The sequence below is a fragment of the Lactobacillus sp. genome (genome assembly GCF_051893255.1).
In the GTDB taxonomy this organism is placed as follows: Bacteria; Bacillota; Bacilli; order Lactobacillales; family Lactobacillaceae; genus Lactobacillus.
Genome location: NZ_JBJFHB010000032.1, coordinates 1 through 40457, shown reverse-complemented (window position 1 = coordinate 40457; position 40457 = coordinate 1). Strand labels below are relative to the sequence as shown.

Genomic DNA, 40457 nt, shown 5'->3' with positions numbered 1-40457 from the left:
GGATCACCCCCTCATACGAGGGGAATACACTGCTATCGGCATCGCGTTGTGGCCATGAAAGGGATCACCCCCTCATACGAGGGGAATACTGAATGAGGAGAGCGGCAATTAAGGCGACAGTAGGATCACCCCCTCATACGAGGGGAATACGGCAACTGGAATCCATGTGGATGTTCAGGAAAAGGATCACCCCCTCATACGAGGGGAATACGTAACACAAAAGCACGCTTGATAGCGTGCTTCGGGATCACCCCCTCATACGAGGGGAATACTTGGCGGCCGACTTGAGCGATTCGCCAGTCGTAGGATCACCCCCTCATACGAGGGGAATACTCAAACGACCGACACCTGTAAAGCTATTAATCAGGATCACCCCCTCATACGAGGGGAATACTCTTTTAAAGTAGTCATTTTATTATCTCCTTTAGGATCACCCCCTCATACGAGGGGAATACACGGAATTTTTAATTAGTATTAGCTGGGCGATGGGATCACCCCCTCATACGAGGGGAATACCATGTAGTGGGTGAAGGCCTTGCATGGGCCGAAGGATCACCCCCTCATACGAGGGGAATACCAACGTGGCCCAATCTGCTATCAAGGCAGGCTAGGATCACCCCCTCATACGAGGGGAATACGTAGGTGGTACACCCGCCAAACTTGCTACAAAAGGATCACCCCCTCATACGAGGGGAATACTTCTTCAAGGCTAGCTTAAAGGCTACCATGTAGGGATCACCCCCTCATACGAGGGGAATACTCAGATTCTGTGACTATGTCCACACGACCAGACGGATCACCCCCTCATACGAGGGGAATACCTTTGCCAGGTTAAGCTTGGTCAGGCTACTCAGGGATCACCCCCTCATACGAGGGGAATACACTAAAAGATCCCTTATTTGACGCCATTCTCATAGTTTCAAAACATGATTTTCAATGAGTTTCTTCGTCAAATCCATCTCCGCCTTTGCATCAGATACCGCGTTGTGTGGCCGGTCATTTTTGATCCCGTAGTACAATAGTACACTTTTGAGCTTATAACTGTCTAGCTCAACCACCTTATTTTTTACCACTGTCATTAGGTCTCGAGTACGATTGGAAATTATATCAATGCCATGTAAACGACAAGCCTGATTTAAAAAGCTCAAATCAAACTTGAAGTTATAGCCTACAAGCACAGCATCCCCGACAAATTCCTTAAGTTCCTTTATCGCTTCTACTTCGTCTACCCCATCTTTCATCACGATATCATGGGTTAAACCGGTTAAATCTACAATATCTTTGCTAATCTGGACATCCTGCTTAATCACCCGATAAAACTCTGCCCTATCATTGCGTACGGCACCAACTGACAAAATTCTATCCTTTTCAGAATCCAGACCTGTAGTTTCAATATCGACAGCAGCGAAGTTCACAGCATCAGCGTTAACAACATGCCTTGCATGACCATACTTCTTTTCAGCTACTCTTGCCTCATGATACTTTGCAGCATTACTAAAGCCATGCTGAACTAGATCAGGGTCGTTTAAAAATTTGACAAACTCAAGTCCATCTAGATCAACAATCTTCTTGGATGGTCTAGTCGTTTTAAAAGTGAAGCCTTGCTCATTGTTGGTGTTATATACAATGGTTGCTTCACCATTACCGATGTTCTTTTGAACCCGTTCCCAAAGATTATCTCTAACTCTAGCACTGACATTGCCAACATAGACTCCTGTCTGAATCTCTTGGCACCATCTGGTCAAATCACCTCTAAGTGCATAGGGAGTCTTAGACAAAGTAATTACAATCATTCTGCATCATCTTGTCTTTCGTGATATTGAACGCCAAACTTCTGCAAGCCTAGCTTGTCATCCCAGAGGTTCAAAACATCGACATCATCCTGATTTGCATCCTCGTCTTGTAAAAGCAACCTTTTCAAGTCAGTGGTCATACGCTTAATTAGCTTGCTTTCCCGAAATTTATCCCTCATAGCATGGCGGGTGTGCGTATCAATGTCCTCATTACCGTAAAGAGCCGTCATCTCGAAGGCCACAGGAATTGAAAATTCAGCCTTATACAAATCGGCAAAGTCATAAACAAAAGCTAAGTCGTGCCCCGTGTGCACAAAGCCGAGTCCTGGAGAAGCTCCCATCGCCGCAATCACACTGTAGCTTAGCCCATATAGTGCCTGGTGGGCTGAGGTCAAAGCCTTGTTGATTGGCGTTCCGGCTTCATAATTGTCAGGATTATATTCACGTTTATCCCATGGAACCCCAGTTTTCTTTGATTGTTCCCGGTATACTGCGCGAACTCTTGAGCCTTCTTTGCCGCGCAATTCCTGCATGCTTAAATCTGACACATCTTCATTTGGAAAACGCATCTGGTACATTTGCCGGGCCACCTTTACTCTGGTCCGGGTATTGGAAACCAGCTTAGCCTGGGCTTCAAGAAGGCGCGATGATCTATTCAGGGCGCGGCCATGGGCATACTCGCGCACGCCTTGTTCGCCAACCCAAACTACCGCCATGCCTGAGTCCCCCATTAGCTCAATAGCTCTATGAGTCACATCAACGCCTGGTCCTAAGAGCAAAACGCTAATCACGGCCGCTGGGACATAGATTATCCCCTCAGTGTCCCTGACTTCGATTGCCCCGTCTTTACGATCTAAGCGACACTTTTCTAAATACAAAAAGGTAATTCGATCTTCGGTCCGACCTAGCTCTGTTAGGTCGGGCTTTTTGTAGCTTGCTTCGACTTTCATGATCTACATTGGGATCACTGTCATCAATCCCATCCCAAAAGCCTTCTCTCTGCCCAGTCCTTCTGTCAGAACATTTCTAAATCTTGACAGATCTGTAATTTGTAGGACACCTTCATAGACTGTCCGGTTCAAAGAAACCCGCGACTGCTTTCTTAAACTTGGACGGTCATGGCCAACCACATCAGCACTTAATAGCTTAAAGCCACCGTTTTCCGCTTTATTTTCCAACCATCCCAATTGCTTATCTACAGCAAAGTAAGGGATAATCTTGCCAGGGTGCTTACTTGACTTGCCACCTCTAAAAGCTGGATTAGCCGTCAATCTAAAGCGTAAGACCTGATTTTTAGCGAGCCGATTCAAAAACGGTTCGTAGTCCTTGCTCATGGCAGTACCAGGACGACCATACTTTTCAAGTTTTTCTAAGTCTGGTTTGTCTGGACTAAACAAAAGCAGATAAGTTCTGCCTTGCAATTGGTCAATTCGCCACAAGTGACGCTTTCGCTCACCTTGAGCGATTTCGTCTGGAAAAGATTGCTCAATCCAGCCATGATAAGCACCGAGATGAGACAAGTCTCTAATCTTCTGACGATTCTTGGTATCAATCTCAACTCTTGATAAGTACATCTCAGCCCTCCTATTTACACAGCTCCAAATGCATCATGTTCCATCGAAGCATGGTATGATGGATTTTCTAATTCAACTCTGGTCTTGGCAAGTACTCTAAAGCCAAAGTGACGGTAACGCGGATTAAAGCTTTCTACTCGATCCTTTTCAGTCCAGGTAACATTTGGATTGTCGATCAAGTTAGCATCTGCCACAATCTCAGTCTTGTAGTTTTCTTTTCTAAGCTTCTTTTGATACCAGCTACTTGCTTGCCAAGGCAATTGCTTAAGTGCTTCTACGGGATTAGCATCTTCAAAAACGTTCGTTTTCAAAATGCCAGCTGGTGGGCAAGACCGGCGGCCAAGGTATAGTTGAAATTTAGGGTGCTTCAAGGCATCAGCAATTCGATCAATCTCCTCATCATCCCCGCCAATTGCTACAACATAAACCGCATCCTGATAGTAATCCCGATAGGTTAACTTACGTGTATCGGTCTTCCACTCCACAGTGTGAAAGTCTGTTAGTACCTTGCCTCTTTGATCGGTTCTTACAGCAAAAGCCAAATCGTTCAGCTTGGTGATCTCCGGGTTATCCCGGCGCATCCCCAAGGCTGCGCCAATCATCCCGATTACCGCACTTTTTGACGGTACGGGCCAGCTAGTCCGGCGCTCGAAGTTTGCTTCATTGCCATATGACTGCAAAGGAGCGGTTAATTTAATTGTTAAGGTCTTCATCTTCTACCGCCTTCTTCAAGACGTCACGCAACTTGTCGAGCAAGTCATTCAAGTTGTCCTCTTTTTCGCCAATCTTGGTATCAAACTTGCCTGCTACCAACGTTGCAAGTGGGGCATCAACAAAAGCTTGAGTATCAACAAATTCTGCTTCTAACTTGTTTACAGAGTTTTCTAGATAGCCCTTGCCATCTCTTGCAGTTGCAGGTTGCTCAAAAGCTGATACCAGGTTGACTGGGGTATCATCGCGAACAGTAACCATTAAATAGCTTGGTACAGTTTTGTTAGCAAAAGAGTTTTGCTTACCGGTTGGCATGGAGAGGGCGAAGTCTTTTACAAAGGTAACCGCACCTTCAACAGCATCTTTACCATCCAGGTTGTGCGCAAGTTCACCCATGTTAACGTTAGCATAACGATAAAGAGTAGCTGAATCGTATTGAGTGGTTTGAATCAAAGCAGCCCCGCTTTGTTCCTTACCTTGCAAATCATCCAAAGCAGTAAAGTAATCATATTCAGGAATGATTTCATGGGTTGAAATGGCGTGAGCTACTTGGGCTGAGGCATCAACGTTTAGTTCTGGGTTGTCAGCCACCATTCGACCAAAGAGAGCCAAGTCCAAAGAATTTCCTTGTAACAGATTCTTCTTTGCTTCCTTCTTGTCAAGTTCTTCGCCTGCCAAAACGTACTTAGCAAGGCCTTCGATTTGACCCTTGCTTACCATTAATAAGGCACCAGTTACGTTATCCTTCTTAACCTTAATGCCAGCTGCACCTAAGGCAGCTGCTGCCATCTTGTCGGCTTCTTCTTGACTGAGGCTGCTGTCAAGTTCCATCAACTTTTCGGCAAGGAGTTGTGGTACCTTCAAAGTCCGAGTACCGATTTCAGCACCATCTTCAGCAAAGGCCTTCCGAGTAGCTCTCTTCCAGGATTGGGACGAAACTCTTGCTCTCATTACGCCGCCGTAAAAAGCAGTCTTTGGTGCACCAGTATCATCGCGGTTGATGTTAGAGGATGGTACAGTTTGCAAAACGTTGATGTCAAGGTATAGGTTCTTACTCATGATTTTTTCTCCTTATTAATTCTTGTCTTCGTTTTTCTGATCTTGCTTGTTTAAACGGTAGTATTGTTCACCCCAGAGCAAGCGTACTTGGTTTGCTTCTTGGTAGCCGAATTGGAAGCGGTAAAGATCGCTAGCTAAGCGAGCATAATCAATCTTGATGCCAGTCTTCTTCCCTTTGACAATCTGCATCAGGTGAGTCAACTGGTCAATTACTGCTTGAACATTGGTTGATCCAAGCAGTGCCTCTACCCGGCGGTTTAGAGCAGTTTCTGAGTCACTATTTTTCAAGCGATTCAAAGCCTCAAAGAATTCTACCCCGCCGTCTTCGTTTGCATCTTTGCTCTTCTTGGCATAAACGCAAACTTCATTTGCTTGCTGGTGGATAGCATACATTCTAACTGCAGCAAAAATCGCCTTCTCTGCGTGAGTCTGCTTGCCGTTTTTACTTAGCCACTCTTCTTTCATATTGGCTAAAAAGATTGGCCAAACCTTTTGGGCCCGGCTGCCGTCAAGGCTAGCGGTTGAGCGCAAAGCAGCCAGAGCAGCCTTATCCATATCGCCATTATTGTACAATTGCTCAATAATTTGGCTGGTTACCCGTTCAATATCATGTGCCATGTAATCACTTCTCCTTCCTATTATTTATGAATGACTTTCCAGACGCCAGCTTTAAATTTGCTTGCGGCCTTAAAGATGTTGTCGCGATCTTTGTCAGCATCATCATTACCCGACTTTTTAACCCCCGTGATATCTCTTGGGGTCATTTGTTCTAGGAATTGGTCAAGAGTTTGAAGGGAAAGTTTTTGAAGCTCATCCTTCCATTCCCTGACTTTTTCTTCACGTTCATCTTGGTTAGATAACCCTGACAACCAATTAGTAAAAGGTTCATTCAGGTTGTCATAAAAGTCCTGACTCTTACGGCCAGCAAAATCCCCTGCACCACGACTACCAAAGCGAATGATGCCAATTTCCATCAAAAAGCCATAGTACTTGCGACCAACAGTCTGATTTAGTTCAACCATTTCTTCAATTCTGGCTGGCCACTTCTTTGCTAGATCTGGATTCTCGTCAAAGAGAACATCTGCCTCAATTTGCAGGTTATCATCAAATTCAGCTGCCGGCATCAACGAGGTTGCCCCACCATTACTGATAATACCAGTGGTATGAAGATTAATTCTGGCAGTGCTTTGAATGTAACCACCCTCTTTCAGAATATTAATCCATTCGATAATTAGTGGTTGTTTACCCTCATTCTTCTCCAGTGGAACGTACTGACCGAAGTTACGCCACATAGCCCAGCCCAAGCTGCTAAGCTGCCGTGTTGCTGGAATCCAGTTGCCATCCTTATCCTTGCGCCAAGTTGACATTGGCTCAATGTCGAAAGCATTAGTACTATTAAATGCAGGTAAGCCAGCGCTAAAGACAGTTGGTACATCATCTTTCCATTCAATGTGGAGCAATCGAGACCAAACTGTATACACTTCCGCGTAATTATCAGGCTTGATTTGCTTTAAACGCTTCTTTACGTAACTGTCCAAATCTTCTTCCCAAACCGGCTTTTGAATTGTATATTTATCCTCGTCATCATTGAGCAGAATCATGTTCAACAGTAAAGTTTCAAAAAGATTCTTTCCTTTGATGTAAATTGGATTTAAGGTATAAAGCCAGCCACGTCCATTGGACATTTTTTCTTTAGCAACAACCTTAGTTTTATCTGTCACGCCGGTGAAGTTTTGGTAAGAAATAACCCATCTGACAAGTTCATCAATGCTCATCTTGTTTTTCTGTGGTGCACTCTTTGGTGCGAAAAGCGCTACAGAATTACCACTTTGGGAAATAAGACGGTTCATCTGCATCAAATCAACTGTACCTTTTCCCTTATCCACACGTTTCGCAGCCACTACATGAGCATCATATTGTTCCTTGGTCACCTGATAAAACGGATGTGATCCAAAAAAGTCAAACAAATCAGCATTTCTATCAAGATAGTTAAAAACTGCATCTGTGAATCCACCTTTTGATGATAAAGCTTCCCAGGTATTAAGCAGTTCTTCACTGTCAAATTCAGCTTCATCAATGTTTGATCCAACAACCTGCATTCGTTCATCTAACTTTAGCCATTCGTATGCCTGACCATCTTCATTAACTCTTGAATAGATAGTTGTCAAAATCGCTTCTAGTAATCTTAATACTGCTAAATCTTGACCATGCATTTCACCAGCAATCTGCCGGTAATCTTTGGCATTTTTCAGCAACTCTTCAATAGATACAAGCCGTTCCGAATTTGTCTTGCTTTCCAAGACTTTAATCCAAGGCTCGGTAACTAAATTAAAGCTATCCACTATTTTTCACCTTCCTCTTTTTCATGTGTCAGCCCAATCGCGGGCAAATACTTCAACCGGTAGCCGGCAAAAGTCGTCTCATTATTTTCATCAAGAACTAGTGCTATAGAACCCTTAAGCCAAGGACTATTTTGCCATTCAGGAAATCTCTTGATCGTAATCGTTTCAAGAGTCTTAATTGCCTTATCAACATCAAGTGTAAGCACCCCTGGCAAGCGAATAATTTCCTGAGCTAAATCCCTGTCTCCTATCTCATCCACAGCTACGGTTTCTTTTCCCTCATCCAACAAATAATATTTACTATCAACCTCCTTTAATAAAATCACCTCTACGCTTTCACGAATGTCCCGAACTGCGGCAATCGCCTGATTTTCATCAAGATTTCCTGCATCCCAGTCAAGCCAGCCATGCAATGTTAACTTTCTAAGCTTACGTTTGTTTTGCAAATCAGTTTCTTTTTTGGGATACTTTGGATCACTCACCTGGAAGCTTTCCGCCTTACTATTTTCTTTGGCAAAATGTTTATCGGAGTCTTCCTTGGCATCCTGAAGATTTTCAACTTGGTCATCTGTTGGTGGATCGTAAACTTTTTGCACCAAAATCGAAATATCATCGGGTAGCTTCACGACTCTTGGCAAAAAAGCTTCTGTCTTTTGCAAGTAATACTTCTCATAGATGGCTTCGTTAGCATCACCATAACCATCGCCTTCAGGTTTAAGAACGTACAACACACTTTCTTCCAGGCCTTCTGGTCTATCGATTTCATGCCGGTGCAGGCGACCTGCCCTTTGTAAAAGCAAGTCCATTGGAGCGATATCAGTGAACAACACATCAAAGTCGATATCCAATGATTGTTCAAGCACCTGAGTGCCGATAACAATGTATTTCTTTGGTCGCTGACCATTCTTGCCAATTAAATCCTGTAGCTTCTCCTCTTTATTCATCCGATCCGTTGCTAGAAATGCTGAATGAAGTACTAGACAACCGACACCTTTAGGAACTAATTTAGCAAATTCTTGAGCTCTTTTAACCGTATTTACAATGATGCCGGCAACGCCGCCGTTTGCAATTTTAGCCTCAACCTTCGCCATAACGACATTTGGATCTTCGTCTAAATATTCAATCTGCAGCTCATGACTTGGCAGTTTCTGACCAAAGTTGGAAATTTGTTTAAGTTCTTGACCATCCAGGATGCTTAATAGCGGATAAGCATAGTTGTCTTCCCAGCCATCAGCAGCAATTAAGTTCTGCTCAAAAGATGAATGATATTTCCCCTTAAAGTAGGTGCCAATAATCTCGTTTCTCTTCTCTTTTGGCAGAGTTGCTGAAAGAATGATTACCGGTACATGATAAGCTCCTAGCCATTCAAGTGCTTTGTATAGGTAACTATTCATATAGGCATCGTAAGCATGGACTTCGTCCAGGATGATCACCTTATTGCTAAAGCCCAGGTGACGCAAGAACAAGTGCTTCTGCTTTAGCCCCATCAAGAGCAAATTATCAATTGTTCCGACTTCAAAGTCAGCTAAGATCGATTTTTTGCCAGAAAACCAAGAGTTTACTGAGATAGCACCTTCTTGGATGCCCGATGAATCTTCATCATCTAGGTCCACATCTTCTGCTCTTGGCAAATCAGTAAAGTCAGAATTAAGATAGGCTTTCCCATGTAGCAATTCCATTGAGAAGTTTAGTTCATTCCCTTGAGCCATCTTTCTGGCCCAATCTTCAACACGCCTGAACATGGCATTGGATGTTGCTTGCGTTGGCAAACCAACATATACGCCGCTTCTTCCCGTTGCGGAAGCAAGTTGTTCCGCTGCCGCCAGGGCAATTTCTGTCTTGCCGATTCCCATCGGTGCTTCAACGATCATCAATCCTGGGTCATTTGCCTCAAGAAGTTTGTCAGCCATTACTTCCTGAATTTGCCGCGGCGCAAAGCCAAAGTGGTCCTGATAGTAGCGCTTGGCATCGTTAACTTCATCCGGTTCCCATTGATCATTTAGTTTCCAAGTCTTAATTGCACTTTGCCAGCGCTTATCCATATCCAGGCTGTCAAAGCCTTCATCTAAACCAATTAGGGTAAACATTGGGTAGTCGACATTGTCATTTAGATATTCGCTAGATGCCAGCCAGTCAGACATGATCAACAAGCCTTCAAGGATTACAGCCTCAGCCTGAGTGACTGGTGGAACATCTTTGATGTCTTTATAGCCTGCCAATTCTCGACCGTATCGAATTAGTTCTCCTTGAGCCTTTTTCCAAGGTGCTTTAGCTTGCTCATCATTGTCAGATTGATAATAATTTGAAGTATAGTCAACTAGCTGATCAATTGGAGACTTCGATTGTGGCTTACCGTGGTGACCACCAATAATGGCCGCAACAGTTTCATTTAGACCAGCATCCTGTAAAATTGCTTCCCCAGCCCGAGCATGAGGGGACTTAGCAGGGCTAGATAAAGTTGCATCGGCAAGGCCTTTGAAGGAATGGTGCATCAGTCGATCAACTAAAATCTCATCAAGCTGGTCATCGTGGTTATATGATCTCTTTACTTGAAATGCCGGAGTCGCCTTGCCTATGTCGTGGATGTAACACAAAAATTTGATCAGTTTACCCATCTCGTGTTCAGCCTGTTCTTGGGCTTTTACAGGAGATAAGCCAGCTTTAACCATCTCCGAAGCAATTCTTTGAGTTAAAAAATTTCGATCTCCATCACTCAACCAATGTGTATAAAGCCAGTATCCTACATTTTTCGTGTCTACTAAGTGAGCAACAAGGGGAAGCCAGCGAGGATCTCCATCTCGATTTGATTTTTTGCCCCAAAGTGCAAGGGCATCGTCTGACAATTCCATTTTTATCTCCTAGATCTTTATAACACACTCATTGTGTAAAATCATTCAATTGACACTTACAGTATATCACCCACCATCGATAATGCAACCCTTTTCTTTTAGATAACAAATAAAAAAGGCTTTGCATTCTTGCAAAGCCTTCCCTCACTAGTGTGAGGAACTAGAAAATTCCTGAGTACATCTCATAACCCACTCAGGGTCACCCTCATTTCAATGAGGAACCAACTTTAGTATAGCATGCATGTTTTTGTGTATACACAATATGTCTACTTTTTCACACAAAAAACTAAATCGCGATTCCACACTTCCACTCCCTCCTTATTTACGTTATAATAATAGGAGTGCCGGAGAGTTGGCAGAGTGGTAATGCAGCGGACTCGAAATCCGCCGAACCAGGTTTTCCCTGGCGCGCAGGTTCAAATCCTGTACTCTCCTTAAAAATATCCCTTAAAACGCTGATATTTCAGCGTTTTTATTTTTTCCGGGAACCTAAACGGGAACCAAACAAAAAGCCCCAGTCAAAAATCGACTGAGGCTATTTCTTTACCTTAAATTTCCTTCTACACCAAATCCAAATGCTCAAAAGCATGCAGCAGCCCGTCAGCATCAACATCGTCGGTCACGTAGTCAGCGGCCTGCTTCACCGGCTCCGACGCATTGCCCATGGCCACGCTATACCCGCAGCATTCAAACATGGACAAGTCGATCTGAGCATCCCCAAAGGCGATGGCATCCTTAGCATCCATCCCTAGATAGTCCAGGAGCGTCTCCACGGCATACTTTTTGGTAATCCCCTTAGGGCCCAGGTCCCCAAACAAGGCTTCTTCACCCTTGCCGCCCCAAGTATTGGCGATGAGATCCGGGAACTCTTCTTTAGAGTCCAGGTGGTCCTTGTAGCTGTGCAAGACGAAGGAGACCTTGTTCACGTCATCCCGGTAGAGGTCCTCGCCATGCTTCAAGATGTAGCCCTTACCAAAATTCTCTTTATATTCACTAATGTCGCCGATCTCCTTACCCTTGCCGGCAATGTACTTGGCCATGGCCACTGGGCCGTCTTCTAGGTAGTAGTCGTTAATGTACATCCCGCTGTTGGCTTCCAGGTAAAAGCCGATGTGGCGGGCATTGCACCAGTTGACGATGTGTTTGACTTCAGCTTTGGACAGGCTCTGGTGGAGGATCACCTTGCCCTCGCTTTCGACATAGCCGCCATTAGCACCGATCATCCCGTCCAGCTGCATGGTCCGGAAGTCCCGCTGGGCGATTTCGGCCTTGGAGCAGCCGGTGCAGATGTAGACCAGGTTTCCCTTTGCTCTGGCCAGGTTGACCGCTTTTTCCGCTGATTCCGGCAAGATTGCCTCGTAGTTGATCAGGGTGCCGTCGACGTCTAATAGAATTAGTTTACTCATTTTTTTGCTCTCTTTCTTACTTATCTACTTAAAATTGTAACCGATTTCTACCCTTGAAAGCAATTTTCTGCAAAAAGAAAAAGCTGCCTCAGGCAGCTTCAACTCGTATTTCAACTAAAGAGCAGCTAGTTTTTCTCTAACCTCGCCCACCTGCTTCATCACAGAGTCAGGCGTTGGTCCTCCTAAAGACGTCCGCTTCAGCAAACAATTTTTCAAATCAATCGCCTCAAAGACGTCCTCGTCAAATAAGTCGCTTTTTGCTTGGTAAAAATCTAGCGGCAAGTCTTCCAAAACCGTGTCGTGGTCGATGCAGTAGGCAACCAGCTGCCCTGACAGGTGGTAGGCATCTCTAAACGGCATCCCCTTCTTAGTCAGGTAGTCTGCCAAGTCAGTCGCATTGATGAAACCCTTTTGCGCTGCCTTGTGCATGGCCTCTTTATTAGCCTGCATGGTCTGGATCATCGGGATAAAGGTGGCCAAAACCATCTTCACCGTGTCGATCGCGTCAAACAAGGCTTCCTTGTCTTCTTGCATGTCCTTGTTATAAGCCAGCGGCAAGCCTTTCAAGGTGGTCAGGATCCCCATGAGGTCCCCGTAGACCCGGCCGGTCTTGCCCCGGGCCAGTTCGGCCATGTCCGGGTTCTTCTTTTGCGGCATGATGGATGAGCCGGTCGTATAGGCATCATCTAAGCGGATAAAGTGGAATTCCCAGCTAGACCACAGGATCAATTCTTCACTAAGCCGGGACAGGTGCATCATGGCCAAGGACAGGTCGCTGATCATTTCCACCACGTGGTCCCGGTCACTGACCCCGTCCAAAGAATTGGCAACCGGCGCCGTGAAGCCCAAGAGCTCAGCTTCATAGACCCGGTCGGTGGGGTAGGTGGTTCCGGCTAAGGCACATGACCCGATTGGGGAATAGTTCATCCGCTCGCCCATTTCCTTTAGCCGGTCGATGTCCCGCAAGAACATGTAGCTATATGCCATTAATTGGTGGCCAAAAGTAATCGGCTGGGCCCGCTGCAAGTGGGTGTAGCCGGGCATGAGGGCATCCTGGTTCTTTTCAGCTTGGTCACAGAGAGCTTCAACCAATTTTTTTAGCAGGGCTACCAAGGCTGCGTTTTCCCGGCGCATGTAGAGCTTCACATCTAGCGCTACTTGGTCGTTCCGGGACCGGGCTGTGTGGAGCTTTTTCCCATCAGCACCAATCCGGTCAGTCAAGACCTCTTCGATAAACATATGGATGTCTTCAGCTGCTGGGTCGATAGCCAGCTTGCCGCTGTCTAAGTCTTCCTTAATGCCCTCTAAACCTTGGATAATGTTTTGACTGGCCGCCTGACTGATAATGCCCGTCTTAGCCAGCATCTTGGCATGGGCGATGGAGCCTTGAATGTCTTCTGGGTACATTCTCTGGTCAAAGCGGATGGAAGAGTCAAAGTCGTCTGCAATCTTATCAGTTTGGCCCATGGTCCGGCCAGCCCACATTTTTTCCATATTACCACCTAATGTCCCTTAATCGAATTTCTAGTTATTTTCCTTCTTCAGCTTTTGTTCCAGCTGGGCCTGCACCTTGATTGGCAGACCAAACAAGTTGATGAAGCCAGCTGCTTCTGCTTGGTCGTAGTCTGATTCGTCAAAAGTTGCCAGGTCGCTAGCGTACAAGCTGTATGGTGAAGTGACGCCAGCCTTGATGATGTTGCCCTTGTAGAGCTTCAGCTTAACGGTCCCCGTTACCTTTTCTTGGGTTGAGTCCATGAAGGCATCCAGCGCCTTCTTCAATGGTGTAAACCATTGCCCGTCGTAAACCAGTTCACCGTAAGTGATGGCCAGTTCTTCCTTCTTATGCTGTACTTGCTTGTCCAAAGTGATGGTTTCTAGATATTCGTGAGCAAAGTACAGGATCGTGCCACCTGGGGTTTCGTATACGCCTCTTGACTTCATGCCAACCAAACGGTTTTCGACTAAGTCAAGAATGCCAATGCCGTTTTCCCCGCCCAGCTTGTTCATTTTTTCCAAAATTTCCATTGGAGACAGCTTTTCGCCGTCAACGGCAACTGGGACGCCTTGTTCAAAGTCCAAGGTCACGTAAGTTGGCTTGTCGGGAGCGTCAATTGGGGAAACGCCCATTTCCAAAAAGCCTGGCTTTTCGTAAGTTGGCTCAAGGCTTGGGTCTTCCAAGTCTAAGCCTTCGTGGCTCAAGTGCCACAGGTTCTTGTCTTTAGAGTAGTTGGTTTCCTTGCTGATCCGAAGCGGCACATGGTGAGCTGCTGCGTAATCAATTTCGTCTTCTCTTGAGACGATGTCCCATTCCCGCCATGGGGCAATGATTGGCATGTCAGGAGCAAAATGCTTGATCCCCAGCTCAAACCGGACTTGGTCGTTGCCCTTGCCAGTTGCCCCGTGGGCAATGGCGTCAGCTCCTTCTTCCAGAGCTACTTGAGCCAAGGCCTTAGCGATCAAGGGACGAGCGTTGGCCGTACCCAGCAGGTAGCCTTCGTACTTGGCATCAGCCTTGAGGCATGGCAGCAGGTAATCGTTCACGTATTCTTCTTCCAGGTTAGCCACAACCAATTTGGAAGCACCGGAATTCTTGGCCTTTTCTTCCAAGCCGTCCAGTTCATCGCCTTGGCCCACGTTAGCGGAAACCGCGATGATTTCTGGGTCATTATAGTTTTCCTTCAGCCAAGGAATGATGACGGACGTGTCCAAGCCGCCGCTGTATGCCAATACGATTTTCTTGATCTTGCTCTTGTCAATTTTCATTATTCAATTCTCCTTATATATTCTAATTACTCTTTAATCTGAACCCGTGCTTTGCCTCATTTTTGCCACCTTTTCTATAAAAAAATCGTCCTTTTGCTCATGCAAAAGGACGACAAATATCGCGGTACCACCTTAATTCCTGACTTAGTCAGGCACTCGAGATCTTTAACGCAGACCTGCGGTGACCGCTACTCGGCCACTTTCCCGGATGCGTTCCCTGCGCTGGCTCTGTTTCCTCTCAACTACGAAACTCGCTTGAAGAGTCAGGGGAGCAGGTACTACTTCCTTCGTTTCTTGATATTTGTTATTCTAACACGACTTTCATTTAATGCAAGTAATTTTCGAAAATATTTTGGAAAAAGCGTTTTTATGCATCTTTATTGAAACTTAATAATCAGATGCTTTGACTTAGCTGTTCGTAGATAGTACCATTATCAGTTAGATTATAATAAATGAGGTTAATCAGTAATACTAACAATGAATACAGATAAGCTTAAAATCTTTCTCAACCTGGCTGACAGCCTCAGTTTTTCTCGGACTGCCCAGAACTTAGGCATCACCCAATCAGCCGTTTCCCAATCAATTTCTTCTTTAGAGGACTATGTTGGCACCAAGCTTTTTTACAGAAGCCGCAAGGAAGTTTCCTTGACCCCAGCTGGCAAGCTCTTAGCAGAGGGCTTAAAGCCGGTCATTACCCAGTATGACAAGGCAGTGACCCATGCTCGAGAAGTTGCCGATGCCAACGGCAACATGCTGACCATCGGTTTTAGCGGGTCAGGCTATGACAATTACGCCATTAAAAAGCTAGTCACCGCTTTTCAAAAGGACTACCCGGAAGTCAAGATCTTCCTGGAAAACTACGACCACCGGACCCTGATCAACCGCTTGAAGCAGGGCTTTTTAGACGTGGTCTTGACCCGGCCTGAATCCTTTGGGTCCGCCAATGGCCTGACTTATGAAAAAATGCTGGAAGGCAAGTTTTATGCTGTTTTAGGCGAAGGATATTCCTACCGCGGCGGAATCCCTGTAACAAGGAATGATTTGGCCAAGGAACGGATGATTTTTCTGGATAAAAACTGGTGCCTGCCCAAGCAAGCCAGCCTGCAGCAGTACCTTATTGAAAAAGTCAGCCACCTGGACTATGCCATCGCCAACAACATGACCGACTACACGCAAATGATCGAGGCTGGCCTAGGCATCGGCATCTGCGCTGAATTCGTCGTTGACCCTAGCAACCAAAAGCTCCGCCTGCTCCCCATCGACAAGGACGTGACCGGCGAAATCGGCCTGGTCCGCTTAAGCGACAGCCGGATGCCGGCCGCAGAAGCCTTTATGACCTGGGTCAAGGAGCGCGGCCTGCCCAAGACCCACTCAGTAGACAACTAGAAAGGAGCTTGCCATGAATACAGAACACATCGCCATTTTTATTAATTTGGCCCACACCCTGTCTTTTTCCAAAACGGCCATGAACATGGGCATCTCCCAATCGGCCGTTTCTCAGGACATCTCCTCAATCGAAAAAGAACTGGGTACGGAGCTGTTTTACCGGACTAGAAAAAAGGTGGCCCTGACCAAGGCAGGCAAGGCCTTTTATGAAGACATTCTGCCCGTCTACCAGGACTATATCGACACCTTCAGGCGGCTGGAAGCCTTGAATGAGCAAAACCATGTCGAGATCAATCTGGGGATTTCCGGTACCCCCTACGAGATTTTTGCCTTAAACAAGGTGATCAAGAAATACCGCCAAGACCACCCCAAGATTCAGTTCGTGGTGACTCACGCCACTCCTCAAGAACTGGTCAGCCAGCTGAGCAGCGGGATTTTAGATATTGCCTTTTTAACCAAGGATGCCCTGCCTGATCAAACCTTCAACTTCAAGCCCCTGGCCCAGGGCAAATACTGCGCAGTTTTCGCCGACGGCGTCAAGGTCACTGCCGGCAAGAGCCTCAAGCACGTCGACTTGGCCAAAGAGAGAACCCTCTTTCTTGACGAAAATATCTGCTCGCCCCAGCAGGCCGCCTTGCAAAAGGCGCTGGACCACGACCAGCCCCAGCTAAAAGCCGTCAGCGCCAACTCCATGGCAGCTGAGCTCTTCAACTTAAACGCTGGTCTGGGCATCGGGATTTTCCCAAATATCTCTTTTCCAAAGGAGGCAACGGTTGTCTGCATCCCCCTCTCCGGCAAAAATGAGGTAACCTACGGCGCCGCCATCGCGAAAAAGCCTTATTCAGACTGCGTCCTCTCCTTTTTCAACTGGCTGGATGCAAAAAAGATGCCTGAAACGATTTCCTATTAACACTATCTAGAGTAATATCAATCAAAATTAAATATCAGACAAAAGAAAAACGGAAGTGAATTAGTTTCACTTCCGTTTTTTCTGATTCTTGGCTATTTTACTTAAGTTAGATTTAAGTTAGATTCTCTTTGGCCGTCAAGGCCTCATCCCAAGATAGCCAATCCTGGTCGCCTTCCAGCCACTTTTTCAGCTTGCCGGCCCCCACGGGGACGATGGTCAGCCAAGCCGCCGGCGTTAGGCCATTGGCCTTGATTTGACCAGCTGGAATTTTCGCCAAAAAGCGCATATCTTCTGGGTCAAACCGGGCTTCTGATTTTTCGCCAAAAAACTTGACCTGGATCCCGCAAAAGGCGATCAGGTGGGCGATTGCCGCCAGCTCCAAATGGTGCTGCTCGCTAAGCTCCGTCAAGGTTAAGCAGTCAGCAATTCCTGTCCCCTTGAGGGGCCAAAAGTAGCGCTTATGCCAGTCAGGACAAGGGGAAAACAAATCCTCGCCTCGCTCCTTTAGTTCCTCGCCTATCAAGGCAATATCTTCGTCGTACTGGCGCACTTGGTCTGCCTGGTAGGCCTTCAGCTTGATCAAGGTCTTGGCATTGACCCGGACCTCTTCGCCCCGCTCTTTAGCAACGTCGGCCGCGGTATCGGTCAAGAGGCTGCCAAAAATGATGGCCCACCGCCCCTGCCTTTTTTCCAGCAAAAGCTCTTTTAATTCACTGCTCTCATAGTCAGCTAATTCAGACATAAGGCACCTACTTTAGGAGATCCTTCAGCGGCTTAAATTGCCGGTCATCTGCCGAACAATCCCGGACCAGCCACATAAATTCCCCTTCAAACTTACAGTAAAGGTAGCAATAGTCCAGATAGTCATCTTGAAAGTCGGTGGCCCGGTCAAAGACTTCGATATCTGGATAATTTTCCTTGATCAGGTCATCATGGCCGTCTCTAGCATAGGCGTAAGACTGTTCTGGGCTGTCCCCTAAAGTCTTCAGGTCACCCAAATTAACCAGATTTAGCACCGTTTCGTAGTCTTGGTAGTGGTCAAGGAGAGTCTTGCCCGCCTTTTCCAGCTCCCCATCGCGGTCGAGCAGGAGGCTGGTAATGGTGTTGTCTTTTTCCTGAACGGCAATCATGCTTTGCTTGTCTGTCATGGAACGGATCTTCTCTTTCTCTCAATACTTAATAAATTACTTGAAGAAGCGGTCGAAAAAGCCCCGCTTCTTTTCTTCGTGCGGCTTTGCCAATTCTTCTTCCTTGGCTTTGGCCTTGGCCAGCTCGTCTTGCAGCTGGTGGATCTGGTCAGCCTGCTCTTGGTTCTTGGCCGCTGCTTCTTCGTTTTTAGCAGCTTGCTCTTCTTTTTCCGCCAGGAGCTGGGCATTTTGCTCGGTAACCTTCATCATCCGGTCCATCATTTCCGCATTCTTCTTCAGGTAAGGCGCGATATTGGCCCCCATGGTCTGGCCCTGAACTTCGGCAGCCGCCTTGGCCTTTTCCATTTCAAAGCGCTCCGCCGCAATCCCGGTCGCCTGTTCATAGCGGTCAACCAGCAAATGGTTGCCCTGCCACAGGTCCATGTTGGCAATATTGACGACTAAGCCCTGGCTGTCAAAAGTCTTGCAGATCTCGGCACTGGCCGGCAGGTAGCCAAAGTAGCGCTTGATGTCATTGCCCTTGTTCGGGAAAACCCGGGCCGGAATGACGCATTCCTGGCTTTCTCTGGCAAAAGAAATCTCGCGCAAGGTTGCCTCATCGTGCAAGAGGATGGACCAGTTCCGCCGGCCTAGGTCTTCGACGATAGAGTAGTTCTTCATGGAGAAGTAGTGGCGGGTTTCGGTGTTGACCAGGCCATATTCTTCCACTAGCTGCCAGAAGGCGTGCTTGACTGGGTAGAGGAAGTCCCGCTTCAGCTTCAGGTAGTCGTCTTCACTCATTTGGTCCAGCCAGCGGTCGATCTGCCGGGTCAGGTAAAGATACAGAGTATTGTTCAGCCAGTGACCGTGGTTGTCGATATTGCCGTCCAGATATTCAAAGAAGTGGATGTCGGCGTCGGTCTTTTTTCTGAACTGATTGCCTTGGCTGATCACGTAGCCCCGCCGGCCTACTTCAGCCAAGAGCTCAATGTCCTTGCCCTTAGAGTTCATGGAAAAAATCGCCACTGGCTCAACGCCAAGTTTGTCCCCGTGCCGGTTGGACCGCTTTTTCAAAAAAGTCTGCGCAGCGGCGGAAGAAAAGAGCGATACTTCTGGGTCATCGATGCAGATTGGGGTAATCACCTGCGCCTCATCCATGTAGTGGTCGGTGAAGTTCCAGATATTCTTGTTGATAACCTTGGCGTTTGAAGAGTAGGCATTGACCCGGTCCTGCTTGGTCAGGTTCTTGCCGGCCAAGAGCTTCTTGCGCACGGCTGCCGTCATGCCAAACAGCTTTTCTTCAGAGCTGGCCTGGACGATGGCCTTGGTATTGCCGATGGTCAGGTTAGACGCAATCTTAAGCAGGGTCGACTTGCCTGTTTCCCCCTGGCCAACCAGGCCAACCACGATCGGAACGTCTTCGACGATGCCGTTTCGCTCATCAATGGCCTTGCGGATCTTCCAGATGCTGCCGCTTTCTAGGACGTACATCAAGAAGGAAAAAGCAGCTTGAGATTCATTGTCCTGCTTGCGGTCCCGGTAAAAGCGAATAATGTCAAAAATAGCTGACACGTCCTGCCGACTCGGCTTTTGAACGGGAGCGGGCTCTTCTTCATAAGAATCAACGGCTGGCTTTTCAATGATGGTGCCGGTCGCTTCGTCTTGAAGATAAAGTGGCCGCGGGTAGTAGGCCGCTTCGTTTGGCAAGACGATGGCTTCGCCTTCCCCGCCGCCCTGACTAAAGGCGATCTTGGCCAGCTGGTCGCCCATCTCCCCTTCTAGGAGGTCAGAAGCAGGCAGCTTTTTGCTGTCAGCGGCCTCTTTAAAGCGCAAAAGCTTGGCCGTCTTCTTGAACTCGCTCCCCTCCTGGCTGTGCTTGACCTGGGCCAAGCGAGTGGCTTCTTTAAAAGTCTTGAGCGATTCTTTTTCTAAGGCTTCCGCTAAACCAGAGACTTCAAGAACATACTTTGGCCGGTCCGCTTCATCCAGCTCTTCGTACTTTTGGCAGATTGCTGCATCTAAAAGCGTTTTGGAATCGGTCAATAAGTCTTTTACCAGCAGCTCGTCCACTGCCCAGGCCTCATTTTCGGCACTTTTGGCCCCATAATTCAGCCAAAAAGTCTCCTGGTCCCCCCAGTAAAGACGGTATTCACTCTTGCTGGTCAAGAGCAGATAGGTATTGCCTTGGCCGAGGGCCTGCATGACTTTCAGCTTGCCCTCTTTGATGGCTTGGTACAAATCTGGATGGTCTTGGGGCAAGAGGGCGAGAGCCTGGGCCAGGTCTTCAGCTATCGGCAGCTGCGGAATTGCCCCCTCTTTGGTCAAGGCCAGGGTGACTTGCTCAAACTGAGGCAAGTATTCTCTTTCCACCAAATTCCAGTCAATGTCGCTGGTAATTAAGGTCGCCTGATCATACTTTTCAGTTGCTTGCTTTAAGTCTTCCAGCAGGCTGTGCTGGAGGAGGATCTTTTTCTGATTATCAATAATTTTTGCCATATTGTTTCCTACTCATTTTTTGTTTTTTGGCCAAAAAGGCGAAGCGTTTTTCATTATTAATCCTAAAAAAGATTATAGCACTTGTATCGGGATTTGAGACCGTTTCCGGCCCTTTTCTCCCTACTAAAAAGTATTTTTCCATTATTTAAGCAAAGGATCTAGAATTAGTTTACTGTGACATACTCCCCCGATTAAAATCGGGGGTTTCTTTGTGTTTTGGGCGTTTCCCTCCACACAGTTTCTGGGAACAACTGACTTACAACGGCAATGGCGAACCATCTTTTACAGATTCTATTCCTAAGAATAGCTGTGCCATGCAGTGGCCAGTCTTTTTTACCAAGGACGTGTCCCGCCCTTTGACTTGGCTTTAGACAGCTTCTAGCTGTTTTAAGCCTTTGTTGAGAATGTTGATTGACGCATTGATGTCCCGATCATGGTGGGCATGGCAAAACGGACAATCCCATTCTCTGATTTCCAAGCCCTTCTTGCCTGTGTCTTTACCGCAGTTTGAGCAAATCCGGCTAGTGTAGGCAGGAGCTACCTTCAAAAAGGTTTTGCCTGTCTGCTTGCACTTGTACTCAAGCATTTGCGCAAATTTACCCCAGCTTTGCCGGAGAATCGCTCTTGCCAAATGGTGATTCTTAGTCATGTTCTTAACTTTCAAATCTTCCACCACAATCACGTCATACTCTTTGACAAGCCTAGTCGTGATTTTGTGCAGGTAGTCGTTGCGCTGATTAACAATCTTGCTCATGTAGCAGTTCTTAATCCGGTTTGCCCGTTGCCAATTCTGGTAGTCGTACAAGCCTTTAGCGCCAAGGACTTTTCTGTGTGCGTCCTGCTTAGACTTGACGCTTGCCAAATGGCGTCTTCTTGACGATTTGCTCTGCTATGATTCTGCTTGGCTTTCGCAGAAGCTACTAGCGAACTTATCGATCTTTTCGCCATTTGACAAGATAGCTAGGTGGGTCAGGCCAACGTCAATGCCTATAGCCTTGCCTGTTTTCGGCAGTAGAACGTTGTCTTTTTCCACGTTCAGAGAAGCCCAATATCGGCCCGCCGGGTCAACGCTTACGGTGTAGTGCTTGATTTTGCCGGGCAAAGGCCCAAGCTTTGAGCATTTAATCTTGCCAAGCTTAGGCAAACGGATTGCATGCCTGCCAAGAAGCTTGACATTGCTTTTGCCCGTGTAGGATTGCCGGGCCTTGCGTTTGTGTTTCTTCGGCTTTTCGCGGATCTTGCTAAAAAGGGCATCATAAGCATCAATCAGCTTGTCAGTTACCACCTGCAAAGAAGAGCTGTCGCTTTTTTTGAGGAATGGATAGTCCTTCTTGAGCAAAGGCAGACAGTAATTAAGGCCATAGCTTGATGGCATCAGGGACTTAGGATTGTTCTTACGGCGCTGCTTGAGCATGTCTAGCAGGGTATTCCACAGAAAACGGTCGTTGCCAAACATTTGCGCAAGCTGTACCTGTTGGTTAAAATTAGGATACAGTCTGACCTTAATTCCAACCACAGGCTTATTCGATTTTCTTCTATTGCTTTTCAGCTTGGATTTAGGCATGACTGTATCCTTTCTAGAAAGCTATTGGAATGAACGATCCCATTGCGTTTCAATGTACTTCTTGACAACAGCTCCGGTAGTTACGCCGATACTGCCTGCATAGTAGCTAGGCGACCAGATATGTCCACCCCAAAACTTCTCACGCATTAAGTCAGGGAAAGTGGCGAAAAGCCACTTGGCGGTGATGCCTTTTAGTTTCTTAACCATTACCGTTACGCTAACGGTGGGAGGAGCGGAGATTAGAATATGGACATGGTTAGGCATTATTTCTAATGCCTTAACCGTATATCCGTTTTCCTTACAGATGCTAAGAATCTTGTTTTTCAGACTATTGACTACAACAGTGCCCTGCAAAGCCTGATTCTGGTACTTGGTACACCAGACAATGTGGTAGTTCAAGTTGTACACATAGCCTCTACCATGGACGATTTCCGGTTCATCGTCCTTGAAAGTATATTTAACCATTAGTTGTTCGCCTCAATACAATTTAGCTTTTTATTTATTGTTTATCTATAGTATACCATGTACACAACAAAAGGGGAACAAAAAACCACGTTTTATAAGTGTGAGAATCAATGAAATGAGGAATGTTCGATGACGATCATGCAATACTGGATTGTCGGCTGGATCGCAGTCGGGGTCTTCGCCATTTTCGCCGTGACCTGGCTGATTGGCCTGATCACCGACCAGCCAAGTCTCCGCTTCTTCTGCGACTTCTTGATGGTAATTGCCCTCTTTGGCATGCTGGTCGGCTTTGGCGGCCGCTACAAGCAGATCCGCCTAGCCAATGCCCGCAAAGAAGCGGCAGCCTTAAAGCGGAAAAAGCTGAACAACGCCGAAACAGCTTTTCAAGACCAGGCTCTTGAAGCCTACGACTTAATCAGCAGCTCAAGCAGCGATATTTCCGGCTCTTGGTCAAAGGCGGTCAGCGATGCTAAAAAGGCGGCCAAAAAGGCAAAGACCAGCAAGAGTAAAAGCAAGGCTAAAAAGACTAAGAGTACGACTAAAACCGTTTCACCTAGTGAAGCTGTTAGTTCAGCTTTTAAAAAGCACAAAGACGACATCACCAAGGCCCAAAAGCTGCTGACTGGTCAAAAGACCTACTTAACTCAGATCTACAGATACGGTTCTAAGGCCAACTACCAAAAGTACCAGACTGCTGAGAAAAAGGAAGTTGCCTACTATAACGCGGTCGTCACCATCAACAAGCTGACCTTGCCCAAGTATCAGGAAAAGGTTAAGACGGCCAAGACTGAATATCTTTCAGCTTGGAAAGCCATTGATAAATAGTTAGCAATTTTTTAACTGCTTGGCAATTTTGAAAAAATCCAGAACTTTTTAAAGTTTTTTTGCCAGCAAATTCCAAACAATAAGGTTAAAGCAATAAGATTTTTCCCGAAAATCACCGCTTTCATACGGTTTCTGCTATCAAAACCGCCGTTTTTAACTGGAAAAAACTAATTATTATTTGTTTTTTGCCGTGAGTATTCCAAAAAAGACTAAAGTTAATATTCTTTGACTAATACGAAAAAGGCGTTATAATAATCTTATTGTGAAATTAAATTTGCAAATCAATTCACTGATTAAAGAGAGCGTGTAAGATGAAACAAGACGTACTTTACCAAATCTTGACAACTGCAGAAGAATGTCAAACTGTTAGTGATATTGCTAAGAAGCTATTTCTTAGCCAGCCATACGTCAGCCAAGTGCTGAGCAAGGCTGAAAAGAAGTATAATGTCGTTCTTTTGGAAAGAAGAACTCTGCCAATCGAACTGACCGAAGCCGGCAAGACCCTGTGCGAAGGCTTGGCTAAGCTGCACAGCGATCAAATGAAGATCGAACAAGACTTGCGCCGCTACACGGAAGAAGAACAATCTTACATCAAGATTGGTTTCTCCCCTATCTGGTCACCCGGCGAAAGTGGTCGGGTTATCCCAGTTTTGCAAAAGCAATTCGAAACCACTCGTTTTGAACTGATCAAGACCTTCTCCACCAACTCTGCTAAGCGTTTGATCGACAACCGGATGATCGACATCTATATCGGTCCGCTTTTGAGAGGCGAAGACTTGAAGAACTACCTGCTCTTCCAGCCTAAGGTTTACCTGATCATCCCTGAAACCAGCAAGCTCTACCAACCTGGCAAGAAGGAAATCGAGTTTAGCCAACAGCTCTTGACTGACCTGAGCGAAGAAAAGATGGTTTCTTTAAGTGAAGACTCCGGCTTCCAAAAGACGGTTGACCACTTCTTGGAAGACCAAAACCTGTCCGTCAACAAGGCGATCAAGGTTAACGACTACGACGTGGCTGTCCAAATGGCAGTCGGCGGCTTGGGCTGGACGGCAACTTTGGAATACATGCTGTCTAACTTAAAGACTGACAACAAGTTCAACCTGGTAGAATTGCCACACACCATGATCCAATCCGACAACGGTTTGACCATTCACACTGAAACTAGTGAACGGGCTAAGGAAGTTGCTCACGTGATGAACGACTTGATGAAGGAAAGCGTTGAAAAGAACCGTTCCTTCAACGCCTAATGGCAAAGAAAAAAGCGCTGAAAATCAGCGCTTTTTTTGTGCTCTTTTTTCTTTTTCCAGTTCCAGGTAAAAGCAGGCTAGCAAGGCCAGTGCCGCGAGAAGAGAAATAATCAAACCTGTCCGCAGTCCCGGCGTTTGGTAGTACAGAACCAGGCGATGCTTGCCCTTTTTCACCTTGATACCGGCAAAGGCTTCATTGGTCTTAATGACCTTGACGGCCTTGCCATCAAGCGTTGCGTGCCAGCCGCTGGAATACGGAATGGTTGAAGTCATGATGCTGGACTTTTTGGCATTGAGCATCCCCGATAAACGGTTTTGACTCAGTTTCAGTTGCTTGATCCCCTGCCGTTGAATCTGCCGCACCTCTTTGACATAAGCGTGATTCAGCGTGATGGCCACTACCTTCCACTTTAGGCGGTAAGTGCCCAGCTTGCTTGGCTTCAAAGTAAGTGAAGATGGCAGAGTTTGGTAGCTGCCCAGGTTCAAAGTCCCGCCGTCAACCAGTCTAAAGAAGGAGGTCATCTCCTGGCTCGGCTGAGCCAAAGTCTCGGTCGTCTTTTTCGTTGTGACGGCTAGTTTATAGCTAGGATCAGGACTGCCGGCCAGCAGGTGGTAGCGCCAGTACTTGTATTTGGTTTGGGTCTCATTAAAAGCCTTACCCGTCAGGTCAGCCTGCTGTTTGGCTTTTTTCAGCTCAAGATCCAGCTGCTGAGACAGGGCCAAGGGCTGGTAAGACACCTGACTAAGCTCTACATGCAGTTCACACTTGCCCAGTTTGGCCAGGGCCTTTTTGCTTAGCTTGATAGTGTATGTCTCCTGGCTATCGGTATAGTTGATTTTGTTCTTATTCACCTTTTGTCCCTGGTTGTTGACCAAGGTTGCTTTAACCGTCTTGACGCCGGACAAGTTTGCCTTTTGGTAATTGCCCTTGGCGCTGGTCACGACGCCGCTGGCCAAAGCCCGCTCTTTTTGGCTGTCTGACAGCTTTTGGTAGCGGCTGGGGCTAATCACCTTATTCGTCAGCCAAACCAGCGGGAAGGCCTCTGTGGTCTTGTAGAGCCGGGCCTGGTAGCTGATGGCCGTGTCTGGGTCGGTGACTGCCTTGGAAACCCCAATCAGGTCATAGGTACCGGGAGTTTTTTGCGCATTCACGCTCCCCTTTTGGCTAAATATGTAGCGGACGCCAAAGAAATTGTTCAAGATGGTCCGGTCATCCAGCTGGTGGAGCGGGATGTTATTGTCATATTGGACATTGCCCAGGTCCGTACTAAACTGTCCTAGGTATTTATTTTGGATGGAGTAGTAAGACGACACATTAGCTAGGCCACTGGTCAGGTCATTCCACAGCTTCTTTTGGCTGACAAACTGGTTGCTTGAGACGGTGTTGACCCGGTAAAAGCTCCCCGTCGGCAAAATTTTGTTTAAACCGCCATACCGCTTTTCCGCAATCTGCTCATACTCACCTTGGGCCAGCATGCTGGAAGCAAAGGAGCCGTTATATGGTAAAGCGGCATAAACGGCGTTAGAGGCCAAATTAAGGACGACCACGCCGCTGATCGCCTTTTCCGGGGCAAGCCCCTGGGTATAGGCTAAACAGGCGGCTAAGCTTAAGAATAAAAAGACCACCGGCAAAAAGAGATTGTAGTCGTTTTCTAGGAAGGACAAGACCACCAGGTAGATGAGGTAGATCCCGCATACTAGCAAAATGGTCCGCCATTCCTTTGTCGTGACTGCCTTTTCACTGACCGCCTTGAGAAAAATCGTGACCGTCAAGGCCAGCGGCAAATACAAAAGCAGGGTCCAGCGGTTTGATGGGGACATCCCCCCGTTAAAGAGGGCCCCAATCGCTGGAATCAGGGTAAAAATGAAGCCCAGGACCAGGCTGGCCGCAATCACCCGGTACTTGCGCCAATTGGCAAAAAGGTAAGCCAGTGCCGGCAAGATGATGCTGGCTAAACCCAGGGCCGACCAAAACATTAATTGCCAGTTGTCCCCATTGATCAATTGCTTAGGCAAAAGCAGGTAATAGTAAAGGGGGTAAAAGACCAAGCCATTGGCAAATTCTGAGCCGGTTCTGGTCGAATTCATGACCGCGATCAGTTCGGGGATAAGTAGGCCGGCCGACAAGGCAATCGCCCCCACCGCCGCAAAGAGCAGCTTTTTAAAAGTGGCCCAAAAGTCGATCTTTTGGTAGTAAACCAGCCCATAGCGCAGAGCCAGGTAGAGCATGGCCCCTAGGCCTAAGACAAAGGCCAGATAGTAGTTAGAAACCAGCATCCAGACAAAGACGGCCAACAGGCCCCAGGGCTTTTGCCCGGTTAAGACTTTTTCCAGCTGGACGACGATGATCGGGAAAATCATAAAGGTCGTCGCAAACATGGGCTGGGCAATGGCCGCATAGAGCAAGTAGGCATTGACCATGTAAACGCCGCTCCCGACCAGGATGATCCAGTTTTTAAAATTAAAGTGTCTGGCAAAATAGACAAAGGCTAGACCCACGCAGTAAAGGCGCAAGACCAGGATCAGCTGGTAGGCAAAAACCAGGTGGCTGGTTGGAAAGAGCAAGGCAATATAGGCAAAAACGTCCCCGATCGTGTAGTAAGAGAAGATCGAGAACAAGTCGCTCCCGACCCCAGCCGTCCAGGACCACTCAGCCGGCCCCTGGCTAAGGTGCCGCAAGAAGCTGAGCAGGTACTCCCGGTACTTGACCATCAAAGGCAGGTGCTGGTTGGCCGCGTCCGTGTTCCAGATCAGGCTGTGCCCCGTTATTAGGTATGGACCAAAAAAGCAGGCCGCAATCAATAGGTAAAAAAGCGTGTACTTCCAGTAGATGTCGCGCTTTTTCTTGGTAAAGTCGAAGTTCATGAAAACCTCCAAATTTTGAGCTTATCTTCTATTTTACCGCTTGAAGCATTTTCTGTAAAAAAAGAACGCGGAAACATCTCCGCGTCCTAATCGTTCTATTTTTAAAATTTTATAGTTTCAACTTTGAGATTTTGATCTTAAGCCAATTCTTGGTACAAAGCCTGCATCTCTTGGTCGTCTGGGACCAAGTCCAAGTAATGCTTCAAAAGTTCGACCGTTAAGTCCTTTTGCCCGCTGGCCTGGCCAAAGTCGATCATCTGTCTCAAGAAGGCTGGGTTGTCCTTGAGACTTGGATAAGCCAGCAGATACTCGCTCTGAGCCTGTTTAAAGTCCTCCAGGCCCTGGTAGCTTCTAGCCATGTTTAAGTGGCCCAGAGGCTCGATTTCGCCTTCTGACAGGTCCTTAAAGAGGGCTAGGCTGTCTTCATACCGGCCTTCTTTTAAGTAAAGGTCACTGAGCAAAAGCCGCAGGCTGGCGTTATCGGCGTTCACCTTGAGCCCCCGGGTCAGGAGGTCTTCAGCATCGTCGTCTTTGCCCAGCTTCATGGCGGCTTGGGACCCCATTTCGTAAAGCTCTTCGTCTAGTTCGTTATAGCCAAGGCCCGTTTGGGCTGCGTACAAGACTTCTTCTTGGTCGTCTTTAGCCTGGTAGGCTCTAGCTAAAAATGGATAGGCGTTGACGTAGTCAGGGCTTTGCTCAATGACCTGGTCCAAGAACTTGATGGCGGAATCAGCCTGGCCCGCTTCTAGCATGATCACGCCGGCTTGGTACTTGGCATCAATGTCCAAGAGGTCTTCTTGGTGGCTCTTGATAAAGTCAGCTGCTTCTTCATAGCGGCCTAGTTTAGCCATGGTTTGAAAGATTCGCTGGTTCAAGTTGACTTCGCCAAACATGGTCTGTCTGCTTGCCAGGTCCTGGTAAAGCGGCAAGGCTTGTTCATTCAGCTCGCTCATGTAGTCTAGTTCTGCCAGGCCAAAGGTAATTGCATCTTCATCTGGGGCCAATTCTTTGGCCTCATTCATCTTGGCTCTGGCCGTTTCGATCAAGCCTTCGCTTTGGTAGTAGTCGGCCTGGACCAAAAGACTTTCCAAGTAGGAATCAGAAGACTTTTTCACATTATAGAGCAGGCTTAAGCCATCGTCTTCTTCCCCATCGTTTAAGAGGATTTCTGCCAGATAAACCTTAAACAGGTCTTCTTGGGGGAAGCTGCCGATTAAGCTGCGGTAGACTTCCTTGGCCAGGTCGGTAAAGCCTAAATCAGTCAAGTTTTCCGCTAAAGATGCCAGAATCTCAGGGTCATCGTGGTTTAAGGCTTGCTTAAGCAGGCCCTGGCTTTCGCTAAAACGGTGTGCCTGGATGGCATCCAGCAATTGTTCAGAATATGTCATGTATACCTCACTAGCTCAAAAAATTATGTCTTAAATACAGTCTGCATTCTATCTTTTCACATTCGCAGAATTTTTGCAAACAAAAAACGCTAGGAAATGCCTAGCGTTCTTTGTTTTAAAGCGCGTCAATTACTTAACAGCGTCCTTAAGAGCCTTACCTGGCTTAAATGCAGGAACCTTGCTTGCTGGAATTTCGATTTCAGCACCGGTTTGAGGGTTGCGACCCTTACGAGCGGCACGGTCACGAACTTCGAAAGTACCGAAGCCGATCAATTGTACCTTTTCGCCCTTAGCTAAGTCTTCTTGGATTGCTTCGAAAACTGCGTCAACAGCTTCAGCAACGTCCTTCTTAGTCAACTTAGTCTTAGCAGCTACTTCTGAAACTAATTCTGCCTTATTTGCCATGTGGAATTCACCTCCTATAAATTAGACCCAGGTCTAATTACTTCATTTCCATTACGGAAATGAGGGACACTGAGCGCTAGTGCATTCAATTAATTCCCTGTTCTCTAAAATATCACAAGAACGCGATCCCGACAAGCTTTTTCAAGCTTCCAGGGCTATTTTTCTTATCTTTTTCAAAAATGAAAAAAGTTCCGCTCACTACTTGCGCTTGCGTGGCAAAATCTTGATTGGCGTACCCGTGAAATCAAAGTTTTCCCGCAGCTGGTTGATCAAAAAGCGCTGGTAGGAGAAGTGCATCAGTTCTGGATCGTTGCAGAAAACAACAAAGGTTGGCGGATTTGTCTTAACCTGGGTCATGTAGTAAACTCGCAGACGCTTGCCCTTGATCATTGGGGCTGGCACTAAGCGGCTGGCTTCCAGCAAGAGGTCGTTTAAGACGCTAGACTGGATCCGCTGGTTCTTGTTCTTGTAGACCTGCTTGACCATTTCTGGCAACTGGTCGATGTTCTTGCCAGTCTTGGCGGAAACAAAGACGATTGGTGCGTAGTCCAAGTATGAAAATTCGTCTCGGATCACGGCTTCAAAGTCCTTGCCACTTGAAGAATCCTTCTTTGGCAGGTCCCACTTGTTAACAGCAATAATCACGCCTAGGCCCGCTTCATGAGCGTAGCCGGCAACGTGCTTGTCTTGCTCTCTGATGCCGGTTGAAGCATCTAAGACCAGGATTGCCACGTCAGACCGCTCCATGGCAGACATGGCCCGCATCACGGAGTACTTTTCGGTCTTTTCGTAGACCTTGCCCCGGCGGCGGATCCCAGCCGTGTCAACGACTCTAAACTTGGTATCGCCTTGGGTAAAAGGCGTGTCGATGGCATCTCTGGTCGTGCCTTCTTCGTTAGCCACGATCACCCGGTCTTCGCCAAGCAGGCGGTTGACGATGGAGGATTTGCCCACGTTTGGTCGGCCGATTACACAGAAGGAAATCACGCCGTCTTCGGTCTTTTCGCTGTCAGCTGGGAAGTTTTTCACGACTTCGTCCAGCAAGTCCCCGATCCCGGTCCCATGAGAACCAGAAACCGGAATTGGATCGCCTAAGCCCAGGCTGTAGAAGTCATAGATATCGTTTCTTTGTTCAGGGTTGTCGGCCTTGTTCACGGCCAAGAGCACTGGCTTTTTAGCTTGGTAGAGGAGGCGGGCAATCCGCTCGTCCAGGTCGGTTACGTGCTTGGTCACGTCACAAAGCATCACGATGACGTCAGCTTCCTCAATGGCGATTTCGGCTTGGGCCCGGATTTCTTCGTCAATTGTGCTATCTTCCCAGGTAATCCCACCGGTATCGATGATGTTAAATTGGTGGCCCATCCAACTGGCTTGGGCATAGTTCCGGTCACGCGTTACGCCTGGTTGGTCTTCGACGATGGCTACCCGCTCATTGATAATGCGGTTAAACAGGGTTGACTTGCCGACGTTGGGCTGGCCAACAATGGCAACTACTGGTAATGGCATAGTATCACCTCTTTTATTTTCTCTTATTTCATAAATAGTCTTCTCATCAAAACAAAAAAACCGACCTGCGGTCGGTTTCTTGTTTGATTAACGGTTCTTCAATTGGTCACCGATCATGTCACCAAGTGAGAAGCCGTTGTCGTCGTTGTTCATGTACTTACGAGCAACTGAGTCGTTGTTTGATGAACGACGAGCACGAGGTCTGTCATTTGATGAAGAAGCGTTCTCTGGGTCAGCTTGCTTGATTGACAGGGAGATTCTTCTTTCACTTGGGTCAACGTTAAGAACCTTAACTTTAACCTTTTGACCAACAGTTAAGACGTCGCTTGGCTTGTCAACGTGCTTGTTAGAAATTTCTGAAACGTGTACCAAACCTTGGATACCGTCAGCAACTTCAACAAAGGCACCAAAGTTAGTCAATGACTTAACTTCACCTTCGATAATGTCGCCTTCGTTCAAGTTAGCAGTAGCTTGTTCGAATGGTGATGGTTCAGTTTGCTTGATTGACAGGGAGATCCGGTTACGGTCGTTGTCGATGCCGATAACCTTAACCTTAACGTCTTGACCCACCTTCAAGACATCGCTTGGCTTGTCAACATGCTTGTATGAGATTTCAGAGATGTGAACCAAACCGTCAACACCGCCGATATCAACAAAGGCACCAAATTGGGTCAAACGTGATACGCGACCTTCAACAACGTCGCCAACAACTAATTGAGAAGCAACGTTTTCAAAGGCTTGTTCGCGTTCTTCTTCGATCAATTCCTTGTGTGAAAGGATTAAGCGGTTCTTAGCTGGGTCGATTTCAGTGATCTTAACCTTAATAGTCTTGCCGATGTATGGCTTAAGGTCTGAAACGAAGCGGTTTGAGATCAGGCTGGCTGGCAAGAAGCCACGAGTGCCAACGTCTACGAGCAAACCACCACGAACTGAAGAAGTAACCTTACCTTCGATGGTCTTGCCTTCTTCAAAGTCCTTTTGCAACTTGTCGTAAGCTTCACGTTCCTTAACGCGAGTTACTGAGAAGAAAAATTCACCGTTTTCCTTGTCGCCACCTGCACGGCGTACTACGTAAGCCTTGAAAGTGTCGCCTGGCTTAACGGCTTCACGCAGGTTAACGCTGCGGTCGTTAGTGAAATCACGGCGAGTGATTACACCTTCAACGCCGGCGCCTTGTACGCCAACGTTAATTTGCCCATCTTCAACGCTTAAAACATTAACGTCAACGATGTCGCCTGGCTTAACTTCTTGCATTTGAGCAAGAGCATCTAAAAATTGATTGTTTTCTGACATAAATACAAAATGCCTCCCTGTTTATTCGTTCTCTATTTTACCGAAAAATAGAGGAATTTGCTACTATTTTAGCAGACTTTTTTCAATTAATTAAGATTATTTCTTTTTTTAGCAATTTCCGCCAAGATAGCGTCAACAACTTGGTCGATAGTTAAATTAGTTGAATCGATCTCGATGGCGTCGTCAGCTTTTTGCAATGGTGACACTTCCCGGTGAGAGTCCAAGTAGTCGCGCTTAGCAATATCAGCTTCGATTTCTTCAACGGTTTGCTTGGCTTCAATCCCCTTTTGCTGCCAGTCCAGCATTCTTCTTTCGGCGCGGGACCGTGCACTGGCTACCAAGAAGATCTTGACATCAGCATTTGGTAAAACGGTCGTCCCGATGTCCCGGCCATCCATGATGACGTCGGTTGAGCCAGCTAAATCTCTTTGTAGGTCAACCATCTTAGCCCGAACGCCTGGCAAAGCAGAAACTTCCGAAACGTTAGCCGTGATCTCTGGCGTGCGGATTTCCAAAGAAACGTCTTTGCCGGCCACCAGCACCTTTTGGCCGTTTTCGCCAGGCTCTAAGACGATGCCGTCTTGGTCAATCGCCTTTAAAATCCCGGCTTCATCGCCATAAGCCAGGCCGTGGTTTCTAGCGATCAAGGTACATGCCCGGTACATGGCCCCCGTGTCGATGTAGACAAAGGACAATTTGCCTGCAACAATCTTTGCTACGGTACTCTTACCTGCTGAAGCAGGTCCATCAATTGCAACTTGCATAACATTAAAATGAAGCGACCAAAATCGCTTCAATCCTTTCTTTAGTTTACGATTTTATTTTTTGCCTTAGGCTCATTTACTGGTTTTGATCACCAGTTTTTGCCCAACGGACAGGGTTTGGCTGGTGTCCATGCCATTTTGCTTGGCTAATTCATCTGCCGTTAAGCCATACTTTTCAGCGATGCTGGCCCAGTAGTCGCCGCTTTGCACGTAATAGGTAACGGTCTTTTCACTCTTAGCCTTCGCAGACTTCTTTGGTGATTTGGCAGCTGTCTTAGACTTGTCCTTTTGACCGTCTGCCTTTTTATCCGACTGCTTGCTCTTTTGCTCATCCTGCTTTGGATTTTGGTACAAATCGGCACTGGTATTGAGCAAGGGCACTAAGGCCAAAAGTGCAATAATGACAACCAGCAAAGCCGTCAGCCAAGGTGCGCGGCGGTTTTCCCGCTTTTCCCTGGCAGCTCTTTGCCGGGCCAGGCGTGAGGGCACTTTGCGTTCTTTTTGATCCATGGACATCCCCCTTTGACTTTACATTTTAGCATAAAAAGCCGCCCTTTTTAACCAAAAACAGACTTCTCTTTTACCGAGAAGTCTGTTTTAAATTATTTACGATTAGTTATTTAAAAAAATTAGTAATTTTAGTACTTGCTAGAAATGTTGAAGTGCTTGCTTACAAAAGGCTTGATGTTCTTCAAAACAGCTTCAAACAAGATGTAAACCACAACTGAGTTGATGGCACCTTTGATCAGGTTAAATGGGGCGATAATGCCCATGATGTAGCTGCTCATGCTTGGAAGGTGGAGCATCTTGCCCAGGTAAACCTTTTCCGTAAAGGTCAAGAGTTGGCCGTAGCTCATCTTCATGCTGGCTGCTTGCGGAACTGACGTGTAGGCGTAAACTGGCGTAAGCAGGAATTGGTTGGCTAGGCTCATGACCAAAGTCAGGCAAAGAGTCCCTAATACTAAACCAGCGATTGGCAGCAGGTAGCCCTTAGCCTTCTTGCGGTCTTCTTCTTTAACTGAACCAGCAAAGAAGTAAAATGGCAGGGCGAAGGCCATTGAGGCTAAGAACGCGGCAATTTCGCCAACCAAGGATGGCAGGGCAAAACCAGAGAAGATCAAGGACAGCAAGCACTTGATCAGGGCGACCATGGTCCCACCAACTGGACCAAAGACAAAGGTGGTGATGACCACGATAACGTCAGAGAAGTCCATCTTCAAGAAAGAAACACCAGGCATGATTGGAAATTCAAACTTCATGACCACAAAGGCGATGGCCCCGATCATGGCGTAGGCCAGCCAGTTGCTAATTGATTTTGACTTTGAGCGATGCTTGACAGCTTCCATACTAAAATACCTCCAGTATTTTAAAAGATCCGTTGCCTTGAAGAGCAACAGACCTTTCTTTACTATTCGCCTTAGCATGTCAAAGTCTGCCTTCTTCCATCTAGACTGTAACTATCGGTAGCTTATGCATTCAACCACAAAAGTGGGTCGCGGACTCACACCGCCGGTTGGGACTTTCACCCTACCCCGAAGACAACTTGGATATTAATTTTTACTCTTATAGTCTAATCTAAGCGCTTTAATCTGTCAACCTCTTTATGATTTAATTCCCGGTATTGTCCGGATGTAAGGCCTTGCAAGGTTAAGAAGGAATAGCGTTCACGAGAAAGCTTGTCGACCAAGTGATTGACAGCCTTAAACATTTCCTTGACCTGGTGGTAGTGGCCTTCATGAATGGTTAGTTGCACGATCTGAGTGTCATTTTTCAGGCTGGTCTTCAAAATCTTGACTTGGGCCGGCTTAGTCTTAAACTTGCCGATCTTGACGCCCTTCTTCAAGGCCTTGATTTCCTCAGGAGTCAGCTGGCCCTTAATCTTGGCCACATAAATCTTGTCCACCTCGTTTTTGGGGTGCATCAAAAGGTTGGCCAAATCCCCATCGTTAGTCATTAAGAGCAAGCCAGACGTGTCATAATCAAGCCGGCCCACTGGGTAGAGCCGGTATGGCAAGTCAGTAAAGTAGTCAGCAACCGTCCTTCTGCCCTTGTCATCTTTCACAGCTGAAATTACGCCTCTTGGCTTGTAAAAAAGAAAGGTATGGTGGCTTTCTCTTTCAATGGGTTGGCCGTCAACAACCACTTGCTCAATGGAATGAACCTTGGTCCCTAGTTTGGTGACCACTTGGCCGTCGACTCTAACCCGGCCGGCCAGGATCATCTTTTCCGCTTCTCTTCTAGAGGCGATGCCCGCTTGGGCGATCACCTTCTGCAATCTTTCCTCTGTCATGATTGTCCTAATTATCCTCCGAATTGTTTTTATCCGCAAACAAATCGACTTGGCCCTCGCTGTCAAAGGCCGTATCTTCAAAGTTTTCAATGACTGGCAAGTCAGCTAGCGACTTGTAGCCAAAATATTGTAAAAAGTAGTCCGTAGTTACGTAAAGCTTGGGGTGGCCCGGCACGTCTTTAACGCCTTCAGCCTTGACCAAACCCCGCCAAACCAGGGTCTGCAAGGCGCCAGAAGAGTTAACGCCGCGAATTTCGTCAATCTCCACCCGGGTGATGGGCTGCTTATAAGCAATAATCGCCAAGATTTCCAAGGCTGACTGGCTGATATTCTTGCTCAGATCCCGATTAAAGTAGGTCTCAACCAGATCCCCGCACTCTCCGCAGGTTGTCAGCTTCAGATCATGGTTGATCTCAATCAAGGTCAAGCCGCTGTCTGGGTCTTGATCCAGCTTTTCTTTGAGTTTTTGGGCTTCATCTGCCAGTTCTTCTTCGCTAACGGCCAAAAGGCTGGCCAGGTCAGCCTGGTTGATCCCATTGTCCCCTGCTACGTAAAGCAAGGCTTCTAGCTGCGCCATTTTACTTGTCATCGCTGATTATCTTTTCCATTTCTAAATCGCCAAAGGCCCGCACCTGAGTCACCTTAAGGTACTTGTCCTTGATCAGTTCCAGCATGGCCATGAAGAGCCCGACAAAGTCGGCCAGGCTGGGCATGTTTTCACTAATCTCAAAAAAGCTGGCGTGGCCTTGTTGGTCAAGCTTTTCCTTTAAAAAATTGAGGAGTTCCTGAATCGGCCGGCCGGTTAAGGATACCTTGGCTTCTTGGGGGTGCCGGTTTTTAAAGCGTTGCATGGCCAGGGCAAAGGAATTAGCTAGGTCGCTGGCTGAAATCTGCCCATAAGGCAAAGGCTGCACTTGCCCTTTTTCTGCCACACTTGGCTCTTTGGCCACCAAAACAGGCACATCCTCGCTTCTGACCTTAAGGTAAGCCGAAATTTTTTTAAAGACCGAATACTGGACCAGCTGCTCGACCAATTCTTCTCTCGGGTCTTCATAGTCCTCTTCCTCTTGGGCAAAGTCGTTTTTAGGCAAGAGGTACTGGGACTTGATCCGGAGCAGCGTTGACGCCATCACAAAGTATTCCCCGGCCAGCTGCAAGTTCAGCTGCTGCATCTGGTCCAAATAGTCCAGATACTGCTTGGTAATCTTGGCGATCGGGATGTCATAAATGTCTAATTCCTGGGACTTGATCAAGTGGAGGAGCAAGTCCAAGGGTCCTGCAAAATTAGGCAGGTTAATCGTCATGCTTTGGTCTGTCATCTTTTAGGTATCTCAGTAAATAAGTATATTCCGGCACGGTCATCAGCTTGCCCTTGCCTGCTTCTTGCCTTAGTTCCTGCATCAAGTTAGACAGGTTTTCATCGTCGCGAAAGCCCGGAGCTAAGGATACATAGCGCAGAACCAGGCAGCCATCGCCTTTTTCCGTTCCTACCAGACCCACGATGTTTTGATCGGCATTTTTATAAAGGAACAGCTGCAGAGCCTCATCTTTACTATAGAGCTTCATTTCTTCTTGCAGGTTCTGCAGATTTTTAAAATCAGGCAAGTAAGACAAAAGGCCCATGGCCATTTTCTCGTAATCCTTTTTATATGGTACTAGCACTTAATCACCTCGATCAACTCATTCGCGGGTGAGTCTTTTGGTAGACGTCCCGGATATGCTTTTGGGTCAAGTTGGTGTAGATCTGGGTCGTGGAAATATCGGTATGGCCCAAAATTTCTTGCACAACCCGCAAGTCTGCCCCATTTTCCAGCAGGTGGGTGGCAAAGGTGTGGCGGAGGGTGTGGGGCGTCACGTCCTTATCGATGCCGGCCTTTTGGCAGTACTTTTTAATCATTTGCCAGACAGCCTGCCGGGTCAATTGCCCGCCCCGGCTGTTTAAAAAGACGTAGTCACTGTCTTTTCCGGCTTTTAACAAAAGTTTGCCGCGGACTGGCAGGTACTTGTCAATCCAGCTTAAGGCGTAATCCGTCACTGGGATCAAGCGTTCCTTTGACCCCTTGCCTAAAACCCGAATCAGGGCCAGGTCTTTGTGGATGTCGCCGAGGGTCAAATTGATGATCTCGCTGACCCGCATCCCGGTCGCATAGAGCAGTTCAAGAAGCGCCCGGTCCCTTAGACCCAGGCTTTTTTCAACATCTGGCTGGTCTAAAAGCCGCGTTACTTCCTCTTGACTTAAGGCCAGCGGCATCTTCTTTTCCCTTTTAGGGGCATCAATCTGACTCATGGGGTCAATTTGAATCAGCCCCTGCCGGACCAGCCACTGGTAAAAGCGGCGCAGAGACGAAATCATCCGTGAAATAGAGCTGGTCGCCTTGCCCAAGTCTCTTTCTTTAGCCAAAAAAGCGTCAATCTCTAGGGCCTGGCTGGGCCAGGCAGTTAAGTCTTCTTCAGCTAAAAAGTCCAAAAATTCCGTCAAGTCCTGCTGGTAGGCAGCAATCGTGTTTTGACTAAGCCCCCGCTCCACCTGGCCAAAGCGCAGGTAGTCAGCGACTTGATCTTTAAGCTTCTCCATCAGTCTTTTCCTTTAAGGAGATGGTGCCTGCTTCTTTATCTTGAACGATTTCTCCCGCCTTGATCAAGTGACCTAGCGCCCGCTTGAAGGCTGACTTGGAGATGCCGAAATAGTCCTTGATGGCCTGGGCATCACTCTTGTCGCAGAAAGGCAGGCACTTGTCCCCCTTGCGGCGCAAAGACATCATGATCATGGCCGCGTCATCGTCAATTTCTTCAAAAGCTCGCGGCAAAACGCTCATGTTCAAGCGGCCATACTGACTGACCCCGATCACCCGCGCCTTGACTTCCTCGCCCAAACGCAGCGGCTGCTGCATTTGCGATTCATGGATGAAACCCAGGTAGTAGTCGTTAGTCAGTACAAAGCAACCTAGAGACTTGCTGGAATATACCCGGGCCAACAAATTCTTGTTAACCAGGTTGTTAGGGAAGCGGACAGAAATCTGGTTAAAGACATTTTCATCCGCTGCCTTGGCCCAAATTCGCTCTTTATCATCAGTCTCTAAGCACACCAGCAACCGATCGTCTTTTTGCGGCCAACGAGCTGGATCCAGGGGCAAGTCGTCCAAAGACATAACTATATCTTTATCTGGCAAGCCAATGTCTAAAAAGACCCCCAGTCCGCGCTGGACCTTGGTAACCGTGGCCCAGCCGTATTGGTCAGCCTGGGCAAACGGCAGAAACTGGGTCATTTCCCGTTCATGATTCTGGTTATCGTAAATAAAACCCGTGATTTGTCCGCCAATTTTCGGTGTCTCCTCTTGGGTGATTTCTTCTCTCTTCAATTTAAACGTCAAGCCATCAATCTGCACGAAATAGGCTTCAGCGTTACTGTCAGTGATTTTACCGGTCCGGATTTCTCCAAGCATAGTCTGCCTCCAACTTTACATAATTATAATGCTAGTATACGGGAACACGGAAAGAAAATAAAGTAATTAACAATTGTTTTTTATCAATTTGCTGATTAATTACTCTGCTCACCTAAACGATGTCTGCTTAGGCAACACGTTTAAGCGCTCAATCATACTGCCTTGTTACTAGCTCTTTTAATTTTTTGCGTCCATACAAGAAAACAACGCCAAGGCGATTTGCCTTGACGTTGTTTTTGTTTGCTTAACAGAGAAGATTAAGCTTTAAAGTAGGGATTATTCTTAATGCTTGCGCTTCTTGCCGCCCAAGAGGCCGAAGAGTGAAGCCAGAGCGATTGCTCCCAGACCTACTGCACTCAGCAGACTGGCCTTTTCTTCATCAGCACCAGTTTGTGGGAGCTGACTTGCAGTAGCAGTCTTGCCTTGAGTAGGAGTCTGCTTGCTGCTGTTAGGGGTAAATGTGGTTTGCTTTGGAGCTGCCGGCTTAGCTGGTTGGCTTGGTCCCTGCGGACTTTCTGGGTTAGAAGGACTAGTCGGACCTTCTGGAGTTGAAGGAGTTTCACCCTTTTCGTCCTGAGTGTAAGGCACTGGAGTATCCTTAGTTGGATCTTCCGGAGTTACATTTGGCACGTCTGTGGTCCAGCCTGGTACATCCGGAGTTGATTCGTTTGGAACTACCTTAGATGGGTCATCTGGATCATTCTTGTAAGTTGGCGTGTCAGCACCTGGAATTGGGTTGCCGCTTGGATCTACTGGAACGATCTTGCCGATCTTCTTGTAAGTGAAGACCGCAGTCTTGTTGCCGTCAGTGAAAGTACCAGTCGTGTCAGTAGTCTTAACTAGTACGTATCCTTCAACAACCTTAGCATCCTTAGTTACGTCGTACTTGTCACCAGTCTTGTAGTCAGTACCCTTGTTTACGCTTGGCAGCAATTCGTTGCCGTCTTCATCGACAAACTTTTCAGTCAAGCCGTACTTAGCTGCTGGAGTTTCGTTCTTAGTGTAAGGCACTGGAGTATCCTTGGTTGGATCTTCAGGGGTTACGTTAGGAACGTCAGTCTTGTAGCCCGGTACGTCTGGAGTTGGTTCATTTGGAACTACCTTAGATGGGTCATCTGGATCGTTCTTGTAAGTTGGCGTGTCGGCACCTGGAATTGGGTTGCCGCTTGGATCTACTGGAACGATCTTGCCGATCTTCTTGTAAGTGAAGACCGCAGTCTTGTTGCCGTCAGTGAAAGTACCAGTCGTGTCAGTAGTCTTAACTAGTACGTATCCTTCAACAACCTTAGCATCCTTAGTTACGTCGTACTTGTCACCAGTCTTGTAGTCAGTACCCTTGTTTACGCTTGGAGCGAGGTCGTTGCCAGCTTCGTCCACAAACTTCTCAGTCAAGCCGTACTTAGCTGCTGGAGTTTCGTCCTTAGTGTAAGGCACTGGAGTGTCCTTGGTTGGATCTTCAGGAGTTACGTTAGGAACGTCAGTCTTGTAGCCTGGTACGTCTGGAGTTGGTTCGTTTGGAACTACCTTAGATGGGTCATCTGGATCATTCTTGTAAGTTGGCGTGTCAGTACCTGGAATTGGGTTGCCGCTTGGATCTACTGGAACGATCTTGCCGACCTTCTTGTAAGTGAAGACAGCAGTCTTGTCACTGTCAGTGAAAGTGCCAGTCGTGTCAGTAGTCTTAACCAGTACGTAGCCAGTGATTACCTTAGCATCCTTAGTTACGTCGTAAGAGTCACCAGTCTTGTAGTCAGTACCCTTGTTTACGCTTGGAGCGAGGTCGTTGCCAGCTTCGTCCACAAACTTCTCAGTCAACCCGTACTTAACTTCTGGAGTTTCGTTCTTAGTGTAAGGAACTGGAGTGTCCTTACCTGGATCTGCTGGAGTCACAGGACTTGGATCTACTGGAGTCCAGTTTGGAACATCTGGGATTGGTTCGTTTGGAACCACCTTAGTTGGATCGTTAGGGTCCGTTGGGTAAGTTGG

The 40457-nt window shown here is 47.2% G+C and carries 34 protein-coding genes, 1 tRNA gene, 1 pseudogene, 1 CRISPR repeat array, 1 riboswitch and 1 other annotated feature; of the genes and pseudogenes, 5 read left to right on the top strand and 31 right to left on the bottom strand.

Going from position 1 to position 40457, the window contains the following annotated elements; translation table 11 throughout:
• Positions 1–882: a CRISPR direct-repeat array (repeat unit 28 nt; unit sequence GGATCACCCCCTCATACGAGGGGAATAC).
• 29 nt (positions 883–911) lie between these two features.
• The 8 genes from cas2e to cas3 are packed head-to-tail and all read right to left on the bottom strand — an operon-like array spanning position 912 to position 10328.
• Positions 912–1793 (bottom strand): type I-E CRISPR-associated endoribonuclease Cas2e, encoded by an 882-nt coding sequence (gene cas2e, locus ACI4WN_RS03055; protein WP_439776913.1) that lies wholly within the window; start codon positions 1791–1793, stop codon positions 912–914.
• A complete protein-coding gene (gene cas1e, locus ACI4WN_RS03050; RefSeq protein WP_279189403.1) occupies positions 1790–2743 on the bottom strand; it encodes a type I-E CRISPR-associated endonuclease Cas1e in 954 nt (317 codons plus the stop codon). Before cas1e ends, cas2e begins: the two co-directional genes overlap by 4 nt.
• Before the next feature lie 3 nt (positions 2744–2746).
• Complete coding sequence (gene cas6e / locus ACI4WN_RS03045; RefSeq protein WP_439776912.1) at positions 2747–3367, bottom strand: type I-E CRISPR-associated protein Cas6/Cse3/CasE; 621 nt, start codon at positions 3365–3367, stop codon at positions 2747–2749.
• A gap of 14 nt (positions 3368–3381) precedes the next feature.
• Entirely contained in the window at positions 3382–4080 is a 699-nt protein-coding gene (gene cas5e, locus ACI4WN_RS03040) for a type I-E CRISPR-associated protein Cas5/CasD (RefSeq protein ID WP_008462591.1), read from the bottom strand.
• Positions 4061–5137 (bottom strand): type I-E CRISPR-associated protein Cas7/Cse4/CasC, encoded by a 1077-nt coding sequence (cas7e, locus tag ACI4WN_RS03035; protein ID WP_056945369.1) that lies wholly within the window; start codon positions 5135–5137, stop codon positions 4061–4063. Before cas7e ends, cas5e begins: the two co-directional genes overlap by 20 nt.
• Before the next feature lie 15 nt (positions 5138–5152).
• Positions 5153–5755: a type I-E CRISPR-associated protein Cse2/CasB gene (gene casB, locus ACI4WN_RS03030; protein WP_279189405.1), complete on the bottom strand. Its 603-nt coding sequence runs from the start codon at positions 5753–5755 to the stop codon at positions 5153–5155.
• 20 nt (positions 5756–5775) lie between these two features.
• Complete coding sequence (locus ACI4WN_RS03025; RefSeq protein WP_439776911.1) at positions 5776–7479, bottom strand: type I-E CRISPR-associated protein Cse1/CasA; 1704 nt, start codon at positions 7477–7479, stop codon at positions 5776–5778.
• Positions 7479–10328: a CRISPR-associated helicase Cas3' gene (cas3, locus tag ACI4WN_RS03020; protein ID WP_439776910.1), complete on the bottom strand. Its 2850-nt coding sequence runs from the start codon at positions 10326–10328 to the stop codon at positions 7479–7481. The genes ACI4WN_RS03025 and cas3 overlap by 1 nt, the downstream gene beginning before the upstream one ends.
• Before the next feature lie 346 nt (positions 10329–10674).
• On the opposite strand from cas3, the gene ACI4WN_RS03015 reads away from it, so the two are divergent.
• A tRNA-Ser gene (locus tag ACI4WN_RS03015) sits at positions 10675–10763 on the top strand.
• Between the two features lie 125 nt (positions 10764–10888).
• Here ACI4WN_RS03015 and ACI4WN_RS03010 read toward each other — a convergent pair.
• The 3 genes from ACI4WN_RS03010 to ACI4WN_RS03000 all read right to left on the bottom strand — a co-directional run bounded on the left by ACI4WN_RS03010 (position 10889) and on the right by ACI4WN_RS03000 (position 14497).
• Positions 10889–11734 carry an HAD family hydrolase gene (locus tag ACI4WN_RS03010; RefSeq protein ID WP_439776909.1) on the bottom strand — a complete coding sequence of 282 codons (846 nt, stop codon included), beginning with the start codon at positions 11732–11734 and terminating at the stop codon, positions 10889–10891.
• A gap of 114 nt (positions 11735–11848) precedes the next feature.
• Positions 11849–13228 (bottom strand): argininosuccinate lyase, encoded by a 1380-nt coding sequence (gene argH / locus ACI4WN_RS03005; RefSeq protein ID WP_439776908.1) that lies wholly within the window; start codon positions 13226–13228, stop codon positions 11849–11851.
• Between the two features lie 30 nt (positions 13229–13258).
• Positions 13259–14497 carry an argininosuccinate synthase gene (locus tag ACI4WN_RS03000; protein WP_439776907.1) on the bottom strand — a complete coding sequence of 413 codons (1239 nt, stop codon included), beginning with the start codon at positions 14495–14497 and terminating at the stop codon, positions 13259–13261.
• A 102-nt stretch (positions 14498–14599) separates the two neighbouring features.
• Positions 14600–14802 (bottom strand) — a binding site (T-box leader).
• 172 nt (positions 14803–14974) lie between these two features.
• Between ACI4WN_RS03000 and ACI4WN_RS02995 the strand changes: the two genes are divergently transcribed.
• Positions 14975–15883: a LysR family transcriptional regulator gene (locus tag ACI4WN_RS02995; protein WP_439776906.1), complete on the top strand. Its 909-nt coding sequence runs from the start codon at positions 14975–14977 to the stop codon at positions 15881–15883.
• Positions 15884–15896: 13 nt separating this feature from the next.
• Positions 15897–16793: a LysR family transcriptional regulator gene (locus ACI4WN_RS02990; RefSeq protein ID WP_439776905.1), complete on the top strand. Its 897-nt coding sequence runs from the start codon at positions 15897–15899 to the stop codon at positions 16791–16793.
• A 112-nt stretch (positions 16794–16905) separates the two neighbouring features.
• Here the strand turns inward: ACI4WN_RS02990 and ACI4WN_RS02985 are convergent, their stop codons facing one another.
• The 5 genes and pseudogenes from ACI4WN_RS02985 to tnpA form a co-directional block, all read right to left on the bottom strand.
• Positions 16906–17535 (bottom strand): hypothetical protein, encoded by a 630-nt coding sequence (locus tag ACI4WN_RS02985; protein ID WP_439776904.1) that lies wholly within the window; start codon positions 17533–17535, stop codon positions 16906–16908.
• A gap of 7 nt (positions 17536–17542) precedes the next feature.
• A complete protein-coding gene (locus ACI4WN_RS02980) occupies positions 17543–17941 on the bottom strand; it encodes a hypothetical protein (protein WP_439776903.1) in 399 nt (132 codons plus the stop codon).
• Between the two features lie 36 nt (positions 17942–17977).
• Positions 17978–20416, bottom strand: coding sequence for a hypothetical protein (locus tag ACI4WN_RS02975; protein WP_439776902.1), 2439 nt, complete (start codon positions 20414–20416; stop codon positions 17978–17980).
• Between the two features lie 367 nt (positions 20417–20783).
• Positions 20784–21980: pseudogene (locus ACI4WN_RS02970) on the bottom strand (RNA-guided endonuclease TnpB family protein).
• A gap of 21 nt (positions 21981–22001) precedes the next feature.
• Positions 22002–22445: an IS200/IS605 family transposase gene (tnpA, locus tag ACI4WN_RS02965; RefSeq protein WP_439776901.1), complete on the bottom strand. Its 444-nt coding sequence runs from the start codon at positions 22443–22445 to the stop codon at positions 22002–22004.
• A 129-nt stretch (positions 22446–22574) separates the two neighbouring features.
• Between tnpA and ACI4WN_RS02960 the strand changes: the two genes are divergently transcribed.
• Entirely contained in the window at positions 22575–23270 is a 696-nt protein-coding gene (locus ACI4WN_RS02960; protein WP_439776900.1) for a hypothetical protein, read from the top strand.
• 311 nt (positions 23271–23581) lie between these two features.
• Positions 23582–24517 (top strand): LysR substrate-binding domain-containing protein, encoded by a 936-nt coding sequence (locus tag ACI4WN_RS02955; RefSeq protein WP_439776899.1) that lies wholly within the window; start codon positions 23582–23584, stop codon positions 24515–24517.
• A 24-nt stretch (positions 24518–24541) separates the two neighbouring features.
• Here the strand turns inward: ACI4WN_RS02955 and ACI4WN_RS02950 are convergent, their stop codons facing one another.
• From ACI4WN_RS02950 to ACI4WN_RS02880, 15 genes are all read right to left on the bottom strand, one after another.
• Entirely contained in the window at positions 24542–27382 is a 2841-nt protein-coding gene (locus ACI4WN_RS02950) for a YfhO family protein (protein WP_439776898.1), read from the bottom strand.
• Between the two features lie 137 nt (positions 27383–27519).
• Positions 27520–28770, bottom strand: a complete 1251-nt coding sequence (locus tag ACI4WN_RS02945) for a tetratricopeptide repeat protein (RefSeq protein ID WP_439776897.1) — start codon at positions 28768–28770, stop codon at positions 27520–27522.
• 129 nt (positions 28771–28899) lie between these two features.
• Entirely contained in the window at positions 28900–29175 is a 276-nt protein-coding gene (locus ACI4WN_RS02940; protein WP_008461289.1) for an HU family DNA-binding protein, read from the bottom strand.
• A 198-nt stretch (positions 29176–29373) separates the two neighbouring features.
• Positions 29374–30681: a ribosome biogenesis GTPase Der gene (gene der / locus ACI4WN_RS02935; protein ID WP_008461290.1), complete on the bottom strand. Its 1308-nt coding sequence runs from the start codon at positions 30679–30681 to the stop codon at positions 29374–29376.
• Between the two features lie 87 nt (positions 30682–30768).
• Entirely contained in the window at positions 30769–31974 is a 1206-nt protein-coding gene (rpsA, locus tag ACI4WN_RS02930) for a 30S ribosomal protein S1 (protein ID WP_008461291.1), read from the bottom strand.
• Between the two features lie 86 nt (positions 31975–32060).
• Positions 32061–32738, bottom strand: coding sequence for a (d)CMP kinase (gene cmk / locus ACI4WN_RS02925; RefSeq protein ID WP_439776896.1), 678 nt, complete (start codon positions 32736–32738; stop codon positions 32061–32063).
• 72 nt (positions 32739–32810) lie between these two features.
• Positions 32811–33248, bottom strand: a complete 438-nt coding sequence (locus ACI4WN_RS02920) for a LysM peptidoglycan-binding domain-containing protein (RefSeq protein WP_439776895.1) — start codon at positions 33246–33248, stop codon at positions 32811–32813.
• 128 nt (positions 33249–33376) lie between these two features.
• Positions 33377–34084 carry an ECF transporter S component gene (locus ACI4WN_RS02915; RefSeq protein ID WP_439776894.1) on the bottom strand — a complete coding sequence of 236 codons (708 nt, stop codon included), beginning with the start codon at positions 34082–34084 and terminating at the stop codon, positions 33377–33379.
• A gap of 84 nt (positions 34085–34168) precedes the next feature.
• Positions 34169–34282: riboswitch (FMN riboswitch) on the bottom strand.
• A 26-nt stretch (positions 34283–34308) separates the two neighbouring features.
• Positions 34309–35028, bottom strand: a complete 720-nt coding sequence (locus ACI4WN_RS02910) for a pseudouridine synthase (RefSeq protein WP_439776893.1) — start codon at positions 35026–35028, stop codon at positions 34309–34311.
• Positions 35029–35035: 7 nt separating this feature from the next.
• Positions 35036–35617 carry an SMC-Scp complex subunit ScpB gene (gene scpB, locus ACI4WN_RS02905; protein ID WP_439776892.1) on the bottom strand — a complete coding sequence of 194 codons (582 nt, stop codon included), beginning with the start codon at positions 35615–35617 and terminating at the stop codon, positions 35036–35038.
• Entirely contained in the window at positions 35607–36347 is a 741-nt protein-coding gene (locus ACI4WN_RS02900; protein WP_439776891.1) for a segregation and condensation protein A, read from the bottom strand. The genes scpB and ACI4WN_RS02900 overlap by 11 nt, the downstream gene beginning before the upstream one ends.
• Entirely contained in the window at positions 36322–36690 is a 369-nt protein-coding gene (locus tag ACI4WN_RS02895; RefSeq protein ID WP_439776890.1) for a reductase, read from the bottom strand. Before ACI4WN_RS02895 ends, ACI4WN_RS02900 begins: the two co-directional genes overlap by 26 nt.
• A 13-nt stretch (positions 36691–36703) precedes the next feature.
• The gene (gene xerD / locus ACI4WN_RS02890) at positions 36704–37603 is read right to left on the bottom strand and encodes a site-specific tyrosine recombinase XerD (protein WP_439776889.1); all 900 of its coding nucleotides are present in this window, start codon (positions 37601–37603) and stop codon (positions 36704–36706) included.
• Positions 37590–38471 carry a CvfB family protein gene (locus ACI4WN_RS02885; protein ID WP_439776888.1) on the bottom strand — a complete coding sequence of 294 codons (882 nt, stop codon included), beginning with the start codon at positions 38469–38471 and terminating at the stop codon, positions 37590–37592. Before ACI4WN_RS02885 ends, xerD begins: the two co-directional genes overlap by 14 nt.
• A 282-nt stretch (positions 38472–38753) precedes the next feature.
• The coding region (locus tag ACI4WN_RS02880) for a MucBP domain-containing protein (protein WP_439776887.1) at positions 38754–40457 on the bottom strand (1704 nt) is incomplete at its 5' end.

What these genes read in the sequence shown, in the direction of transcription:
- cas2e (WP_439776913.1), bottom strand. Translation starts at nt 1,793, where the DNA reads ATGATTGTAATTACTTTGTCTAAGACTCCCTATGCACTTAGAGGTGAT.
- cas1e (WP_279189403.1), bottom strand. Translation starts at nt 2,743, where the DNA reads ATGAAAGTCGAAGCAAGCTACAAAAAGCCCGACCTAACAGAGCTAGGT.
- cas6e (WP_439776912.1), bottom strand. Translation starts at nt 3,367, where the DNA reads ATGTACTTATCAAGAGTTGAGATTGATACCAAGAATCGTCAGAAGATT.
- cas5e (WP_008462591.1), bottom strand. Translation starts at nt 4,080, where the DNA reads ATGAAGACCTTAACAATTAAATTAACCGCTCCTTTGCAGTCATATGGC.
- cas7e (WP_056945369.1), bottom strand. Translation starts at nt 5,137, where the DNA reads ATGAGTAAGAACCTATACCTTGACATCAACGTTTTGCAAACTGTACCA.
- casB (WP_279189405.1), bottom strand. Translation starts at nt 5,755, where the DNA reads ATGGCACATGATATTGAACGGGTAACCAGCCAAATTATTGAGCAATTG.
- cas3 (WP_439776910.1), bottom strand. Translation starts at nt 10,328, where the DNA reads ATGGAATTGTCAGACGATGCCCTTGCACTTTGGGGCAAAAAATCAAAT.
- ACI4WN_RS03010 (WP_439776909.1), bottom strand. Translation starts at nt 11,734, where the DNA reads ATGAGTAAACTAATTCTATTAGACGTCGACGGCACCCTGATCAACTAC.
- argH (WP_439776908.1), bottom strand. Translation starts at nt 13,228, where the DNA reads ATGGAAAAAATGTGGGCTGGCCGGACCATGGGCCAAACTGATAAGATT.
- ACI4WN_RS03000 (WP_439776907.1), bottom strand. Translation starts at nt 14,497, where the DNA reads ATGAAAATTGACAAGAGCAAGATCAAGAAAATCGTATTGGCATACAGC.
- ACI4WN_RS02995 (WP_439776906.1), top strand. Translation starts at nt 14,975, where the DNA reads ATGAATACAGATAAGCTTAAAATCTTTCTCAACCTGGCTGACAGCCTC.
- ACI4WN_RS02990 (WP_439776905.1), top strand. Translation starts at nt 15,897, where the DNA reads ATGAATACAGAACACATCGCCATTTTTATTAATTTGGCCCACACCCTG.
- ACI4WN_RS02985 (WP_439776904.1), bottom strand. Translation starts at nt 17,535, where the DNA reads ATGTCTGAATTAGCTGACTATGAGAGCAGTGAATTAAAAGAGCTTTTG.
- ACI4WN_RS02980 (WP_439776903.1), bottom strand. Translation starts at nt 17,941, where the DNA reads ATGACAGACAAGCAAAGCATGATTGCCGTTCAGGAAAAAGACAACACC.
- ACI4WN_RS02975 (WP_439776902.1), bottom strand. Translation starts at nt 20,416, where the DNA reads ATGGCAAAAATTATTGATAATCAGAAAAAGATCCTCCTCCAGCACAGC.
- tnpA (WP_439776901.1), bottom strand. Translation starts at nt 22,445, where the DNA reads ATGGTTAAATATACTTTCAAGGACGATGAACCGGAAATCGTCCATGGT.
- ACI4WN_RS02960 (WP_439776900.1), top strand. Translation starts at nt 22,575, where the DNA reads ATGACGATCATGCAATACTGGATTGTCGGCTGGATCGCAGTCGGGGTC.
- ACI4WN_RS02955 (WP_439776899.1), top strand. Translation starts at nt 23,582, where the DNA reads ATGAAACAAGACGTACTTTACCAAATCTTGACAACTGCAGAAGAATGT.
- ACI4WN_RS02950 (WP_439776898.1), bottom strand. Translation starts at nt 27,382, where the DNA reads ATGAACTTCGACTTTACCAAGAAAAAGCGCGACATCTACTGGAAGTAC.
- ACI4WN_RS02945 (WP_439776897.1), bottom strand. Translation starts at nt 28,770, where the DNA reads ATGACATATTCTGAACAATTGCTGGATGCCATCCAGGCACACCGTTTT.
- ACI4WN_RS02940 (WP_008461289.1), bottom strand. Translation starts at nt 29,175, where the DNA reads ATGGCAAATAAGGCAGAATTAGTTTCAGAAGTAGCTGCTAAGACTAAG.
- der (WP_008461290.1), bottom strand. Translation starts at nt 30,681, where the DNA reads ATGCCATTACCAGTAGTTGCCATTGTTGGCCAGCCCAACGTCGGCAAG.
- rpsA (WP_008461291.1), bottom strand. Translation starts at nt 31,974, where the DNA reads ATGTCAGAAAACAATCAATTTTTAGATGCTCTTGCTCAAATGCAAGAA.
- cmk (WP_439776896.1), bottom strand. Translation starts at nt 32,738, where the DNA reads ATGCAAGTTGCAATTGATGGACCTGCTTCAGCAGGTAAGAGTACCGTA.
- ACI4WN_RS02920 (WP_439776895.1), bottom strand. Translation starts at nt 33,248, where the DNA reads ATGGATCAAAAAGAACGCAAAGTGCCCTCACGCCTGGCCCGGCAAAGA.
- ACI4WN_RS02915 (WP_439776894.1), bottom strand. Translation starts at nt 34,084, where the DNA reads ATGGAAGCTGTCAAGCATCGCTCAAAGTCAAAATCAATTAGCAACTGG.
- ACI4WN_RS02910 (WP_439776893.1), bottom strand. Translation starts at nt 35,028, where the DNA reads ATGACAGAGGAAAGATTGCAGAAGGTGATCGCCCAAGCGGGCATCGCC.
- scpB (WP_439776892.1), bottom strand. Translation starts at nt 35,617, where the DNA reads ATGACAAGTAAAATGGCGCAGCTAGAAGCCTTGCTTTACGTAGCAGGG.
- ACI4WN_RS02900 (WP_439776891.1), bottom strand. Translation starts at nt 36,347, where the DNA reads ATGACAGACCAAAGCATGACGATTAACCTGCCTAATTTTGCAGGACCC.
- xerD (WP_439776889.1), bottom strand. Translation starts at nt 37,603, where the DNA reads ATGGAGAAGCTTAAAGATCAAGTCGCTGACTACCTGCGCTTTGGCCAG.
- ACI4WN_RS02885 (WP_439776888.1), bottom strand. Translation starts at nt 38,471, where the DNA reads ATGCTTGGAGAAATCCGGACCGGTAAAATCACTGACAGTAACGCTGAA.